Raw genomic sequence first — 56,984 nt, 5'->3', positions numbered from 1 at the left:
GTTACCGACCGGTACAGGCAAGAGCGGGCGAACTCCGAAAAGTTCGCCCGCTCTTCGACTGCTGGACCCGTCCGGTGACCTGCCGGGCGGCGAGTCGGCCGGACCCGTCAGGCCTTGAGCGCCGCGTCGATCGCCGTGGTGAAGTCGGCCACCGTCATCGGCGCGTTCTGGCCGTCGGAGCCGGTGAGCGTCTTGCCGTCCATCTTCAGGGTCGGCGTGCCGGTCACTCCGCTGTCGTCGAACTTGGCGGACATGTCCAGCGCCCACTTGTCGTAGGTGCCGTCCTTGACGGCCGTCTGGAACTTGGTGTTGTCCTTCAGCGCCGGTACGGTGTCCGCCACCTCGATCAGGTACGAGTCGTTCTTGAACTTGTCGTCGGTCTCCTCGGGGTGGTACTTCGTCGAGTACAGCGCGGTCTTGTACGCGAGGAAGGCATCGGGGCTGACGTTCAGCGCGGCGCCCATGGCGCTGAGCGCGTTCTTGGAGCCCTCACCGCCCAGGCTGTTGTCGAGGAACGAGGCGCCGATGTACTGGATCTTGTAGTCGCCGTCCTCGACGCCCTTGTCGACGGTCGCGCCGACGGTCTGCTCGAACTGGGCGCAGATCGGGCAGCGCGGGTCCTCGTACATCTCGAGGGTCTTCTTGGCGGTGCTCTTCCCGATGACGACGGTCGTGCCGTCCGTACCCGTGGTGTTGGCCGGCTTGACGAGCTTGTCGTCCTTCGCGGCCTCCCAGTAGCCGGGCTTGTTGCCCTGTACGACCGCGTAGCTGATGCCGCCGGCTATCGCGAGGACGCCGACGATGGAGAAGGCGACGATGACCTGGCGCTTGACCTTGTCGCGCTTGGCCTGACGCTCGCGCTCGACGCGCAGGCGCTCACGGGCCGCCGTCTTCGCGGCCTTGCTGTTCCGCTGACTCATGTTGGTGATCTCCATGTGGGACGCGCACACGTCGTACGCGGGATACGTATGGGGGACTGCAGGTGCTCGGATGCTGTCGCTCAGGCGGGCTTGGTCACGCGGGAGCGGTTCTCGCACAGGCGGGCTTGCTCAGGCGGGCTTGCTCACGCGAAAGCGACGGAACTCGGCGGTCCGCGCCGTCCCAGGGAGTGCACGAACAGGCGGGTGCGGGCGGTGGCCGTCCGGCGCGTGGGGCGCGGCAGCCGGCGGACCGGTGCGAGCAGCCGTACGGTCACCGCGGCGACCGCGATCAGCAGCGGCCGGAAGGTGGACGCGGCCGCCGCGTGCAGGAGCTGTTCAAGGGCACGCTCGCCGCGGCGCAGCCAGGCGGCCGCGAGGAGTCCGACGCCGATGTGCGCGCCGAGCAGCAGCCACGCGGCGGTCGGGTCGGTGTGGGTGAGCAGGGCGGCGGCGCGGTCGCCGCCGGTGCCGGTCACCCGGGTCAGCGGGGTGCCTACGGTGCCGCCGCCGCACAGCAGGTCGAAGCCGACCGAGCGCAGCGGTCCGGCGACCGGGCCGCCCGCCCTGCCGTAACAGACGTGCTGGCCCGTGGTGAAGACGGTGTCGGCGGCCAGCTCCAGCGGTATCAGCAGAGCGGCGATCCGCCCGAAACCGCGCTCGCGGCCGCCGAGGGCGTAGGCCAGGACGAAGACGGCGGCGGCTATCGCGGCCACCGTCCCCATCGGCAGCGGGACCCGGGAAAGCAGCACGTGCGACGCGGTGCTGAGCGTCACGACCATGGCCGTGAACAGCACCGCGCGAACGGCTCTGAGGTGGGTCCCGGATATGTCCATAGCGGGGAGAGTGTGTCACGTGCTCCTGTAAGGGACCCCTAAAGGGTCCCTGTGAGTTAGGTGCCCGCTACAGACCCGGAATCCGTCCGTTACGGAACAGGTCCACGAAGATCTGGTGGTCGGCGCGGGCGCGGGCGCCGTAGGTGTGGGCGAAGTCGACCAGGAGGCCGGCGAAAGCGTCCTCGTCGGCTGCGATCGCGGCGTCGATGGCTCGCTCCGTGGAGAACGGGACCAGCTCCGAGTGGCCGCTCTCGTCGTCCGCCGCCGCGTGCATCGTGGCCGTGGCGCGGCCGAGGTCGGCGACGACGGAGGCGATCTCCTCGGGGTCGTCGATGTCGCCCCAGTCCAGGTCCACCGCGTACGGCGACACCTCGGCGACCAGCTGGCCGGCGCCGTCCAGCTCGGTCCAGCCGAGCCACGGGTCGGCGTGTGCCTGGAGGGCGCGCTGGGAGATGACCGTGCGGTGGCCCTCGTGCTGGAAGTAGTCGCGGATCGAGGGGTCCGTGATGTGCCGGGAGACGGCGGGGGTCTGGGCCTGCTTGATGTAGATCACCACATCGTTCTCCAAGGCGTCGGTGGCGCCCTCCAGAAGGATGTTGTACGACGGGAGTCCCGCCGAGCCGATACCGATACCGCGGCGGCCGACGACGTCCTTCACGCGGTAGGAGTCGGGGCGGGTGAGCGAGGACTCCGGCAGGGTCTCCAGGTAGCCGTCGAAGGCGGCCAGCACCTTGTAGCGGGTCGCGGCGTCCAGCTCGATGGAGCCCCCGCCGGGTGCGAAGCGGCGCTCGAAGTCACGGATCTCGGTCATCGAGTCGAGCAGCCCGAAGCGGGTCAGTGAGCGGGCGTCGCGCAGCGCGTCCAGGAGCGGGCCGTCGGCGGTGTCCAGCGTGAAGGGCGGCACCTCGTCGCTCTTGGCGCCGGTGGCGAGGGCGTGGATCCGCTCGCGGTAGGCGGCAGCGTAGGTGTGCACCAGCTCGGTGATCTGCCCGTCGCTGAGCGCCTTGGCATAGCCGAGGAGTGCCACGGAGGCGGCGAAGCGCTTGAGGTCCCAGGTGAAGGGGCCGACGTAGGCCTCGTCGAAGTCGTTCACGTTGAAGATCAGGCGGCCCTGGGCGTCCATGTAAGTGCCGAAGTTCTCGGCGTGCAGGTCGCCGTGGATCCACACGCGCGAGGTGCGCTCGTCCAGGTACGGTCCGCCCCGCTTCTCCTGCTCCAGGTCGGAATAGAACAGGCCCGCCGTGCCCCGGTAGAAGGCGAAGGCGGAGGCCGCCATCTTGCGGAACTTCACGCGGAACGCGGCCGGGTCGGCGGCCAGGAGCTCGCCGAAGGCGGTGTCGAATACGGCGAGGATCTGCTCGCCGCGTTGCTCGTCGCTGAGCTGCGGGACCGACATCGCTGGGTGCCTCCTGGTGCAGGTGATGCAAGACGTGTGGGACATGTGTGTCCGTCCACTCATAACGTGTGACGGAACGCCGGAGTGCCCGGATTTCCCGGACGAAGGTACGCCTTCGGTGCCCGAGTACCCGCATGAAGGTACGTGTGATCGGCCCGCCCGTCACCCGGCCACCGCCCCTCATCGTGACGCTTCGCGCCGCGGTACTCGTCTCAAGTGTCAGTGCCCCGGCATAGACTTCGACGCTGTCCCCCCAGACTGTCCGCAGCCTGTCGCCCAGCGTTTCCTCAGGAGGCCGAAGCCGTGTCAAAGCCGCCGTTCACGCACCTGCACGTCCACACCCAGTACTCGCTGCTGGACGGTGCCGCGCGGCTGAAGGACATGTTCAATGTCTGCAATGAGATGGGCATGACGCACATCGCGATGTCGGACCACGGCAACCTGCACGGGGCGTACGACTTCTTCCACACGGCCAAGAAGGCCGGCGTCACGCCGATCATCGGGATCGAGGCGTACGTCGCCCCCGAGTCGCGCCGCAACAAGCGCAAGATCCGGTGGGGCCAGCCGCACCAGAAGCGCGACGACGTGTCCGGTTCGGGTGGTTACACGCACAAGACGATCTGGGCGGCGAACAGCACGGGCCTGCACAACCTCTTCAGGCTGTCCTCGGACGCGTATGCCGAGGGCTGGCTGCAGAAGTGGCCGCGCATGGACAAGGAGACCATCTCCCAGTGGTCGGAGGGCCTCATCGCCTCCACCGGCTGCCCCTCCGGCGAACTCCAGACCCGGCTGCGGCTGGGCCAGCACGACGAGGCGCTGAAGGCGGCCGCCGAGTACCAGGACATCTTCGGCAAGGACCGGTACTTCCTGGAGCTGATGGACCACGGCATCGAGATCGAGCGCCGGGTCCGCGACGGCCTGCTGGAGATCGGCAAGAAGCTCGGCATCCCGCCCCTGGTGACGAACGACTCGCACTACACGTACGCGCACGAGGCCACCGCGCACGACGCGCTGCTGTGCATCCAGACCGGCAAGAACCTCTCGGACCCGGACCGCTTCCGCTTCGACGGCACCGGCTACCACCTGAAGTCCACGGACGAGATGTACGCCATCGACTCCTCGGACGCCTGGCAGGAAGGCTGCGCCAACACGCTTCTGGTGGCCGAACAGATCGACACCAGCGGCATGTTCGAGGCGCGGAACCTGATGCCGAAGTTCGACATCCCCGAGGGCTTCACCGAGGTCACCTGGTTCCAGGAGGAGGTCCGCCTCGGGATGAACCGCCGCTTCCCCGGCGGTGTCCCGGACGACCGGCAGAAGCAGGCCGAGTACGAGATGGACGTCATCATCCAGATGGGGTTCCCGGGGTACTTCCTCGTCGTCGCCGACTTCATCATGTGGGCCAAGAAGCAGGGCATCGCGGTGGGCCCGGGCCGTGGCAGCGCGGCCGGTTCGATCGTCGCCTACGCCATGGGCATCACCGACCTCGACCCGATCCCGCACGGTCTGATCTTCGAGCGGTTCCTCAACCCAGAGCGCGTCTCCATGCCCGATGTCGACATCGACTTCGACGAGCGCAGGCGCGTCGAGGTGATCAGGTACGTGACCGAGAAGTACGGCGCCGACAAGGTCGCCATGATCGGCACCTACGGAAAGATCAAGGCGAAGAACGCCATCAAGGACTCGGCGCGCGTGCTGGGTTACCCGTACGCCATGGGCGACCGGCTCACCAAGGCGATGCCCGCAGACGTCCTCGGCAAGGGCATCGACCTCAGCGGCATCACCGACCCCGCGCACCCGCGCTACGGCGAGGCCGGCGAGATCCGCGCGATGTACGAGAACGAGCCGGACGTGAAGAAGGTCATCGACACCGCCAAGGGCGTCGAGGGCCTGGTCCGGCAGATGGGCGTGCACGCAGCCGGCGTGATCATGTCCAGCGAGCCGATCGTCGACCACGCCCCGGTCTGGGTGCGGCACACCGACGGCGTGACCATCACGCAGTGGGACTACCCCCAGTGCGAGTCGCTCGGCCTGCTGAAGATGGACTTCCTGGGCCTGCGCAACCTCACGATCATGGACGACGCCGTCAAGATGGTGAAGGCCAACAAGGGCATCGACCTCGACCTGCTGGCCCTGCCGCTGGACGACCCGACGACCTTCGAACTGCTCCAGCGCGGCGACACCCTCGGCGTCTTCCAGTTCGACGGCGGCCCCATGCGCTCGCTGCTGCGCCTGATGAAGCCCGACAACTTCGAAGACATCTCCGCCGTCTCGGCGCTCTACCGTCCCGGCCCGATGGGCATGGACTCGCACACGAACTACGCGCTCCGCAAGAACAAGCTGCAGGAGATCACGCCGATCCACAAAGAGCTGGAGGAGCCTCTCGAAGAGGTTCTGGCGGTCACCTACGGCCTGATCGTCTACCAGGAGCAGGTGCAGAAGGCCGCCCAGATCATCGCCGGGTACTCGCTCGGCGAGGCCGACATCCTGCGCCGGGTGATGGGCAAGAAGAAGCCCGACGAGCTGGCGAAGAACTTCACCATCTTCCAGGCCGGCGCCAAGAAGAACGGCTACAGCGACGAGGCCATCCAGGGCCTGTGGGACGTACTGGTCCCGTTCGCCGGATACGCGTTCAACAAGGCGCACTCCGCCGCGTACGGCCTGGTCTCGTACTGGACCGCGTACCTGAAGGCGAACTTCCCCGCCGAGTACATGGCGGGGCTGCTCACCTCGGTCAAGGACGACAAGGACAAGTCCGCGGTCTATCTGAACGAATGCCGGCGCATGGGCATCAAGGTGCTCCCGCCGAACGTCAACGAGTCGGAGCAGAACTTCGCGGCGCAGGGCGACGACGTGATCCTCTTCGGCCTGTCCGCCGTCCGTAACGTCGGTACGAACGTGGTCGAGTCGATCATCAGGAGCCGCAAGGCCAAGGGGAAGTACGCCTCGTTCCCCGACTACCTCGACAAGGTCGAGGCCGTCGCCTGCAACAAGCGCACCACCGAATCGCTGATCAAGGCGGGCGCGTTCGACACGATGGGGCACACCCGCAAGGGCCTCACCGCGCAGTTCGAGCCGATGATCGACAACGTGGTGGCGGTGAAGAGGAAGGAAGCCGAGGGGCAGTTCGACCTCTTCGGGGGCGGCGACGAGGACACGAACGAGCCCGGCTTCGGACTCGACGTCGAGTTCACCACCGAGGAGTGGGACAAGGTCTATCTGCTCGCCCAGGAGCGCGAGATGCTCGGCCTGTACGTCTCCGACCACCCGCTCTTCGGCCTGGAGCACGTGCTGTCCGACAAGGCCGACGCGGGTATCTCCCAGCTCACCGGCGGCGAGCACGCGGACGGCGCGGTCGTGACCATCGGCGGCATCATCTCGGGCCTCCAGCGCAAGATGACCAAGCAGGGCAACGCCTGGGCGATCGCCACCGTCGAGGACCTCGCGGGCTCCATCGAGTGCATGTTCTTCCCGGCCACCTACCAGCTGGTGTCGACCCAACTCGTCGAGGACGCCGTGGTGTTCGTCAAGGGACGCCTCGACAAGCGCGAGGACGTGCCGCGGCTCGTCGCGATGGAGCTCCAGGCCCCTGACCTGTCGAACGCGGGCACCAACGCGCCGGTGATCCTCACCATCCCGTCGGTGAAGGTCACCCCGCCCATGGTGAGCCGGCTCGGTGAGATCCTCAGCCACCACAAGGGCGAGAGTGAGGTCCGCATCAAGCTCCAGGGCCCGCTCAAGACCACGGTGCTGCGGCTCGACCGGCACCGGGTGAAGCCGGATCCGGCGCTCTTCGGTGACCTGAAGGTGCTGCTCGGACCGGCCTGCCTGGCGGGCTGAACCGGCGGCTGACCGACGTACGCGAGGGGCGCATCCGAATGGGGATGCGCCCCTCGCGGTGTGCCTGGGCCTCAACGGCCCTGCCGGGCTTCAACAGCCCTGCACCAGACCTTAGTTGTGGCCGAAACGCTTCTGGTGCTTACGGGCGACATCCGCGGGGCTGCCCTGGGTCTGCGGCATCGGCGACTGCTGCGCCTCCGTCGAGGACCGCTCGGCCTGCTCCTGCGCACGCTCGGCCTGCGAGGAGCGGTCCTGCTGGCCGCCCTGCTTGCGGTTCTTGTTCTTGGCCATGGTGATTGCCTCCTACGGGGGTTCTAGGGGCCAGGGCCGGGACCAGACTCACATAGGCTGAGAAGAGCCGCATTTCGGAGAATTACCGTGCGTAATAAGCCCTGTCGGAGCGTGATATCCCGATACGCCACGCCGAAGATCGAGTTCCGGCCGTTAACCTCCGCGTGGTCGGGCAGACTCGAAGGAAGCCCAAAGCAAACCTCCCGGAAAGAGGGTGGACCGCGTGGACCGCTGCATCGTCCTGGTGGACGCCGGGTATCTGCTCGGGGCTGCTGCCAGCCTCCTCGCCGGGGACTCGTCCCGCTCCCGGATCACCGTCGACCACGCCGCCCTCATCCAGGGCCTGCGTGAGCGCGCCGAGTCCGACACCGAGCGCCCGCTGCTGCGCATCTACTGGTTCGACGGCGCCCCCGACCGTGTACCCCAGCCCGAGCACCGCAGGCTGCGGGTGATGCCGCGGGTCACGGTGCGGCTCGGCGCCCTGACCCGTAGCGACGGGCGGTGGGCCCAGAAGGGCGTCGACGCCGCCATGCACGCCGAGCTGACCGAGCTGGCCCGCAACCGCGCCTGCTCGGACGTGGTTCTGGTGACCGGCGACGGCGATCTGCTGCCGGGCATGATGGCCGCCAAGGAGCACGGGGTCGCCGTACACCTGTGGGCCGTGCAGGCGGCCGACGGGGACTACAACCAGTCCGAGGACCTGGTGGCCGAGGCCGACGAGCGTCGGGTGCTCGACCGGGTCTGGATCACCAAGGCCGTACGCGCCAAGGAGCTCGGCGGGGTCTGCGCGCCGCCGCCCGTGCCGCGCCCCGAGATCGCCGCGATCCTCTCCGCACCCTTGCCCGAGTCGCACGGCTCCGCGGCCGATCGGCCGGCGCCCGAGACGGAGCACGCCTCGGCGGCCGAGTCCGCGAACGGCACCGAGGAGCGGGCGCCCGCGCCCAAGGGCGTCCCCACCCCGAAGGACCTGGCCGCGCTGCGCGGGCCCGGCACACAGCCCGCCCAGCACCCCGCGAGCGCGACCCTGCGCTGGTCCTCCGACAAGGGCTGGGTCGAGCGCCCCGGGGGCACCGCCGAGTCCGCGGAGGCCGCCTCGCTGCCCACCCTCGCCCAGCTCACCTCGGCCGAGCAGCGCTGGGCGGACCGTGAGGAGGACATCACCACGGTCGGCGGCGATCCGTACGAGGTGGGGCAGGTCTTCGCGCGCCGCTGGATGGAGCGGCTCACCGACCAGAGCCATCTGCAGAAGCTGTCCACGATGTACCCCCGTGTTCCGCACCGCGTGGACGGCGAACTGCTGCGCTACGCCGCCCGCTTCGGGCTGCTCACACACAAGGACGACCAGATCGACGAGCACGACCGGTATGCGATCCGGGCCGGATTCTGGCGCGAGATCGACGTACGTACGGCGGCGGAACACGCGCCTGTGGGGGAGTGAGCGGAGGCCCCCTGGCGGCGGCTGGGACGGCCCGATCGGTATGCGGTGCGGGGTGGGGTTCTGGTGCTGGGTCGAGGTGTGTGCGGCGGCCGAGTACGCGCTTGTGGGGGAGTGGGCGGGGGCTGTGGCTCGCTGTTGGTGACGGCTGGGGCGGCCCGATGGGTGTGCGATCCGGGGCGGGGTTCTGGTGCTGGATCGACGTGCGTACGGCGGCGAGCACGCGCCTGTGGGGGAGTGAGCGGAGGGTCGCGGCCCGTTTCTGGCGGCGGCTGAGACTGGCCCCGGCCGTGGTGGGCAGGCCTTTCGAGGGTCGGGCGGGGGCCCGGGGCGGCCCCGCGGCGGGGTGGGCCGCGGCCCCGCGCTCATATCGGGGCATCGGACCCCGTAGTCTCGTCCATCGTGAGTACGCGCACGGCAAGGGCAGTCCGCCACGGGCACAGAGGCGATCTGGTGTGCGCGGTGCGCGGGCTCACCAAGACCTACCCGGCCACGCGCGGACGACGCGGCACCCCTGGTACGCCGGAGGTGCGGGCCACCGACGGGGTACGTCTGGACATCCGGCGCGGTGAGATCTTCGGGCTGCTCGGGCCGAACGGCGCCGGCAAGTCGACCCTCGTACGGCAGCTCACCGGGCTGCTGCGCCCCGACAGCGGCAGCGTGGACATCCTCGGGCACGACATCGTGCGCCACCCCGAGCGGGCGGCGCGGCTCCTCGCCTACCTCGGCCAGGAGTCCACCGCCCTCGACGAGCTGACCGTCTCGCTCGCCGCCGAGACGACCGCGCGACTGCGCGGGCTCGAACTCCGTGCGGCGCGGGCCGAGCGGGACGCCGTACTCGACGAGTTGGGGCTCACCCCGATCGCCTCCCGCCCCCTGAGCAAGCTGTCCGGCGGTCAGCGGCGCCTCGCGTGTGTCGCCGCCGCCCTGGTGGGGGAGCGGTCGCTGCTCGTCCTGGACGAGCCGACCACGGCCATGGACCCCGTCGCCCGCCGGGCCGTCTGGGCGGCCGTCGACCGGCGCCGGGCCGAACGCGACACGACCGTACTGCTGGTCACCCACAACGTCATCGAGGCCGAGACCGTCCTGGACCGGGTCGCCGTCCTGGACCGGGGCCGGGTCATCGCCTGCGACACCCCGGCCGGGCTGAAGGAGAAGGTCGCGGGCGAGGTGCGCGTCGAACTCGTCTGGCGCGAGCGCGCCCCGCTGCACGTCCCCGAGGTCGCCGCGCTGCGCGAGCGCGCCGTCGAGTCCGGCCGGCGCTGGACCCTGCGGCTCGCGCCCGAGGAGGCCCGCGCGGCCGTCGCCACGGTCACCGGTGGCGCGGCCTTCGCCGCCCTGGACGATTTCACGCTGGCCACCCCGAGCCTGGAGGATGTGTATCTTGCGCTGGGCGGGGCCGCCACACAGGGGCTGGTGAAAGCGTGAGGGCGGGTGTCCTGAGTGTGCGGGGCGTGGAATCCGTACGGACTGTCGTGGGTCCCGAGAGCAGGACTGCTGCCGGAGCGAAGAGGAGCAGCTCGACGTGAGTGTCGTACCCGCTGAGGTGCTGCCGGGCAGTGCGCTGTCCGTGGCCGAGGACATCGCCGAGGCCGCGGAACCACTGGGCCCCCGGGCACGGCTGTGGCCGTCCATGGCCGCCGTGTACCGGGCGCAGCTGTCCCGGGCGCGCGTCGCACGGATCCCGCTGCTGTTCGTGGCCACCTTCCAGTCCGTCGGGATCATGGTCCTGATGCGGGGCGTGGTGGACGGCGGCGGCGAGGCGCAGGCCGTGGTGGCCGGGTCGGCGGTGCTCGTGGTGGCCTTCGTCGCGCTCAACCTGCTGGCCCAGTACTTCGGACAGCTCCGTGCCGGCGGCGGGCTCGACCACTACGCGACGCTGCCCGTGCCGCCGACCGCGGTCGTGCTCGGTGCCGCGGGCGCGTATGCCTCCTTCACCGTGCCCGGGACCATCGCCACCGCCGTCTGCGGCTGTCTGCTCTTCGGGCTGCCGATGGCCAACCTGTGGGTGCTCGTCCTGGTGATCCCGCTCGCGGGCGCCGCGCTCGCCGGGCTCGGGGCGGCGTTCGGACTGCTCGCGCCGCGACCCGAACTCGCCACGCTCCTTGGACAGTTGGGGATGTCGGCGGCGCTGCTCCTCGGGGTGCTGCCGGCGGACCGGTTGCCGACGGTCGTGCAGTACGCGCGGGATCTGCTGCCCTCGACATACGGCGTCGACGCTTTCGCGCGGACCTTCGACGCGCATCCCGACTGGGCCGTCGTCCTCGGGGACCTGGCCGTCTGCGCGGGTGTCGGGGTCGCGTCGCTGGCTCTGGCGACCTGGGCGTACCGCCGGGCGGCCGTCCGGTGACGCGGCTGACAGACGGGCCTGGCACGATGTCAGGGTGACCGCTCCGCTGACTCCGCCTCCGCCGCCGAATGACCGGCCCTCGCACGACCCCTGGCAGGTTCCGCCCGCCGATGGTGTGGCGGGGGCCGCCGGCTATGAAGAGGACGGCCCCGGGATGACGACCGAACTGCGAGACGCGGCCGTGATCGCGGTGGCCTTGGCGCTCGGTGGGGTGCTGCTCGGGGTGCTGTGGTGGTGGCTGGCGCCTTCGGTGCCGTTGGTCGCGGACGACAGCGCCGTGTACCTCAAGGACTCCGAGGGGGAGCAGGCCATCGGGGTCGACGGAACGTTCACTCTGCTGGCGCTGGCGTTCGGGGCGGTGAGTGCGCTGGTCGTGTTCCTGTGGCGGCGGCGTGGGGGTGTTCCGCTGGTTGTCGGGCTTGCGGTCGGGGGAGTGCTCGGGTCGTTGCTCGCCTGGCGGATCGGGATCTGGCTGGGGCCGACGCAGGATGTGGTCGCGCATGCCAAGGAAGTGGGCAAGGGGGCTACGTTCTCCGCGCCGTTGAAGTTGGGGGCGCATGGGGCGTTGCTGGCGTGGTCCCTGGCGGGGCTGGTTGTCCACCTCGGGCTGACCGCGCTGTTCGGGCCGCGGGATCCCGATCCGTTCCTGAGCCCGTATGAGGCTGCGCCGCCTTCGCCGCCGGCTGGGTAGTTGCCAGTTGCCCGGGGTGCGGCGGGCGTAAGGGTTTTTCGCCCCCTCCGCCCCTGCCCGTCCCGTTTCTGGGGGCTGCCGCCCCCAGACCCCCGCTGTCGCGCTGAACGCGCTCGTCCTCAAACGCCGGACGGGCTGGGATTGCTCCTGTGGGTGGGTGGGGATTGGGGCGGCATGGTCTCGTCCTCAAATGCCGGACGGGCTGGGATTGCTCCTGTGGGTGGGTGGGGATTGGGGCGGTGTGGTCTCGTCCTTGAGCGTCGGATGGGCTGGAATTGCTCCTGTGGGTGGGTGGGGATTGGGGTGGTGTGGTCTCGTCCTTGAGCGTCGGATGGGCTGGAAGATCTACCCCGGCCCGGCGTTGAGAGATTTCAGCGCCGGGCGGCTTGATCGGGCTATGCCGGGCGCCTGCCGTGGTTGGCCTTTCTGGTGCGCCATTTGCGTTTTCGGGTTTTCTTCGACATGTCTCTCGTGCTTAGCCGAGGACGGGGTGTACGTCGAGGGGTCAGGCGCGGCCGATGGGGGCGGAGACCGCTGCGGTGAGGGTCAGGAGGTCGGCGGGGGCGAGTTCGACCTCCAGGCCGCGGCGGCCGGCCGAGACACAGATCGTGGGGTGGGCGGAGGCGGAGGCGTCCAGGACCGTGGGGAGCTTCTTGCGCTGGCCGAGGGGGGAGATGCCCCCGCGGACGTACCCCGTGGTGCGTTCGGCGGCCGCCGGGTCCGCCATGGTCGCGCGCTTGCCGCCCACCGCCGTGGCGAGGGCCTTGAGGTCCAGGGTGCCCGCGACGGGGACGACCGCGACGGTGAGTGTGCCGTCCACGTCGGCCACCAGCGTCTTGAAGACGCGCTCGGGAGAGACGCCCATCGCCTCCGCGGCCTCCTCGCCGTACGAGGGGTGCGCGGGGTCGTGCTCGTAGGCGTGCACTGTGTACGAGACGCCCGCCGCCGTCAGGGCCACCGTCGCCGGGGTGCCCCCGGCCTGCTGCTGCTTCTTCGACTTCTTCGCCATCGGCCTTCTCGGATGCGTCGGTGGAGACTCGTCAGTTGAGGCTCGTCGGGCCGCGGGTCAGGTCCGCCGCCGGCAACGACGGCAGATGACGGATGATCGCGGTCTCCGTGCGCAGGAGTTTCAGCTCCGCGCGCAGGCGGGCGGCCGTGTCCGTGGCCTGGAGAAGCTGTTGCTTCGCCGGGATGTCGAGCATGACGGCGGCCGCGACGAGGTAGGAGACGACCGCAGGCTCGTCCGGAAGGTCGGCGCCGGTGGACAGCGAGCGCTCCCGGGCGCCCGCCAGCCGCTTCTGGTACTGGCGGAAGGCCCGCAGGACGCCCTCGGCGAGCGCGCCGGCCTCCTCGCCGGGGTCCTCGGGCAGTTCCTCCAGCTCGGCTGTGAGGAACTCGCCGGAGGCGTCGACGGAGAGGAGCCTGACGCGCGTAGTGCCCGTCGCCAGTACCTCGAAGCTGCCGTCGGCGCGCTCCCGGATGGTTGCCGCGTCCGCGACGCAGCCCACCTCGTGGAAGGCCTTGGCCGGATCGTCGCCGAAGCCGGCGGCGGGCCCGCGCCGGGGGACGGTGGTCTGGTCCGGCATGCCGGGTGCGGTGGGCGCGACCTCGTGGCCGTCGCGGATGGCGACGACGGCGAACCGGCGCGGTTCGTCCTCCGGGGTCTTCAGCAGGCTGCGCATCATGGCGCGGTAGCGCTCCTCGAAGATGTTCAGAGGAAGCACGAGCCCCGGGAACAGAACCGAGTTCAGGGGGAAGAGCGGGAGCCGCACGGTGGTCACGACGGGAGAGCCTAATGGTCGCCGGAGTGGGCGGGTCCGAAATGCTCACTCCGTGGATGCAGCGGCATGCCCGCGGCGACTTCCAGACGGACGCCGTCGCGCAGTTCCAGGAACTGGCCCAGGGGGTCGTCCGAGACCCGGTCCCAGGGGAACGAGGTCGCGTACGGGCCGATCGCGCGGAGCTGTTCCAGGGCGTCCTCCCAGCGCTCCAGCCTGACCAGGACGTACGTGAGGAGGTTGCGTACCTCCGCGGGCCAGGCGTAGCCGGCGGCGTACGTCGCCGAGACCGCGATCGCGAGGTCGGCCGCCGCGTCGAGGCGCTCGCGCGGCACCACGGCGCCGCCGCCCTCGGTCAGATAGGCGAAGGCGGCGCGCACCGGCAGCGCCTGCACGAGGGAGCCGGGCAGCGCGTCCTGCGCGGCCCGCTCGGCGAAGTCGAAGCACTCGCGGTGCGAGCCGTACCAGGCGGCCGACAGATACTGCAGGGCGGCCACATGACAGCCGTAGTGGTGCGGGGAACGGCGCACGGCCTCGCCCCACAGCTGCCCGAACTCGGTGTGCCCGGCGTTCGTGCCGCGGGCCTGGTCCAGTGCGATCCGCCAGGGCACCGGATCGCGCGGGTCGCCCTCGGCGGCGGCGGCGATCAGCGGGCCGACCTCACGCAGCAGCTCGACGCGGGCCGGGGACTCCCAGCCCCGGGACACCGCCAGTTCGGCCTTGACCAGCAGGGCGTCCGGGTCGTGCGGGGAGGCGGCCTGCCACTCCTGGAGCCACTCGTCGCGGGAGCGCGCGAAGGTCGCGAGACGCATCGCGTACCGGTCGCGGTTCTCCCACTCGGCGGCCTCCCGCGTGGTCGTGAGCAGTTTGGCCGCGGGGGCGTACTCGCCACGGCCCGCCGCGACGAGGGCGGGGCCGAGCCGCTCGTCCGGGGCGTCGAGCAGTACCTCCTCGTCGGCCGGCAGTCCGGCGGCGAGGCGCGAGGTGTTTTTGGCCATCCGGGCGGTACGGATGAACGCGCGCAGCAATGCCATGGTGGAGACCATTGAAAGCCGCAGGTCGGGGCTGTACCAGGGAGGTGCGGTGAAGCTTTCGTAACCGCTGATTGGTTGTACGGACACGAGTCAAGGGAAGGTAAAAGGTGACTGTTGTTCCACTGTCAGTGAGCTGTCAACGCTGGTGAGCGAACCGCACGAACCTCAGCCGCATCCCACGGCCTCGGTGGCATCCCATGGCCTCAGCCGCACCGCGCGACCTCAGTCACCCCGCCCAGAACATCAGTCACCCCCGGCCCCAACCTCAGCCGCGCCGCAGCAGCCGGGTCGCCCCCGCCGCCACCGTCGTAGCCAGGATCCAGCCAAGGAGGATCACCACGGCGGCAAGCCACTGCCAGCCGCCGCGCAGCTGCCAGAAGCCCACCTGGCCCAGGTCGATCACCGGAAGCAACAGGTCGAGGGCGAACAGCGACGGGTTCCACGGCGGATGTTCGCCGGTCTTGAGAGGCGGGTGGTCGGCATGCCGGAAGGCGATGGACGTCGCCGCCCACAGCACCGCCATCCACAGGGCGGCCCGCCCCGGCCGGTACCCGTAGGCGACCGTCAGGTCCTGCGCGTACCCCCAGAGCTTGGCGGCGAGCGGCAGTGTCTCGCGACGGCGGCGCTGCTTGGCGAGCAGCACCTCGCGGGCGTCCTCGTCCTCGCCGGAGTTGCGCAGCACGGTGGCCAGGCGCTCGTAGGGCTCCGGGTTGTACTCGGCGGTCGCCGCGGCCACCCACTCCAGCCGCCGGGCCAGCGGGAACGCGCCCTGCGGCACCAGGTTCTCGTAGCCGAAGCCGCCCATGTGCAGGCCACCGGGCCCCGGCCAGCTCGCCGCCCTGTCGACCAGGTTGACCACCTTCGCGCCCGACAGCACCACCTTGCCGCGCTCCGGCCTCTCCCCGAGGAAACGCAGCTCGGGCGTCTGGACCCGGCGCAGCGACAGCTCCTGGTCGTCGTCGAAGGTGAAGCGGGCCCGCTCCATGTCGAGCGCGTCCCCGAACCGCCCGTCGTCCAGGCGGATCCCGCCCTGGCACTCGAACCGCTGCACCACCGTGCCGCGCGCCGGGGTGGTCCCGCCGGTCTGGAGGGGATTGCCGACGGCCGCCGGGGTCATGTAGAGGGTGCGGTTGACGGTGAGCTGCGGGGCGTTCAGTGCGAGGCGGGTGTACGGGTTGGTCAGCCTGCTGCCGCGCAGGCTGAGCGAGACACCGACGCTGGCGCCGCGCAGGCTCAGCTCGCCGTGCGACTCCAGCATCTCGGCCTGAAGGTCCTGCCCCACGGTCATGCCGTCGCCGGTGATCGAACGCCCGCGCCGGTCCCGGTAGACCACGGCCTGGTTGAGCAGCAGATCCGTGCCGATGTGCGCGTCGGTGAGGCGTACGCCGTTGTGGAAGCGGCAGCGCGGCAGATGCAGGTCGCCCTCGGTGTGCACGCGGGCCGCCTCCAGGCGCGGCACCGAACAGTTCACCAGCCGCACGGTCTGGAACCGGGCCTCGGGCAGCAGGATCTCCTTCTCGAACCGGCACGACTTCAGCTCGACGTACGGCACCACGGTCCCGCCCGCCAGCTCGAGCACGTCGGTGATCTGCACGCCGGTCAGCTTCAGGGAGGCGACGCGGCCCTGGAGTGCGGGCGGCCCGTCGAGCAGCAGCCACGCCACGATCCGGGCCCGCACACTGCGCTCGGGACCCCAGGGATGGCCGCCGTGCGGATCGTCGGCGAGCGCGTCGCCGCTGCGCAGGTCGTACACGCTGCCGTTGCGGAAGGACTGCCACATTCCGGCCTCTGCGGCGGTCAGCTCGTCCGGCAGGTCCCCATTGCGGATGCCGGCACCCTCGCTCACGGTTTTCTCTTCCTCCCCAGCTCCAGGCGTCCTCCCCAGCTACTCGCGGGTTTCGGACAACCGTTCAATGCCCGCTGGGTGAGGCCTCGAACGCTAATGGTGAAGCTGATCTTCCGGGGCTTGTATCAGCCACCGACATCGGAGGCTTGTATCAGCCATTGATACGCGCGTCCGGCGCCCGATCGCCGTCTGAGAGAATTGGACCCGTGCTGCAACATTTCTCTTTGGCCCGAATCGATCTGCGCGGCGACGCCCTCCCCGAGGGGGCCGCCCTGCGCGACCTGCTGCCCCGAGCCGACTTCGACGTCTCGGCCGCCCTGGAGAAGGTGCGTCCGATCTGCGAGGCCGTGCATCATCGGGGCGACGCGGCGCTGATCGACTTCGCCGAGAAGTTCGACGGCGTACGCCTGGAGTCGGTACGGGTCCCGGCCCAGGCGCTCAGTGACGCGCTGGAGCAGCTCGACCCGGCGGTGCGCGCGGCCCTGGAGGAGTCCATCCTGCGTGCCCGGCTCGTCCACCGCTCGCAGCGACGTACGACGCACACCACACAGGTCGTGCCCGGCGGCTCGGTCACCGAGAAGTGGGTGCCGGTGGACCGCGTCGGGCTGTACGCCCCCGGCGGGCGCTCCGTCTACCCCTCCTCCGTGATCATGAACGTGGTGCCCGCGCAGGAGGCCGGCGTCGAGTCGATCGCCCTGGCTTCGCCCGCCCAGGCGGAGTTCGGCGGACTCCCGCACCCCACGATCCTCGCCGCCTGCGCGCTGCTCGGCATCGACGAGGTGTACGCGGCCGGTGGCGCCACCGCCGTCGCGATGTTCGCGTACGGCACCGAGTCCTGCCCGCCCGCCAACATGGTCACCGGCCCCGGCAACATCTGGGTCGTCGCCGCCAAGCGCTACTTCACCGGAAAGATCGGCATCGACTCCGAGGCCGGACCCACCGAGATCGCGGTCCTCGCGGACGACACCGCCGACCCGGTGCACGTCGCCTCCGACCTGATCAGCCAGGCCGAGCACGACCCGCTGGCCGCCGCCGTCCTCGTCACGGACTCCGTGGCGCTCGCGGACGCGGTCGCGAAGGAGCTGGAACCGCAGGTCGCGGCCACCAAGCACATCGAGGACCGGATCGTGCCGGCCCTGAACGGCAGGCAGTCGGCGATCGTCCTCGTCGACGGCATCGACGAGGGCCTGAGGGTCGTCGACGCGTACGGCGCCGAGCACCTGGAGATCCAGACCGCGGACGCCGCGGCGGTGGCCGACCGGGTGCGCAATGCGGGCGCGATCTTCGTCGGCCCCTGGGCGCCGGTGTCACTGGGCGACTACTGCGCGGGCTCCAACCACGTGCTGCCGACCGGCGGTTGCGCCTGCCACTCCTCGGGGCTGAGCGTCCAGTCCTTCCTGCGCGGGATCCACATCGTGGACTACACGCGCGACGCCCTCGCCGACGTGGCCCGCCACGTGGTGACGCTCGCGGAGGCGGAGGATCTGCCCGCACACGGCGCTGCGATCAAGGCACGCTTCGGATGGAAGGTGCCGGGCCAGTGACCTTCGGAATCGACGACCTCCCGGTCCGCGACGAGCTGCGCGGCAAGACCCCCTACGGCGCGCCCCAGCTCGACGTCCCCGTACGCCTCAACACCAACGAGAACCCGTACCCGCTGCCCGAACCGCTCGTCGAGCGGATCGTCGAGCGGGTCCGCGAGGCCGCCCGCAACCTCAACCGCTACCCCGACCGTGACGCGGTCGAGCTGCGCACCGAGCTGGCCAAGTACCTGACGAAGACCGGCAAGTACCCGGTCGCCACCGAGAACGTCTGGGCGGCGAACGGCTCGAACGAGGTCATCCAGCAACTGCTCCAGACCTTCGGCGGACCCGGCCGGACAGCGATCGGCTTCGAGCCCTCGTACTCGATGCACGCGCTCATCGCGCGCGGCACCGGAACGGGCTGGATCTCCGGCCCGCGCAGCGAGGACTTCACGATCGACCTCGCCGCAGCCGAGCAGGCCATCGCCGAGAACCGGCCGGACGTCGTCTTCATCACCACCCCCAACAACCCCACGGGCAACGCGGTCCCGCCTGAGACGGTCCTCGCGCTGTTCGAGGCCGCGCAGGCGGCGAAGCCCTCGCTGGTGGTGGTCGACGAGGCGTACATCGAGTTCAGCCACGGCGACTCGCTGCTGCCGCTGCTCGAAGGTCGGCCGAATCTCGTCGTCTCACGGACGATGTCGAAGGCGTTCGGCGCGGCCGGACTGCGCCTCGGCTATCTCGCCGCGCACCCGGCGGTCGTCGACGCCGTCCAGCTCGTACGGCTGCCCTACCACCTGTCGGCCGTCACCCAGGCGACCGCCCTGGCCGCCCTGGAGCACACCGGCACCCTGCTGGGATACGTCGAGCAGCTGAAGGCCGAGCGGGACCGGCTGGTCGCCGAACTGCGCGCGATCGGCTACGAAGTGACCGAGTCGGACGCCAACTTCGTGCAGTTCGGGCGGTTCGCCGATGCCCACGAGGTCTGGCAGAAGATCCTCGACCGGGGCGTCCTGGTCCGGGACAACGGCATCCCCGGATGGCTGCGGGTCACCGCCGGAACCCCCGCCGAAAACGACGCGTTCCTGGACGCGGTCCGTGAACTGAAGAAGGAGCAGAGCGCATGAGCCGCGTCGGAAGAGTTGAGCGGGTGACCAAGGAGACCTCGGTCCTCGTCGAGATCGATCTCGACGGAACGGGCAAGGTCGATGTGGCGACAGGTGTCGGCTTCTACGACCACATGCTCGACCAGCTCGGCCGGCACGGTCTGTTCGACCTGACGGTGAAGACCGAGGGCGATCTGCACATCGACTCGCACCACACCATCGAGGACAGCGCCCTCGCGCTCGGCGCCGCCTTCAAGCAGGCGCTCGGCGACAAGGTGGGGATCTACCGCTTCGGCAACTGCACGGTCCCGCTGGACGAGTCGCTCGCCCAGGTGACCGTCGACCTCTCCGGCCGCCCCTACCTCGTGCACACCGAGCCCGAGAAGATGGCGCCGATGATCGGCGAGTACGACACGACGATGACCCGGCACATCTTCGAGTCCTTCGTCGCGCAGGCCCAGATCGCGCTGCACGTGCACGTGCCCTACGGGCGCAACGCGCACCACATCGTGGAGTGCCAGTTCAAGGCGCTGGCCCGCGCGCTGCGGTACGCCTCCGAGCGTGACCCGCGCGCCGCCGGCATCCTCCCGTCCACGAAGGGTGCGCTGTAAAGCCATGACAGGCCTCAACACCATCCTCATCGTCGTCGGGCTCTTCCTCCTCGGCGGCGTCTACTCCTTCGTCAAGCAGAAGATGCCGATGAGCCTCATCGTGCTGCTCTCCATCGGCGCCGCGATGTGCCTCGTGGCGGGGGTTCTCCGGTTGGAGGTGTGGAATTGACCAGCTCCGCAAGGAAGCGGAAGGTCGTCGTCTTCGACTACGGCTTCGGGAACGTACGTTCCGCCGAGCGGGCCCTTGCCCGCACCGGCGCCGAGGTCGAGATAACGCGTGACTACGACAAGGCCATGAACGCCGACGGGCTGCTGGTGCCGGGCGTCGGCGCGTTCGCCGCCTGCATGAAGGGCCTGCGGGAGGCGCGCGGTGACTGGATCGTCGGCCGGCGCCTGGCCGGTGGCCGCCCGGTGATGGGCATCTGCGTCGGCATGCAGATCCTCTTCGCGCGCGGCATCGAGCACGGCGTGGAGACCGAGGGCCTCGACGAGTGGCCCGGCACGGTAGAGCCGCTGCAGGCCGAGATCGTGCCTCACATGGGCTGGAACAACGTCGAAGTCCCGGCGGGCTCGCAGCTCTTCGCGGGGGTGGACGCCGACGCGCGCTTCTACTTCGTGCACTCCTACGCCGTCCACGACTGGGCTCTGGAGGTCGGGAACCCGCTGATACGGGCACCCCTGGTGACCTGGTCCACGCATGGCAAGCCCTTCGTGGCGGCCGTCGAGAACGGCGCCCTGTGGGCCACCCAGTTCCACCCCGAGAAGTCCGGCGACGCCGGAGCCCAGCTGCTCACCAACTGGATCGGAACCCTGTAGACAATGGCCAAGCTCGAACTCCTCCCCGCCGTCGACGTCCGTGACGGACAGGCTGTCCGCCTCGTCCACGGCGAGTCCGGTACGGAGACCTCCTACGGCTCTCCTCTGGAGGCCGCGCTGGCCTGGCAGCGGTCGGGCGCGGAGTGGCTGCACCTCGTCGACCTGGACGCCGCGTTCGGCACCGGCGACAACCGCAAGCTGATCGCCGAGGTCACCGGCGCCATGGACATCAAGGTGGAGCTGTCCGGCGGCATCCGCGACGACGACACCCTCGCCGCCGCGCTCGCCACCGGCTGCACCCGTGTCAACCTCGGCACCGCCGCCCTGGAGACCCCCGAGTGGGTCGCCAAGGTCATCGCCGAGCACGGCGACAAGATCGCGGTCGGTCTCGACGTACGCGGCACGACACTGCGCGGCCGCGGCTGGACCCGTGACGGCGGCGACCTCTACGCGACGCTGGAGCGCCTCAACTCCGAGGGCTGCGCGCGGTATGTGGTGACGGACATCGCCAAGGACGGCACACTCCAGGGCCCGAACCTGGAACTGCTGCGTGATGTGTGCGCGGCGACCGACCGCCCGGTCGTCGCCTCGGGAGGCGTCTCCTCCCTGGACGACCTGCGTGCCATCGCCGAGCTCGTGCCCCTCGGTGTCGAGGGCTCGATCGTCGGAAAGGCCCTGTACGCCAAGGCGTTCACGCTGGAAGAGGCCCTGGAAGCGGTGGCTGCCCTGTGAGCGGCGTACGGCGTATCCAGACCGGCGCGCCCTGGGAGGAGGCCTTCGGGTACTCCCGCGCGGTGGAGCTGCCGAACGGCCTGGTGCTCGTCGCCGGCTGTACCTCCGTGATCAACGGGGAGATCGCCGCCGGCGGCCCGTACGAGCAGACGGTCAACTCCTTCAACGTGGCGTTCGCGGCGCTGGAGGAGCTCGGCCTCGGCCGTGACGACGTCGTCCGCACACGTATGTACATCACCCATGCCCGGGATGTGGAGGACATCGGCCGCGCCCACAAGGAGCTGTTCGACTCCGTGCGCCCCGCCGCATCGATGATCATCGTCTCCGGTTTCGTGGACCCGAGTCTGGTCGTCGAGGTCGAGGTGGAGGCGTACCGGGGAGAGTCGGCGTCATGACCCTCGCCGTACGAGTCATCCCCTGTCTGGACGTCGACAACGGCCGGGTCGTCAAGGGCGTCAACTTCCAGAACCTGCGCGACGCGGGCGACCCCGTCGAGATGGCCAAGGTGTACGACGCCGAGGGCGCCGACGAGCTGACCTTCCTGGACATCACGGCCTCCTCCGGCAACCGCGAGACCACGTACGACGTGGTGCGCCGCACCGCCGAGCAGGTCTTCATCCCGCTGACCGTGGGAGGCGGTGTCCGCACCGCCGAGGACGTGGACAAGCTGCTGCGGGCCGGGGCGGACAAGGTCGGGGTCAACACGGCGGCGATCAACCGGCCCGAGCTCATCCGGGAGATCGCGGAGCGGTTCGGGCGGCAGGTGCTTGTGCTGTCGGTCGACGCGCGCCGTACCCCGGAGGGGTCCTTCGAGGTCACCACCCACGGCGGGCGCCAGGGCACCGGCATCGACGCCGTCGAGTGGGCGCACCGGGCCGCCGAGTTGGGCGCGGGCGAGATCCTGCTCAACTCGATGGACGCGGACGGCACGAAGGACGGCTACGACATCGAGATGATCGAGGCCGTACGCAAGCACGTGACCGTTCCGCTGATCGCCAGCGGCGGCGCGGGGCGGCTCGCCCACTTCCCGCCGGCCATCGCCGCGGGCGCCGACGCGGTGCTCGCGGCGTCCGTCTTCCACTTCGGGGATCTGCGCATCGGCGAGGTGAAGGAGACGTTGCGGGGGGCGGGGTATCCCGTTCGTTAGTTCGGCCCTTCACTCCTGGTAGTGAGCGCGGTAGTGGTCGGGGTTCCGGTGTGCTTACGGAGCTCGAATGCCCGGAATCTACGAGGAGGCGTCCTCGCGGGCGGCGACGTTCCTCCACACCGCCCTGAGACTGAGGCCGTTCACCGACTACAACGCCTCGATCGGTGTGGCGTGCGCCTGGGAGTACTGGAGCAGTCCGGCACTCCCCTCGACCTGCCGAACGGCGAGGCCGCGAAACTCATCGCCGACATCCGCAGCGACGAGGCGGATCTCACGGAAACCGCACGCCTGCTCCGCGGCTGGGCCGCCTGAGAAAGCCAGTCGGGAGCCCCGGTCACTTGGTGGCCGGGGCTCAGTTGCGTGCGGGTGCGGGTGCGGGTGCGGGTGCGGGTGCGGGTGCGGGTGGGTTGCGGGTGGGATGTAAAAGGAAAGTTGCGCAATTTTAGTTGCGCAACTTTCCTTTCGTATCTAGGGTCGAGGCATGGCAAGCAAGGAGGACCGCCGGATCACGGACGTGGGCACGCTCAAGGCCCTGGGGCATCCGCTGCGGATGAAGCTGTACCGGTCGTTGATCGTGACCGGTGCCGCGACCGCGTCCCAGCTGGGCGAGCAGGTCGACGAGGCGCCCTCACTGGTGAGTTACCACCTGCGCAAGCTCGCCGAGCACGGGCTGATCGAGGAAGCCGAGCCGCGCAGCGGGGACGGCCGGGAGCGCTGGTGGGAGCCCGCCTCGGACGGCGTGAGCGTCCGCGGCGGGGACTTCCGGGACGCGCCCGAGAAAGAGGCCGCGCACCTGGCTTTCACCCGGCTCTTCCACGAGCAGCGCACCGATCTCTACCGGCACTACCTGGACGAGCGCGCCACCTGGCCCACCGAGTGGAACGACGCCGCGGCCGACTCGGAGGCCACGCTCCGGCTGACGGCCGCCGAACTCGACGCGCTCAAGGACGAGTTGCTCACGGTCATCAGGAAGTACGACGACCAGGGCCGCGCCGACGAAGCGGCCGGTGCCACCGAAGGGCGCGAGAACGTCGCGCTGCACGTGTACGGCTTCCCGTTCCGCCCCTGAGAGTCCTGTGACTCCTGAGAGGACGCGTTCCGTGACCATGACCGCCGCACCCCAGGCACCGATAGCCACCGACAGGCCCGCCCACCGCGACGGCAACGTGCTGCGCTGGCTCGGTGCCTACGCCTCGTCGATGATCGGCGACAACGTCTACTACATCGCGCTGTCCTGGGCGGCCGTCCAGGCCGGTACGCCCTCGCAGGCCGGGTTGGTGATGGCCGTGAGCGCGGTGCCGCGGGCGCTGCTGATGCTGGGCGGGGGAGTGGTCGCCGACCGCTTCGGGCCGCGGAAGGTCGTCATCGGCAGTGACGCCGTGCGCTGCGTGGCCGTCCTCGCGGTGGCCGCGCTGCTGTTCACGGCGAGCCCCGGGCTGTGGCCGCTGGCACTGCTCGCCGTCGTCTTCGGCGCCGTCGACGCGGTCTTCATGCCCGCGGTGGGCGCCCTCCCCGCCCGCGTCACCAGCCACGGCCAGCTCGCCCGGGTCCAGGGCATGCGGGGCCTCGCGATCCGCCTGGCCAACGTGGTGGGCGCACCGCTCGGCGGCCTCTGCGTGGCCCTCGGGGGCGCGGCGGCGGCCTTCGGCCTGGCGGGAATGCTGATCGCCGTGTCGGTGCCGCTACTGGTCTCCGTACGCATGAAGGACCTGCCCGCCGACGACGAGGTCGCGCGGCGCACGCCGTGGCGCGACCTCCGGGACGGGCTGCGGTACATCCGGCGCCACAGCGTCCTCGCCCCGCTCATCGTCGCCATCGCGCTCGGCGACCTCGGCTTCGTCGGCCCGCTCAATGTGGGCCTGACCTTGCTGGCCGACCAGCGCGGCTGGGGCGCCTCCGGGATGGGCTGGGTACTCGCCGGGTTCGGGACCGGCGCGGGGGCCGCCGGCATGTTGCTGACCGTGCGGGGCCGGCTGCCGCACGCCGGGCGGGTGTCGGGGGTGGCGATCCTGGCGGGGGCGGCCGCGATCGGTTCGCTCGCGTACGTCCCCACGGTCGCCGCCGCCGTCGCAGTCGCCCTCCTCATCGGACTGCTCGCGGGGCTCAGCGGCGCCCTGTGCGGCGCGCTGCTGCAGACCCAGGCGGACCCCGCCTACCTCGGCCGGGTCAGCTCCGTCTCCGGCATCGTCAGCCTCGGCCTCGCCCCGCTCAGCATGCCGCTGACCGCCGCCGCGATCGGCTGGTGGGGCACCGGGCCCGTCTTCGTCACCAGCGCGGTGGTCTGCGGGCTCGGCGGGGTGCTCGCCCTGAGCGTCGCGCCGCTGCGCCGCGCCGAGCTTCCCAAGTAGCCGAGCCGTCGAGACAGCGGTCAGATCCCGAGCTGCTTCGCCTCGTGCAGTTTGGCGATCGCGTCCTTGTCGCCCTCCAGCTCGACATCGGCCACCTGCTGCCGCCCGAACACGAACATCAGCAGCTCCGAGGGCTCGCCGGTCACCGTCACGACCGGCGTGCCCTTGTGTGCGACCGCCGTCTGGCCGTCCGGCCGGCGCAGCACCAGGCCCGTCGGGGCCCCGCGGCCCGTCAGCCGGGCCGTGCGCTCCAGGCGGGACCACAGGGCGTCCTGGAAGACCGAGTCCAGCGCCCGCGGTGTCCAGTCGGGCTGGGCACGGCGTACGTCCTCGGTGTGGACGTAGAACTCGATGGTGTTCGCCGCCTCGTCGATCTGCTTCAGGGAGAACGGGGAGAAGCGCGGCGGACCCGTACGAATCAGCTGGATCAGCTCCTCGTACGGCTTCTCGGCGAACTCCGTCATCACCCGCTCGAGACGGGGCGCGAGAGGTTTGATCCACGTTCCGCCCGCGGCATCCGCGCGGCGCTCGCGTATCACCACGTGGGCGGCGAGATCACGGGTGTTCCAGCCCTCGCACAAGGTGGGGGCGTCCGGGCCCTCGGCCTCCAACAGGTCGGCGAGGAGAAGTCGTTCACGCTTTGCATGGGTCGACATGCCAGCAAGCCTACGACCGCGCCACCGGTCCGCCCAGTGGACGGCGGCCAGTAGAGGCCGCGGGACGGGCGCTGCGGACAAATGTCGAGCCGCGTCTCCGGTCCTGCTCGCGGACGACCGGCGTGCCGCGTCGGGCTGTGCCTGCGGACAAATGAGCCGCGCCCCTGGTCGTGCCCGTGGATGACCGTCGTGCCCTGCCCTGCCCGGTCCGGGCCTGCGGACAAATGTCGAGCCGCGCCCCGGGGCCTGCCCGTGGATGACCGTCGTGCCGCGCCCGGTCCGGCCTGCGGTCAGAGGCCGAGCCGTGCCGCGGTCCCGCCTGTGGACGAACGTCGAGCCAATGCCCCGGCCCCGCCTGTGGACAACCGGTGAGCCCTGCCCCGGTCCGGCCTGTGGACAAACCGCGGGCCGTGTCCGGTCCGGCCTGTGGACAACTGGCGGGCCCGTCCCGGCGGCGCGGCACAATGGTCCCCATGACCAGCACGCCTCCGCCCAGCAGGCCCGACAGGCCCAGCGGCCTGGACCCCGAGATCGCCGCGCGCCTCAAGCGTGGCACCGACGGGCTCGTCCCCGCCATCGCCCAGCAGTACGACACCGGTGAGGTGCTGATGCTCGGCTGGATGGACGACGAAGCGCTGCATCGGACGCTCACCACGGGCCGCTGCACGTACTGGTCGCGCAGCCGCCAGGAGTACTGGGTCAAGGGCGACACGTCCGGCCACTTCCAGCATGTGAAGTCCGTCGCCCTGGACTGCGACGCCGACACGGTTCTCGTGCAGGTCGACCAGGTCGGCGCGGCCTGCCACACGGGCGCCCGCACCTGCTTCGACGCCGACGTGCTGGTCGACGTAGTGCCCAAGGACGCCGATTCCGGCGTACCGGCACGGGATCAGTAAGGTCAGCCGCCATGGACCTCGAGACCTTCCGCAAGCTGGCCACCGACCGCCGTGTGATCCCCGTCAGCCGCAAGCTCCTCGCGGACGGTGACACACCGGTCGCGCTCTACCGCAAGCTGGCCGCCGAGCGCCCCGGCACCTTCCTCCTGGAGTCCGCGGAGAACGGCCGGTCCTGGTCCCGTTACTCCTTCGTGGGCGTCCGCAGCCAAGCCACCCTCACCGCGCGCGACGGGCAGGCCCACTGGCTCGGCACCCCGCCCGTCGGTGTCCCCGTCGACGGCGACCCGCTCGCCGCGCTGCGCGCCACCATCGAGGCCCTGCACACGCCGCATGGCGAGGGCCTGCCCCCGTTCACCGGCGGCATGGTCGGCTATCTGGGGTACGACATCGTGCGCCGCCTGGAGAAGATCGGCCCCGGCGAGCACGACGACCTGAAGCTCCCCGAGCTGACCATGCTGCTCACCAGCGACCTCGCCGTCCTGGACCACTGGGACGGCTCGGTCCAGCTCATCGCCAACGCGATCAACCACAACGACCTCGACACGGGGGTCGACGAGGCGTACGCGGACGCCGTCGCGCGCCTGGACGCCATGGAGGCGGACCTCTCCCGCGCGGTCTCGCAGCCGCCCGCCGCGCTTCCGCCCTCCGAACTTCCCGAGTACACGGCGCTCTGGGGCGGCCCGGACTACCAGGACGCGGTCGAGGACATCAAGGAGCGCATCCGGGCCGGTGAGGCCTTCCAGGTCGTTCCCTCCCAGCGCTTCGAAACGCCGTGCACGGCAAGCGCGTTGAACGTGTACCGAGTCCTGCGGGCGACCAATCCCTCCCCGTACATGTACCTCTTCCGCTTCGACGGGTTCGATGTCGTCGGCTCGTCCCCCGAGGCCCTCGTCAAGGTCGAGGACGGGCACGCGATGGTGCACCCCATCGCCGGTACCCGACCGCGCGGCGCCACTGTCCAGGAGGACCAGGCTCTCGCCGACGAGCTGATCGCCGATCCCAAGGAGCGCGCCGAGCACCTGATGCTCGTCGACCTGGGGCGCAACGACCTCGGGCGGGTCTGCGAACCGGGCTCCGTCGAGGTCGTCGACTTCATGTCCATCGAGCGGTACTCCCACGTGATGCACATCGTCTCGACGGTGACCGGCCGGGTCGCGGCAGGACGCACCGCCTTCGACGTCCTCACCGCCTGCTTCCCCGCCGGCACCCTCTCGGGAGCGCCCAAGCCGCGCGCGATGCAGATCATCGACGAACTGGAGCCCTCCAGAAGGGGGTTGTACGGCGGCTGCGTCGGCTATCTCGACTTCGCGGGCGACTCCGACACCGCCATCGCCATCCGTACGGCACTGCTGCGCGACGGCACCGCGTACGTCCAGGCCGGGGCCGGAGTCGTCGCCGACTCGGACCCCGTGGCGGAGGACAACGAGTGCCGCAACAAGGCCGCGGCGGTGCTCCGCGCGGTGCACACGGCGAACCGGCTGGGGTAAGCAGGACGAACCGGCTGGGGCAATAGGACAAGGCTCACGTGAACCCCGGGTGACCGTTCGGCCGGGGTTCAGGCGATAGTGGAGTACGTGACTGCTGTTCCGCACCCCCGATCCGAAACGCCCGGACCCGCCGGCTCCGGCCGCCGCAGCCTTGCCGTGGCACTGCTCAGCGGCGCCCTCGGCGCGGCCGTGGCACTGCTTTCGACCCGGCAGAACTGGTCGGCGGGCACCGCCTCGGTGGCCGGCGGCGACTTTCCGCTGACCGCATCGGGCAGCGACGTCACGGGCGTGCCCGCGGCGCTCGCCATAGTGGGCCTCGCCGCGCTCGTCGCCGTCTTCGCGGTCCGCCGCTCCGGACGCTTCCTCGTCTCCGCGCTGCTCGCGCTCTCCGGCGCGGGCATCGTTGTCGCGGCCGTGCTCGGCGCCGGCGACAGCTCCGCCCTCGACGAGAAGGCCGCGGCGGCCTCCGGGGACACCGCCGCCACCGCGGACGCGCTCAGCCACACCGCCTGGCCGTACGTCGCCGCCGCGGGTGGCGCCCTCATCCTCCTCGCCGGTCTCCTCGCGCTGCGCTACGGGCGGCTGTGGCCGGCGATGTCGGGCCGCTACGAGCGCGACGGGACACCCCGGCCGCGCAAGGCCAAGCCGGTCGACCCGGACCGCCCCGAGGACATCTGGAAGGCGCTCGACCGCGGTGAGGACCCGACGGGGCCGGACCCGGCAGGAACCTGAGTCCGGTTCTCCAGGTCCTGAGTCCGGGTCTTCGGGGGCCTGAGTCCGGGTTTTCGGGGGCCTGCGTCCCGGTCCTCGGGAGGCTTCGGGAGGCTTCCGCCCCGGGCTTTCGTCCTGACCCGGCGGAACCGACGCGCGCGGAGCGACCCCCCGCTCACGGCATGCCCGCGAGTACGGGACAATGGCCGAGGAGCGTCCGACTCACCACACGTACGCAGCACATACACAGCAACGAGGAGCAAGTCATGGCGGGCAGCAGCCACGGTCACACCCCGGCCGCCTGGACCGGTGTCATCATCGCCTTCATCGGTTTCTGCGTCTCCGGCGCCTTCACGGTGCTGGCCGACCCGCTGGGCTTCTGGGCCGGTCTGGTCATCGTCGCCCTCGGTGGTGTCGTCGGCATGGTGATGCAGGCGGCGGGCCTGGGCAAGGCGAAGACCAAGCCCGCGCAGCCGGCCCGTGAAACCGTGGGCGCCGAGGGCTGAGCGTCCCGTAGACCTGGTGAGAGGCGGTTCCGGCGCGGTTGCCGGGGCCGCCTCTCCCGCGTACGGGCGTTCCGGGCGGGCGAGGGGCACAATGCGTGGGGTGAACGCCGAATCCCAGCGGGTGACACAGAGCGCGGAGCCCGGAGCGGGTGCCGCGCTGCGGCGGCTCGCCGTACCCGGTGGGGTCCTCGCGGCCGTCGTCGGCGCCTTCGCCTACGTCGGGGCCGTCGACCCCAACCAGCCGGGGCACTACCCCGTCTGTCCGCTGCTGCGGCTCACGGGCGTGTACTGCCCCGGCTGCGGCGGTCTGCGCAGCGCGCACGCCTTCGTGCACGGGGACTTCGCGGCGGCGCTCACCGACAACGCGCTCGCCGTCGTGGCGTTTCTGGGCTTCGCTCTGGTGTGGACCGTATGGGTGGTCCGGTCGGTGCGCGGGCGCCCGCCGCGGATCGAACTGGGACGAGTTCACCTGTGGACCATCGGCACATTGGTGCTGGTCTTCACGGTTGTCCGGAACCTGCCCTTCGGTGGCTGGCTGCATCCTTGATCAAATGGCAAAGGTCCAGGTAGTGGGACCGGCGTCAACCGGATGCGAGGTCTACGCCTTCCTCCGGATACCATCGCAGTGAGGCGTCTGACACGTCCGAACCGTCCGAGGCGGTGAACCCGGGTCAGCTCCTCAACCGCTTCAGCTCTTCACCGCAGGGAAGGGGGCCGCTCGCGTGAGTGTGCTCGACGAGATCATCGACGGAGTCCGTGCCGACCTCGCGGAGCGGCAGGCGCGCGTCAGCCTCGACGAGCTCAAGGAGCGCGCGGCGAAGGCTCCGGCGGCCAAGGACGGCGTGGCGGCCCTGCGCGGTGACGGCGTCAAGGTCATCTGCGAGGTCAAGCGCTCCAGCCCCTCCAAGGGCGCGCTCGCCGCGATCGCCGACCCGGCCGGGCTCGCCGCGGACTACGAAGCGGGCGGTGCGGCCGTCATCTCGGTCCTCACCGAGCAGCGCCGCTTCGGAGGTTCGCTGGCCGACCTGGAGGCCGTCCGGGCCCGGGTCGACATCCCCGTACTGCGCAAGGACTTCATCGTCACGTCGTACCAGCTGTGGGAGGCCCGTGCGTACGGCGCCGACCTCGCGCTGCTGATCGTTGCCGCGCTCGACCAGCCCGCCCTGGAGTCCCTCATCGAGCGCGCCGAGTCCATCGGGCTCACGCCGCTCGTCGAGGTGCACGACGAGGACGAGGCCGAGCGGGCCGTGGAGGCCGGCGCGAAGGTCATCGGCGTCAACGCGCGCAATCTCAAGGACCTCAAGGTGGACCGCTCCACCTTCGAGCGCGTCGCTCCCGAGATCCCGGCCGGCATCGTCAAGATCGCCGAGTCCGGTGTCCGCGGGCCGCACGACCTCATCGCGTACGCCAATGCCGGCGCCGACGCGGTCCTGGTGGGCGAGTCGCTCGTCACCGGCCGCGACCCCAAGACGGCCGTCTCCGACCTGGTCGCGGCGGGCGCCCACCCCGCCCTCCGGCACGGACGGAGCTGACACCCCGGTGCCCGCCTCGCCCCACGCCGACGCCACCTCCCGCCCGGGCCTGCGCCCCGGCGGGGGCTTGGGCTGCCTGGGGTCGGCGCGCGTGGGGTCGGTCGAGCCGCGCTTTGTCTCGGCGGCTCAGGACGGCTACGCCCGTCTCGCCCGGGGCTGCCGCCCGCGTGGCTGCCGGGCGCCCGCGCGCCGTATCCACGGACGCCGGGTTCGATATGTGATCGGCGATGAGCCGGGTCAGGTCAACGGCATGCGATGGCGCCTCGCGCACGCACGCTGACGCCGTTCCGGGCGGCTTCCCCCTGCGGGTGAGCTGCCTGGAGGGAACTCCGGCTCCGCCGTCCGGTTCGGGCTTCGCCCGTCACCGATCGTGGCTTCGGCCGGTTCGGCACCGTCGATCACCGTCGATCACCGTCGATCACCGTCGATCACCGTCGATCACCGTCATCGGGCTTCTCGCCGCCTCGGCGGAGGAGACCGCCTTGCGGTGCTTCTGCCATCCGGGCGTCTCCACGTCTCCACGGAGGTGGGGACTTCCGGCGGGGCACGTCCCGGGATCCGTAGCCCCGCTACGGGCTACCGGGGCGAGTCCTGGCTCCCTGCCGTTCGGGCTGGACACCCGTCCCGGGTATGGGCGGGTGGGAAGCAGGCGAGGACACCGGCAGGCCGGGCCAGTCCGGCAAAGGTGGTCCCCGGCGGGGCCCGTTGGCGCGGGCGTGCGTGCATACGCCGATAACGTGAACCCCTGTCCGACCTGTAACCGGGGCCGACGCCCCTGCGAGGTAGCCGCATGCCCAGCGAGTTCTTCATTCCCGACCCCGAGGGTCAAGTTCCCAGCGCCGAGGGGTACTTCGGCGCGTACGGCGGCAAGTTCATCCCGGAGGCGCTGGTCGCCGCCGTGGACGAGGTCGCCGTCGAGTACGACAAGGCGAAGTCGGATCCCGAGTTCGCGCGCGAGCTCGACGATCTGCTCGTCCACTACACCGGCCGGCCCAGCGCGCTGACGGAGGTGCCGCGGTTCGCCGAACACGCCGGTGGCGCACGGGTGTTCCTCAAGCGGGAAGACCTCAACCACACCGGATCCCACAAGATCAACAACGTCCTCGGGCAGGCCCTGCTCACCAGGAGGATGGGCAAGACGCGTGTCATCGCGGAGACCGGGGCGGGCCAGCACGGCGTCGCCACGGCCACCGCCTGCGCCCTCTTCGGCCTCGAATGCACCATCTACATGGGTGAGATCGACACCCAGCGGCAGGCTCTCAACGTCGCGCGCATGCGCATGCTCGGCGCCGAGGTCATCGCTGTGAAGTCCGGCAGCCGCACCCTCAAGGACGCCATCAACGAGGCCTTCCGCGACTGGGTGGCCAACGTCGATCACACCCACTACCTCTTCGGGACCGTGGCCGGTCCGCACCCCTTCCCGGCCATGGTGCGCGACTTCCATCGGGTCATCGGGGTCGAGGCACGGCGGCAGATCCTGGAGCGCGCCGGACGGCTTCCCGACGCGGCCGTCGCCTGCGTCGGCGGTGGCTCCAACGCCATCGGGCTCTTCCACGCCTTCATCCCCGACGCCGGCGTACGCCTCATCGGCTGCGAGCCCGCCGGGCACGGAGTGGAGACCGGGGAGCACGCGGCAACACTGACCGCCGGTGAGCCGGGCATCCTGCACGGCTCACGGTCGTACGTCCTCCAGGACGAGGAAGGTCAGATCACCGAGCCGTACTCGATCTCGGCCGGTCTGGACTACCCGGGCATCGGGCCCGAGCACTCCTACCTCAAGGACAGCGGCCGCGGCGAGTACCGCGCGGTCACCGATGACGCGGCGATGCAGGCCCTGCGCCTGCTCTCCCGCAGCGAGGGCATCATCCCGGCGATCGAGAGCGCACACGCGCTGGCCGGAGCCCTGGAAGTCGGCAAGGAGCTGGGCCCGGACGGCCTGATCCTCATCAACCTGTCCGGCCGCGGCGACAAGGACATGGACACGGCCGCCCGCTACTTCGGCCTGTACGACACCGACGCCGAGGTCGCCGCCAACGCGGCCGACACCGCCGAGATCGAGGGGGACGCCAAGTGAGCGGCAACATCCGGCTGTTGAGCGACACCCTCGCCGGCGCCAAGGCGGAAGGGCGAGCCGCTCTCATCGCGTACCTGCCGGCCGGGTTCCCGACCGTCGACGGCGGGATCGACGCCATCAAGGCCGTCTTCGACGGGGGCGCCGACATCGTCGAGGTCGGTCTGCCGCACAGCGACCCCGTCCTCGACGGCCCCGTCATCCAGACCGCCGACGACATCGCCCTGCGCGGCGGAGTCAAGATCGCCGATGTGATGCGGACGGTCCGGGAGGCGCAGGAGGCCACCGGCAAGCCGGTGCTCGTGATGACGTACTGGAATCCGATCGACCGCTACGGCGTCGAGCGCTTCACCGCCGAACTGGCCGAAGCGGGCGGCGCCGGGTGCATCCTGCCCGACCTGCCCGTGCAGGAGTCGGCGCTGTGGAGGGAGCACGCCGACAAGCACGGGCTCGCGACCGTCTTCGTCGTCGCGCCGAGCAGCAAGGACGCCCGGCTCGCCGAGATCACCGCGGCGGGCTCCGGCTTCGTGTACGCGGCCTCGCTGATGGGCGTCACGGGCACCCGTGCGTCGGTGGGCGCGCAGGCGCAGGACCTGGTGCGGCGCACCAAGGCCACCACCGAACTGCCCGTCTGTGTCGGTCTCGGCGTCTCCAACGCCGAGCAGGCCGCCGAGGTGGCCGGCTTCGCCGACGGGGTGATCGTCGGATCCGCGTTCGTGAAGCGGATGCTGGACGCGCCCGACGAGCGGGCCGGCCTGGAAGCCGTACGCGCGCTCGCCGCCGACCTTGCCAAGGGTGTGCGAGGAGCGTCGTAACAGACGGTGTATATCTGTAGGTAACGGACAATCCGCTCACTCGAACGGGTGGACCTGGGGCCGGGGAGGCGCGCTGCGCCTTCCCGGTTCGTTCTGCCGGATGTGAGCGAGAAGAACCGTGACGGAAAGCGCAATGCCCGCGAGCGGCTGGCGGCCGAGCGAGAGAAGCAGAAGACCACGGAGAAGCGCCGTCGCGCGCTGATCGTGGGGGCCTCGGTGGTCTGTGTCCTTGGCCTGGCCGCGGTGGTGGGCGTGGTCGCCGCCAACTCCGGCAAGGACAAGAAGAGCGACAGCGCCGGCCCGGTCGTGACGCCCTCGGGCGCGACCGGCAAGGACGGCCTCGCGATCCCCGTCGGCAAGGACAGCGCCAAGTCGACCCTCACGGTGTGGGAGGACTTCCGCTGCCCCGCGTGCAAGTCCTTCGAGAGCGCCTACCGCTCGACCATCCACGAACTGGTCGACGCCGGACAGCTGAAGGTCGAGTACCACCTCGTCACGATCATCGACGGGAACATGGGAGGCAGTGGCTCCCGCAAGGCCGCCAACGCCGCGGCCTGCGCCCAGGACGCCGCGAAGTTCACCGCATACCACGACGTGCTCTACGAGAACCAGCCCGAGGAGACCGACGACGCCTTCGCCGACAACAGCAAGCTCATCGAGCTGGCGGGCAAGGTCGACGGCCTGGACACCGCCGCGTTCCAGAAGTGTGTCGACGACGGCACGCACGACAGCTGGGTCGTGAAGTCGAACGAAGCCTTCGGGACCAGCGGTTTCACCGGAACGCCGACGGTGCTGCTCGGCGGCACGAACATCTACGCGGACCAGTCGATGACACCGGCGAAGCTGAAGCAGATGGTCGAGGCGGCGAACAAGGGCTGACGCCCTTCCGGGCGTGGGTGCCCGCGGAGGGGCATCAGCCCTCGTTGGGCGCGGGCGTCCCCGGTTTACCGCAGGCCGGGGGCGCCGCCCGTTATGGAGCCGTTGCCGGGCTGCCTGCCGTGGGCCGCGTCCGGCACGGTAGCGTCGACCCTGCCATGAATCTTGCCTACATTCCCAGTCCGTCGCAGGGTGTGCTGCATCTCGGCCCCATTCCGCTGCGCGGCTACGCGTTCTGCATCATCATCGGCGTCTTCGTGGCCGTCTGGCTCGGCAACAAGCGCTGGATCGCCCGCGGCGGGCGGCCCGGCACGGTGGCCGACATCGCGGTCTGGGCCGTGCCGTTCGGCCTGGTCGGCGGCCGCCTCTACCACGTGATCACGGACTACGAGCTGTACTTCAGCGAGGGCCGCGACTGGGTGGACGCCTTCAAGATCTGGGAGGGCGGGCTCGGCATCTGGGGCGCGATCGCGCTCGGTGCGGTGGGTGCGTGGATCGGCTGTCGCCGGCGCGGTATCCCGCTGCCCGCCTGGGCCGACGCACTCGCTCCCGGCATCGTCTTCGCGCAGGCCATCGGCCGCTGGGGCAACTGGTTCAACCAGGAGCTGTACGGCAAGGAGACGGACCTCCCCTGGGCGCTGAAGATCACGTCCTCGACGGACGGCCGGGTGCCGGGGCTGTACCACCCGACGTTCCTGTACGAGTCCCTGTGGTGCGTCGGCGTCGGCTTCCTCGTCATCTGGGCGGACCGCCGCTTCAAGCTCGGGCACGGGCGGGCGTTCGCGCTGTACGTCGCCGCGTACTGCGTCGGCCGCTTCTGGATCGAGTACCTCCGCGTCGACGAGGCCCACCACTTCCTGGGCATGCGTCTCAACAACTGGACCGCGATCGTGGTGTTCATCCTCGCGGTGGTCTACCTCGTGCTGTCGGCGCGGATGCGACCCGGTCGCGAGGAGGTCGTGGAGCCGCTCGGTCCCGGCGAGGTCGAGGGTGACGGTGACGGTGACGGTGCGGGCGACGGGGATGCCGTCGACCTGGAGAAGGCCGAGCCCGTGGACGGGGATGCGGAGTCGGCTGACGCCGAGGTTGTGGAGCCCGGCGGCTCCCCGGAGTCCGAGGAGTCCCGTGAGTCCTCGGCCGACGAGGCCGAGTCGGCCAAGAAGAGCTGACGGTTTGCAGTACGACGGAGAGGGCGCCGAATCGGATTCGGCGCCCTCTCCATGTGCGGGCGATGGGTTCCGGTGGGCTCGGCACCGCCGGAACACGCCGTGGGGGTGCTCGCCGTCGCGGCGGAGAAGAGGTACCCGCCCCGGACGGCGGTCACCTCTTCTCCTGCGGAGCAGGAATCCGTGCGGAGCAGGAACCGGTGGGGCGGGTACCTGTGGGGCCGGAATCTGCGGAGCCGAACCTGTGGGCCCGGAACCTGTGGGGCCGAACCTGTGCGGCCGATACTTGCGGCGCCGGTACCTGCGGCGCCGACACGGCGTCAGCCCTGGTGACGTGCCGGCGCGAGTGGGCTGAACGCCGTGCCGACGGTGATCAGTGGCCCGGCGTGCCGGCACGGGCCGCTGGTTACTGGACGCATGCCTCAGGCCCTTCTGCGTGCCAGCGCCATTGTGCGGTGGGCTCCTGCCACCACCGCCGCGTCGATGAAGGTGCCGTCGGGGAGGGCTTGGGCGCCGGCGTCGGTGGCGGCTGCTTTGAGGATGGACTCGGCGGCTTCGATTTCCTCCAGGGTTGGGAGGTAGGCCCGCTCGATGACCGGGAGCTGGCGGGGGTGGATGGCCGTGCGGCCGAGGAAGCCGAGGGCGCGGCCGTGGGCGCAGGAGGCGGCGAGGCCTTCGAGGTCGCGGATGTCGGGGTGGATCGACTGGGCGGGCGGGGCCAGTCCGGCGGCGCGGGCGGCCACGACGACGCGGGCGCGGGACCAGTCCAGGCCCGCGTCACCCCGTACGCCCAGGTCCGCCCGTAGGTCGGCCTCGCCGAGCGCGATGCCGCGCAGAGCGGGGTGGGAGGAGGCGATGGCGAAGGCCTGTTCCACGCCGAGGGCGGTTTCCAGGAGGGCGTACAGCGGGAGCGCGCCTCCGCCGGAGGAGGGCGCGTCCTGCGCGACCCTGATGACCTCGGCCGGTGAGGTCACTTTGGGCAGGCGGAGTCCGGACAGGCCGGGCAGCGCGGACAGGGCCTTGAGGTCGGCTTCCGCGTGGGGGCCGTCCAGGGCGTTCACGCGGACGTGGACCGGGACCGGCGGGGCCTCGGAGAGGAGTTCCGTGGTGGCCGCGCGGGCGTACTCCTTGCGGTCCGGGGCGACCGCGTCCTCCAGGTCGACGAGGACGACGTCCGAGCCCGACACCAGCGCCTTGGCGACGACTTCCGGGCGGTCCCCGGGAACGTACAGCCAAGTGAGGGGAAGAGGGTGCACGGTCACAGCGCGCCCTCCGAGCGCAGGGCGTCGATCTCCCCGTCCGTCAGGCCGAGTTCGGTGAGGACCGTGTCCGTGTCCGCGCCGTGCGGGCGGCCCGCCCAGTGGATCGCGCCGGGGGTGGCGGAGAGGCGGAAGAGGACGTTCTGCATCCGGAGGGGGCCCAGTTCGGGGTCGTCGACGGTGGTGATGGTGTCCAGGGCCTGGTACTGGGGGTCCGTCATCACATCCCGTACGTCCTGGATGGGAGCCACCGCCGCCTCCGCCTTCTCGAAGGCCGCGAGGACTTCCGCGCGGGTGCGGCCGGCGATCCAGGTGCCGACCGCCTCGTCCAGGACGTCCGCGTGGCGGGCGCGGTCCGCGCCGGTCGCGAACCACGGCTCGTCGATCAGCTCCGGGCGGCCGACCAGCCGCATCAGGCGTTCCGCGATCGACTGGGCGGAGGTGGAGACCGCGACCCAGGAACCGTCCGCCGTCCGGTAGGTGTTGCGGGGCGCGTTGTTGGCGGAGCGGTTGCCGGTGCGGGGCTGGACGTGGCCCAACTGGTCGTACCAGAGCGGCTGCGGGCCAAGGACGGTCAGGATCGGTTCGATGATCGCCATGTCGATGACCTGGCCCTCGCCGGTCCGCTCGCGGGCGGTCAGCGCGGTCATCACGGCGTACGCCGTCGCAAGGCCCGCGATCGAGTCGGCGAGGCCGAAGGGCGGCAGGGTCGGCGGGGCGTCCGGCTCGCCGGTGATCGCCGCGAAGCCGCTCATCGCCTCCGCGAGGGTGCCGAAACCGGGACGGTGCGCGTAGGGGCCGAACTGGCCGAAGCCGGTGACCCGGGCCAGGACGAGACGGGGGTTCGCCGCCGAGAGTTCCGCCCAGCCGAGGTCCCACTTCTCCAGCGTGCCGGGACGGAAGTTCTCGACGATCACGTCGGCGGTGGCGGCGAGACGGAGAAGGGTCTCGCGGCCACCCGGCTTCGACAGGTTGAGGGTGATGGTGCGTTTGTTGCGGCCGAGGAGCTTCCACCAGAGGCCGACGCCGTCCTTCGACGGGCCGTGGCCCCGCGACGGGTCGGGCTTGGCCGGATGCTCGATCTTGATGACCTCCGCGCCGAAGTCACCGAGCATGGTCGCGGCCAGCGGGCCCGCGAAGAGGGTGGCGAGGTCGAGGACGCGCAGACCGGTGAGGGGTGGCTGCCCCGGGTGCGCGCTCATGAGGTGGACCGCAGGGTGTGCGAGGCCTGGGTGTCGATCTCGGCACGGTAGGGCATCGAGGACGTCGCCCCGATCCGCTGCACCGACAGCGCGGCGGCGGCCGATGCCCAGCGCAGGGCCTCCGGCATGTCCCGGCCCTCGGCGAGTGCGACCGCGAGGGTGCCGACGAAGGTGTCGCCCGCGCCGGTCGTGTCCACGGCGGTCACCCGGGGCGCGTGCACGGTCAGCGGTTCGGCGCCGCGCGCCGCGTACAGGCTGCCCGCCGCACCCAGCGTGATGACCACCTCCGGGACCTGGTCGAGGAGTGCGGCGGCCGCTCTTCGAGGGTCGGTGGCGCCGGTGAGTGCGGCGGCCTCGTGCTCGTTGGGCACCAACAGGTCGATGGTGGCGAGGAGTTCGGGTGGCAGCGGCTGGACCGGGGACGGGGTCAGGATGGTGCGTACGCCGTGGCTGCGCGCGGCCTCGGCGCCCGCGAGTACGGCCGACTGCGGGATTTCGAGCTGGAGCAGGAGCCCGTCGGCGGTGGCGATCAGGCCCTCGTCACCGGGGGCGAGGTCGGTAACGGTCCCGTTCGCGCCGGGGATCACGACGATCGCGTTGCCGCCCTCGTCGTCGACGACGATGTGCGCGGTGCCCGACGGGCCCTCGGTGGTGCGCAGATGATCGGTGTTCACGCCCGAGTGCTCCAGCGTGGAACGGAGTTGGCTGCCGAAGGCGTCCACGCCGACCGCGCCGACCAACGAGACGTCGGCCCCGGCGCGTACGGCTGCGACCGCCTGGTTGGCGCCCTTGCCGCCGGGGATCGTACGGAACTCCCGGCCCGTCACGGTCTCTCCGCGCTGCGGGGCCTTGGCGACGTACGCGACGAGGTCCATGTTCGTGCTGCCGAGTACGGCGATGTGGGTCATGGGCGGGGTGCCTCCGGGCGGGTGAGCTGGTGGGTCAGCTGGGCGAGGGTGTCGAAACCGGTGCCGTCGAAGTCGGCGATCGAGGTGGACAGGCGGTTCTTGAGGGGGCCGGTCCAGCGGTCGGGGAGGGCGGCGGGGTCTCCCGCGAGCAGGCCCGCGATGCTGCCCGCCGTCGCGCCGTTCGAGTCCGTGTCCCAACCGCCCGACACCGCACGGCAGATGGAGCCGGTGAAGTCGCCGTTCGCGTGGGTGAGGGCGGCGGCGATCAGGGCGGTGTTGGGGATGGCGTGGACCCAGTGGTAGGCGCGGTGGGTGGTGTGGAGTTCGTCCACGACGGTGTCGAAGTCCTCGTGTGTTCCGGCGAGTTGGATCCCCTGGCGGATCGCCTTCGCCAGGCGGGAGTCGGGGGGTACGACGGTGAGTCCGGTACGGAGACAGGCGTGGATGTCGCTTCTTCCGGTGGCCGCCTCGGCGATGGTGGCCGCCGTGAACATCGCCGCGTGGACGCCGTTCGCCGTGTGGGTGAGGGTGGCGTCTCGGTGGGCCTGTTCCGCGGCGGCCGCCGGGTCGCCCGGGTTCGTCCAGCCGTGCACGTCCGCGCGGATCAGGGCGCCGATCCATTCGCGGAACGGATTGCGGTGTCGTGCCGTCTGCGGGGGTTCGATGCCGGTGAGGAGGTTGCGGTAGGCGATGCGTTCCGCGGTGAACGTGCGGCCTGCGGGGAGTTCGTCCAGCCAGAACCGGGCGACGTCCGCCGTGGTGAAGTCTCTGCCGTGGCGTTGGATCAACAGGGTGTTCAGGAGGGGGTAGTTGAGGTCGTCGTCCTCTGGCATGCCGTCGATGTTCTCGGCGAGGGAGGTCGGCGCGGAGCGCTTGTTCCACGGGTAGGTGTGGGTGAGTTCCTCGGGGAGGCCCTTTGCCGTGAACCAGGTGTGGAGGGGCCAGTTGCCTGTGGCTCGGGCGAGTTCGCGGATGCCGCGGAGGGGGAGCTTTTCCACCGGTTTGCCCAGGAGGCAGCCGACCGCCCTTCCGAGCCAGGCGGCTTCCAGGCGGGCCTGGGTGGGGGCGGAGGTCGGGGTGGGTGCGCTTGCCGGCGCTTGCAGGGTGCCGCCTGCGCCCACCCGTGCCGCCCCAGCGGCACGATTGCCCGCAGACGGGGAGGGGACGGGCCAGTTTGGGCAGTGGGCCCTGATTTCGGCGAGGTCTGTGGGCTCGCTGGCTGCCGACTTGCTTGGTAGGTCGGCTAGTTCGTCCAGGAGGTCTTCTGCCAGTGTCCGGAGGTGTGGGGGTGCCGGAGTGGGGGAGGAGCCCGCTCGGGACGGGGCCGTCGGGCCGCCCGCCGCTTGCCAGCGGGCCGCGATGGGCGACGGGTCTCGGCCGTCCTGGGTCGCCTGGGTGAGTTCGTGGCCGAGAAGGTCCTCGGGCTGGACCCAGGTCAGGCGGAGGCCGGTCATCGTGGGCCGGCCAGGGCGGCGTACGCCGTCTCGTGTGTGCGTCTGCGCTGTACGTCCCGTTCGAAGATCTCCTGGGTGACCTCAGTGAGCGCCTTCGCGGGCGCGTCGAGGTCGAGGCGGCTCGACTCCGCGACCGTCTTGGCCCAGTCGCGGGGGATCTCCGAGCCGAGGGCGCCGGCGAGGGCGCCGGACATGGTGGCGATGGAGTCGCAGTCGCGGCCGTAGTTCACGGAGCCGAGGACCGCGTGGCTGTAGTCGCCGCCGGAGATCACCAACATGCCCAGGGCGATGGGGAGTTCCTCGATCGCGTGCAGCCGGGAGGGGCGGCGGGCGCCGAGTGAGGGGGAGCGGTAGTCGGGGCCCACCGTGTCGAACGGAGTGACCGCTTCGCGCAGCGGGCCCAGTGCCGACTCGAAGTTCGTGTGACGGGCGGCGACTTCGCAGACCGCCTCGATGGCCGCGCGGGTGCCGTCCTTCGCCAGGGCCACGCAGGTGTCGACCACGGAGGCCGGGGTGGCCCCGGGCACGCAGGCCGCGGCCACCGCCGCCGCGAAGACGCCGGCCGCCTCACGGCCGTACGACGACTGGTGGGCGCCCGCGATGTCGAGCGCCTCGGCGTACGCCGCCGCCGGGTTGGCGGCATTGACCAGGCCGACCGGGGCCATGTACATCGCGGCACCGCAGTTGACGATGTTGCCGGTGCCGGCCTCCCGGGGGTCGATGTGGCCGTAGTGGAGGCGGGCCACCAGCCACTTCTCCGCGAGGAAGATCCGCTGGAGGGGAAGGGCCTCGGCCTCCAGCTCGGGGATCCAGCGCGGGTTGCCCATGAGGTCGGGAACCAGGTGCTCGGCGACGGCGTACGCGTCGAGATGGTCGCGGACCGTGGCGTACACCCGTACCAGCGCGTGGGTCAACAAGGTGTCGTCGGTGACGTGCCCGTCGCCCTTGTGGTACGGGGCGATGGGGCGGGCGGTGCGCCAGGCGTCGCCGTTCCAGGGGCCGACGATGCCGTGCACCCGGCCGCCGTGGCGCTCCACGATCTGTGCGGGGGTGTAGCCCTCGACGGGGCCGCCGAGGGCGTCGCCCACGGCGGCCCCTACGAGGCTTCCGGTGATCCGCTCTTCCAGACTTGCTGCTCCTTTGGGCGTCATGCCCGAATCATCCCTCTGGGGTCGTCAGTTCCATCGCTTCGAGGAGATCGGCGAGTCCGATGAGATCCGTGCCGGTCAGCCGGGGCAGGGCGCAGCCGGAGAGGGTGCGGCAGGCGTCGCGCCAGGTGGCCGGGATGGCGTCGCCGCCGCCGAGTGCGCCGGTGAGGGCGCCCGCGAGGGCGGGGGCCGAGTCGGCGACCCGGGACAGGCATGCGGCGGCCGGCACCGCCTCGGCGATCCGGCCGCGCGCGGCGGTGGCGAGGGCGAGGGCGACGGGGACGGTTTCCGCCGCCGCGATGCCGTAGCTGTACACGTGGTCGACGATCTGGTGTTCCAGGAGGGGGACCAGGGCGAACGTGCCCTCGCTGGCGCGGGCCAGCTTCAGCGCGTGCCGGGCGTTGCGGCCGATCTCCGTCGACTCGGGGAGTTCGGCGAGGGCGGCGTCCGCGCAGGCGTCGACGTCTGCTCCGGCGAGGGCGAGCGAGAGGGCGGCGGCCATCGCGCGGGCGCCGTGCACGCCGTCGCCGTCCTGGGTGTAGCGGGCGTCGAACTCGGCGAGTTCCGCGGCGAGTCGGGGGTCGCCCGGGTGGGCCACGGCGAGCACGCAGGCCCGTACGCAGGCCGCGTCGTCGAAGTAGTGGGGGTTGTCGTGGCCGGTGGCGGGCGGGCGCAGGCCGGTGGCGAGGTTGCCGAGTCCGGCCCGTACGGAGATCCGGGCGCGGAGGGGGAGCAGCGCCGACTCGACCTCGGGGGCGCGGTCGGCCGCCGCGGCGACCTCGCTGGCGATCGCGTTCCACGACAGGTCGATCGACGCCCGCATGCGCCGCTCCCGGCTCAGGTCTCCGAGCGCGATCGCGTCGCCTGCCCGCAGTACGGCCTCCGCCGCGAACGCCGCCCACTCGGCGTCGTCCGACGGGCCGAGCCGCAGGGGCTCCGGCGGCTGGTTCAGCGCGATCGGCACGGGCAGCGTCGTCGTCGCGTTCTGCTCCGCGAACGTGTCCAGCTCACGTGTCAGCCGCCGCGTCCACTCCGGCATCCGCGCGGCACGGTGCCGGGCCGCGGGCCACCCCGCCGCGTCGCCTGCGGCGAGGCCGAGGAGGAGACCCTCGATGCGGCGGGGGTGCCCCGAGGGGGCGGCAACTCTCATGGCGCCGGGGGTGGGAGCTGTGGTGGGGGCGGAGCCCGCTGGGCCGGCGGCGTTCGCCGGACGGGCGGGACTCGAGGCGCGGACGGTGTCTGCCGAGTGGGCGGAGCCGGCCGAACCGGCGGAGCCTGCCAAGAGGGTGGTGGCTGCCGGGCGGTTCGTGCCGACGGAGAGGGATGAATCAGGGGAGTGGAAGGTGCCTTTTGGGCGGGTGGAAACCGCGGCGTGGGCGGGGTCCGCCGCGACGACGGAGAGGGCGGGGTCCGTTGCTGGGGCGGGGTTTGTGGAGGGGGCGGGGTCTGTTGCGGGGAGGGGGTTTGTGGAGGGGGCGGGGTCTGTTGCGGGGAGGGGGTTTGTGGAGAGGGCGGGGTCCGTTGCGGGGAGGGGGTTTGCGGAGACGGCGGGGTCCGTTGCGAGGAGGGGGTTTGTGGAGAGGACGGGATCCGTTGCGGGGAGGGGGTTCGCGGAGACGGCGGGGTCCGTTGCGAGGGCGGGGTTTGCGGAGAGGACGGGGTCCGTTGCGGGGACGGGGTCTGCGGAGACGGCGGGGTCCGCCGCGGGGACGGGGTCCGCCGCGACGGCAGGGTCCGCCGCGAGGGCGGGATCCGTCGCGACGGCAGGGTCCGCCGCGGGGGCGGGATCCGCAGCGATTGCGGTGTCCGTCGTGAGACCGGGATTCGCTGAGGGGGCGGAGTCCGCCGACAGGGCCGGGCCCTCGCCCGGTTCGTCTCCCACCAGGCCGGGGCTCATCGCTGCGCCTCGTTCTCGTCGGCGGCCAGGACGAACACGTCCGGATCGGGGCTCGGCCACGCGCTGTCCGGGCCCGCGCCGGGCACAAGCTCGCGCCGGTCTCGTACCGGCCCAGCCCCTTCTCGTACGGGCTGACCTTCCTCTCGTACGAGCGCAGCCCCTTGCCGCGCGGGCCGTGCAGGCTCGTCCCAGCCCGGTACGAGTCCGTCCTCATCCCGTACGCGTCCCCCCGCCCCCCACTTCCCGTCGTCCCCCGGGGTCAGCAGTTCCGCCACGTCCAGTACGTGGTGGCCCTCCATGGAGGGGAGGCAGCTGCCCAGGGCGGGGCCGATCGCCGCCGCCCAGGCGGCCGGGATCGAGGAGGCGCCGCGGGTCGCCCCGGCCAGTGCGCCTGCGACCGCCGCTGTGGTGTCCGCGTCGCGGCCCATGTTCACGGCGGTGAGGACGGACTCGGTGAAGTCGCCGTCGGCGGCGGCGTAGGCGCCGAAGGCGAGGGCGACGGCCTCGGGGGCGAGGTCGGTCCAGGGGTAGCCGCCGATGACGACCGCTGAGCGGACGGCGCGTTCGCCGCGGTGGGCGACGGCGACCGCGCGGCGCAGGGAGCGGGCGGTCCAGGAGTCGTCCGGGATGACGGCGAGCGCGGAGGCGACGACGGCGATGGTCGGGGCGCCCGCCATGGCCGCCGCGACGCCCGCGGCGACCGCCTGGCCGCCGTAGATGCCCTCGCCCTCGTGGCTCACCGAGCCGTCGATCGCCACCAGGCGGGCCGCCTCGGCGGGGCGGCCCGCGGCGAAGACGCCGAAGGGCGCCGCACGCATCGCGAGCCCGTCGCTCCACGCGTGCCGGTGCTGGGCGGAGATCGGTGCGGCGAGGCCGCGGCGGAGGTTCTCCAGGGTGCCGCGTTCGCTGAAGCCGGCGCCCCGGAACGGGCCCTCGTCGCGGTCCGCGATCCACTGGTGCCAGGCCGCCTCGACGTGGGCGACGGTGAGAGCCGAGCCGTGCCGGGCCAGCAGCAGGCCGGAGAAGATCGCGTACTCGGTGTCGTCGGTCCCGGCCGGGCGCTCGGCGACGTACCCCGTGATCCGCCCCCACTTGGCGCGGATCTCGGACGGTTTCATGTTCTCGGCGGGCGCGCCCAGCGCGTCTCCGACGGCGAGGCCGAGCAGCGCGCCGCGCGCCCGTTCGCGGAGTCCGGCGGCGTCCCCGGAGGCCGGGGCCGAGGGAATGCAGGCGATGGAAGCCATACGGTGCTGCTCCTCTCAGGGCTCCATCGCCGCCGTTCGCGACGAGTCGACGCGCGGAAACCTGGGAAACCCGGAGACCTGCGCGGAACCCTTTGCGGATCTGTCCCACCTCCGCGGTTCCGCAGAGCCTCGCGCACCTCAGCATCACCCGGTCGACATCTGCGCGTTACCTGGCACGGATGAGCGAGAAAGCATAAACGTGCAGGTTAGCCCAGCCTTTCCTTGCTGGCGGGCGCGAAATTATCGGCGTACTTTGGCTGTTGTCGAAGAATAGAATCAGTCCAAGAAGCGCATCCCTGGGGGACCCGCATGGCCATCATCGAGACCGAAGCGACACTGCACGAGGCGCACCGCGACAACCACACTCACCGCGACGTCAACGGTGGCTGGCTGCGCCCCGCGGTGTTCGGCGCGATGGACGGCCTGGTCTCCAACCTGGCGCTCATGACCGGCGTCGCCGGCGGGTCCGTCTCGCATCAGACGATCGTCATCACCGGGCTCGCGGGTCTCGCGGCCGGTGCCTTCTCCATGGCGGCAGGCGAGTACACCTCCGTCGCCTCGCAGCGTGAGCTGGTCGAGGCCGAACTCGCTGTCGAGCGACGGGAGTTGAGGAAGCACCCGATGGACGAGGAGCGGGAGCTCGCCGAGCTGTACGAGAGTCGTGGTGTCGAGGCCGCACTCGCGCGCGAGGTCGCCCGGCAACTGTCCCGCGACCCCGAGCAGGCCCTGGAGATACACGCCCGCGAAGAGCTGGGCATCGACCCGGGTGACCTGCCGTCCCCGGCCGTCGCCGCGGTGTCGAGCTTCGGCTCCTTCGCGCTGGGCGCCCTGCTCCCCGTGCTGCCGTTCCTGCTCGGCGCGACCGCCCTGTGGCCCGCGCTGCTGCTGGCGCTGATCGGGCTCTTCGCCTGCGGCGCGGTCGTGGCCAGGGTGACCGCGCGATCCTGGTGGTACAGCGGGCTGCGGCAGCTCGCTCTCGGCGGTGCCGCGGCGGGTGTGACGTACGCCCTGGGCAGTCTGTTCGGTGCGGCCGTAGGATGACATGTTGGGCGCCTATGCAGCCGACCGCATAAGTAGTCGTTACCCGGCGGTTTCGAACGCTTAACCACTGGGCATGAGCCGTAAGCGCTGTGGGCAATGAAGCCTGCTCTGCACAACCGTGACGGGTGACGTTGCCCGTCACGCCCCGGGCCGACGGGCATCGATCTGTCCGGTTGGCCCCCTTAAACTCCACCGCCGCGTGCGATACCCCCGCCGCGAATCACCGGTGTCCGCATGTTGGAACGCAGTATCCGGTTCCCGAGAACCGCCCCATCATGTAACCTGCACGAAATTTTGCGCACATAAAGCAGAGGGCCAACGTCGTCCCTCGGCACTGCAAATGCCACGACGACGACGGGAGAGCCGATGCGTACGCCGCGCCAGCCGTCCCAGCACTCCACGAATGGCCAGAAGTGGTCCTTCATGGATGCTCGCCCTGCCGCGCAGGGTATGTACGACCCCCGCAACGAGCACGACGCCTGTGGCGTCGGCTTCGTGGCCACCCTCACCGGTGAGGCGAGCCACGCGCTGGTCGAGCAGGCGCTCACGGTGCTGCGCAACCTGGAGCACCGAGGAGCCACCGGCGCCGAACCCGACTCGGGCGACGGCGCGGGCATCCTCTCCCAGGTGCCGGACGCCTTCCTCCGCGAGGTGGCCGGATTCGAGCTGCCCGCGGCCGGCGCGTACGCGGTGGGTATCGCCTTCCTGCCCGAGGACGGCCTCACCGACGCCGTCTCACGGATCGAGACGATCGCCGCCGACGAGGGCCTCACCGTCCTCGGCTGGCGCGAGGTCCCGACCGCCCCCGAACTGCTCGGCGCCACCGCGCGTTCGACCATGCCCGCCTTCCGCCAGGTCTTCGTGACCGACGGCGGCGCCGCTTCTTCGACGGGCATCGACCTGGACCGCAAGGCCTTCGTACTGCGCAAGCGCGCCGAGCGCGAGGCCGACGTGTACTTCCCGTCGCTCTCCGCCCGCACCATCGTCTACAAGGGCATGCTGACCACCGGCCAGCTCGAGCCCTTCTTCCCGGACCTGTCCGACCGCCGCTTCGCCTCCGCGATCGCGCTCGTGCACTCCCGGTTCTCCACGAACACCTTCCCGAGCTGGCCGCTCGCCCACCCGTACCGCTTCGTCGCGCACAACGGCGAGATCAACACGGTCAAGGGCAACCGCAACTGGATGGCGGCCCGCGAGTCCCAGCTCGTCTCCGACCTCTTCGGCGACCAGGACAAGCTGGAGCGGATCTTCCCGATCTGTACGCCCGAGGCGTCCGACTCCGCCTCCTTCGACGAGGTGCTCGAACTCCTGCACCTCGGCGGCAGATCCCTCCCGCACTCCGTGCTGATGATGATCCCGGAGGCCTGGGAGAACCACGCCTCCATGGACCCGGCCCGCCGCGCCTTCTACCAGTTCCACGCCACGATGATGGAGCCCTGGGACGGCCCGGCCTGCGTCACCTTCACCGACGGCACCCAGGTCGGCGCGGTCCTCGACCGCAACGGTCTGCGCCCCGGCCGCTACTGGGTCACCGACGAGGGCCTCGTCGTCCTCGGCTCCGAGGTCGGCGTCCTCGACATCGACCCCGCGAAGGTCGTCCGCAAGGGCCGCCTCCAGCCCGGCAAGATGTTCCTCGTCGACACCGCCGAGCACCGCATCATCGAGGACGAGGAGATCAAGGACGGCCTCATCGCCGAGAAGCCGTACGCGGAGTGGCTGGAAGCCGGCGAGATCGAGCTCTCCGACCTGCCCGAGCGCGAGCACATCGTGCACACCCACGCCTCGGTCACCCGCCGCCAGCAGACCTTCGGCTACACCGAGGAAGAGCTGCGCATCATCCTCGCGCCGATGGCGAACACCGCCGGCGAGCCGCTCGGTTCCATGGGCACGGACTCGCCGATCGCGGCCCTGTCCGAGCGCCCCCGGCTGCTCTTCGACTACTTCACCCAGCTCTTCGCACAGGTCACCAACCCGCCGCTGGACGCGATCCGCGAGGAGCTCGTCACCTCGCTGCGCTCCTCCCTCGGCCCCGCGAGCAACCTCCTCGAGCCGACCGCCGCGTCCTGCCGCAGCGTCACCCTGCCCTTCCCGGTGATCGACAACGACGAGCTGGCCAAGCTCATCCACATCAACGCCGACGGCGACATGCCGGGGATGAAGGCCGCCACCCTGTCCGGCCTGTACAGGGTCTCCGGTGGCGGCGACTCGCTCGCCGCCCGCCTGGACGAGATCTGCGTCGAGGCCGACGCCGCCATCGAGAACGGCGCCCGGCTGATCGTCCTCTCGGACCGGCACTCCGACGCCGAGCACGCGCCGATCCCCTCGCTGCTGCTCACCGCGGCCGTCCACCACCACCTCATCCGCACCAAGCAGCGCACCCAGGTGGGCCTGCTCGTCGAGGCGGGCGACGTCCGCGAGGTCCACCACGTGGCCCTCCTCATCGGCTTCGGCGCCGCGGCCGTCAACCCGTACCTGGCGATGGAGTCCGTCGAGGACCTCGTCCGCGCCGGCACCTTCCTGCGCGGCATCGAGCCCGAGCAGGCCATCCGCAACCTGATCTACGCGCTCGGCAAGGGCGTCCTCAAGGTCATGTCCAAGATGGGCATCTCCACCGTCGCCTCCTACCGCGGCGCCCAGGTCTTCGAGGCCGTCGGCCTCGACCAGGCCTTCGTGCAGAAGTACTTCAGCGGCACCGCGACGAAGATCGGCGGCGCCGGACTCGACGTCATCGCCAAGGAGGTCGCGGCCCGGCACGCGAAGGCGTACCCGGCCTCCGGCATCGCGCCCGCGCACCGCGCCCTCGACATAGGCGGCGAGTACCAGTGGCGCCGCGAGGGCGAGCCGCACCTGTTCGACCCGGAGACGGTCTTCCGCCTCCAGCACTCCACGCGCACCGCCCGCTACGACATCTTCAAGAAGTACACGGACCGCGTGAACGAGCAGTCCGAGCGGCTGATGACGCTCCGCGGACTCTTCGGCTTCAAGTCGGACCGCGAGCCGATCTCCATCGACGAGGTCGAGTCGGTCGAGGAGATCGTCAAGCGCTTCTCCACCGGCGCCATGTCGTACGGCTCCATCTCCAAGGAGGCGCACGAGACCCTCGCCATCGCCATGAACCAGCTGGGCGGCAAGTCCAACACGGGCGAGGGCGGCGAGGACGCGGACCGGCTGTACGACCCCGCGCGCCGTTCGTCGATCAAGCAGGTCGCCTCCGGCCGCTTCGGTGTCACGTCCGAGTACCTCGTCAACGCCGACGACATCCAGATCAAGATGGCGCAGGGTGCCAAGCCCGGCGAGGGCGGCCAGCTGCCCGGCCACAAGGTGTACCCGTGGGTCGCCAAGACCCGGCACAGCACCCCCGGCGTGGGTCTCATCTCCCCGCCGCCGCACCACGACATCTACTCCATCGAGGACCTGGCGCAGCTCATCCACGACCTCAAGAACGCCAACCCGCAGGCCCGCATCCACGTGAAGCTGGTCTCCGAGGTCGGCGTCGGCACGGTCGCCGCGGGCGTCTCCAAGGCGCACGCGGATGTCGTCCTCATCTCCGGCCACGACGGCGGTACGGGTGCCTCGCCGCTGACGTCGCTGAAGCACGCCGGTGGTCCCTGGGAGCTCGGGCTCGCCGAGACCCAGCAGACGCTGCTGCTCAACGGCCTGCGCGACCGGATCGTCGTACAGACCGACGGCCAGCTCAAGACCGGCCGTGACGTCGTCATCGCCGCGCTGCTCGGCGCCGAGGAGTTCGGTTTCGCGACCGCGCCGCTCGTCGTCTCCGGCTGCGTCATGATGCGCGTCTGCCACCTGGACACCTGCCCGGTCGGCATCGCCACCCAGAACCCGGTGCTGCGCGAGCGGTTCGCCGGCAAGGCCGAGTACGTCGTGAACTTCTTCCGGTTCATCGCCGAGGAGGTCCGCGAGATCCTCGCCGAGCTGGGCTTCCGCACCATCGAGGAGGCCGTCGGCCACGCCGAGAACCTCGACGTCGAGCGGGCGATCACCCACTGGAAGGCACAGGGCCTGGACCTCAGCCCCCTCTTCTACGTGCCCGAGCTGCCCGAGGGCACCCCGCTGCACCAGGTCATCCAGCAGGACCACGGCCTGGAGAAGGCGCTCGACAACGAGCTGATCAAGCTCGCCGCCGACGCGCTGGCCGCGTCCAGCGCCACCGACGCCCAGCCGGTCCGCGCCCAGGTCGCCATCCGCAACATCAACCGCACGGTCGGCACCATGCTCGGCCACGAGGTGACGAAGAAGTTCGGCGGCGCGGGCCTGCCCGACGACACCATCGACATCACCTTCACCGGCTCGGCGGGCCAGTCCTTCGGCGCCTTTGTGCCGCGCGGTGTCACCCTGCGCCTGGAGGGCGACGCCAACGACTACGTCGGCAAGGGCCTCTCCGGCGGCCGGCTGATCGTCCGTCCCGACCGCGGCGCCGACCACCTCGCGGAGTACTCCACGATCGCAGGCAACACCATCGCGTACGGCGCGACGGGCGGCGAGATCTTCCTGCGCGGCCGCACCGGCGAGCGCTTCTGCGTCCGCAACTCCGGCGCGACCGTCGTGGCGGAGGGCGTGGGCGACCACGGCTGCGAGTACATGACCGGCGGCCACGCGGTCGTCCTCGGCGAGACGGGACGGAACTTCGCGGCCGGCATGTCCGGCGGTGTCGCCTACGTCCTCGACCTGAACCCCGACAACGTGAACGTCAGCAGCACCGGGGCCGTCGAGGCCCTCGACGAGGCCGACGTGCGATGGCTGCACGACGTGGTGCGCCGGCACGCGGAGGAGACCGCCTCGACGGTCGCCGAGAAGCTCCTCGCCGAGTGGCCCGCGTCGGTGGACCGCTTCAGCAAGATCATCCCCAGTACGTACAAGGCAGTACTCGCCGCCAAGGACGCCGCCGAGCGAGCCGGACTCCCCGAGTCCGAGATCACCGAGAAGATGATGGAGGCGGCGACCAATGGCTGATCCCAAGGGCTTTCTGAACCATGGCCGCGAGGTCGCCAGGACCCGTCCGGTCAGCGAGCGCGTCAAGGACTGGAACGAGGTCTACGTCCCGGGCTCACTGCTCCCGATCATCCCCACGCAGGCCAGCCGCTGCATGGACTGCGGCATCCCGTTCTGCCACAACGGCTGTCCGCTGGGGAACCTGATCCCCGAGTGGAACGACTACGCCTACCGCGAGGACTGGTCCGCCGCCTCCGAGCGCCTGCACGCCACGAACAACTTCCCGGAGTTCACCGGCCGGCTGTGCCCCGCTCCCTGCGAGTCGGCGTGTGTGCTCGGCATCAACCAGCCGGCCGTGACCATCAAGAACGTCGAGGTCTCGATCATCGACAAGGCATGGGACAGCGGCGACGTCGCACCCCAGGCCCCGGAGCGCCTCTCCGGCAAGACGGTCGCGGTCATCGGCTCGGGCCCCGCCGGTCTCGCCGCCGCCCAGCAGCTCACCCGGGCGGGCCACACGGTCGCCGTCTTCGAGCGCGCCGACCGCGTCGGCGGCCTCCTGCGGTACGGCATCCCTGAGTTCAAGATGGAGAAGCGGCACATCAACCGGCGTATCGAGCAGATGCGCGCGGAGGGCACCAAGTTCCGTACGGGTGTGGAGATCGGCCGTGACATCGACGCGGTTCGGCTGCGCAAGCGGTACGACGCCGTGGTCATCGCGGCCGGTGCGACGACCGCCCGTGATCTTCCCGTCCCCGGACGGGAGTTGAAGGGCGTCCACCAGGCGATGGAGTACCTGCCCCTCGCCAACAAGGTCCAGGAGGGCGACTTCGTGGCGCCCCCGATCACGGCCGCGGGCAAGCACGTCGTGGTCATCGGCGGCGGCGACACGGGCGCGGACTGCGTGGGCACCGCCCACCGCCAGGGCGCGGCCTCGGTCACCCAGCTGGAGATCATGCCGCGGCCCGGCGACGAGCGGCACCCCGGTCAGCCCTGGCCGACCTTCCCGATGCTCTACAAGGTCAGCTCCGCGCACGAGGAGGGCGGCGAGCGCGTCTACGCCGTCTCCACCACCCACTTCGAGGGCGATGAGGACGGCAACGTCCAGTGGCTGCACCTCGGTGAGGTCGAGTTCATCGACGGCAAGCTGACCCCGAAGCCGGGCACGGAGCGCAAGATCCCCGCCCAGCTGGTGACGCTCGCGATGGGCTTCACGGGTACGGACGTCGAGAACGGCCTGGTCTCCCAGTTCGGCCTGGAGCTGGACGCGCGCGGCAACATCGCCCGCGACGCCGACTTCGCGACGAACGTCCCCGGCGTGTACGTCGCCGGTGACGCCGGCCGTGGCCAGTCCCTCATCGTCTGGGCGATCGCCGAGGGCCGCTCGGCCGCCCGCGGAGTCGACCGCTTCCTGACCGGGGTCAGCGAACTGCCGGCCCCGATCCGCCCCACGGACCGCTCGCTGATGGTCTGACGCTCCACCCCAACAGACGTCCCGTACAAAGGCGTACGGAACTGAACGCGGCGCCTGCCTTGTCCCCGACCGGACGGTGGTGGGCGCCGTGGTGCGTCCAGGTCACCAGCCGCCGTTCCAGGCGACCTGCAGTGCCTGCGGTCACGTAATCTCGGCCTCTCGCAATCCTTGAGCGATGGGAGCCGCCCGCATGGCCGGAATCAGCCTCACCAAGGTGGAGGAGACCGCGCCCGCGCTGGTCAGTCTGTACAAGAGTGCCGGTGTCTCCCTCACCAAGCACGGGCTGGACGGGCAACGGGCCGCCGTGTACCTGGTCGTGGACTACTCGGGGTCGATGAAGCCGTACTACCAGGACGGCAGTGTGCAGGCGCTCGCCGACCGGGTGCTGGGGCTCTCGGCGCACCTGGACGACGACGGAACGGTCCCCGTCGTCTTCTTCTCCACCGACGTCGACGCGGTCACGGACATCGCACTCGTCAACCACCAGGGGCGCGTCGAGCAGATCGTGTCCGGGCTCGGGCACATGGGTAAGACCAGCTATCACCTGGCCATGGACGCGGTCATCGACCACTACCTCGACAGTGGCTCCAAGGATCCCGCCCTCGTCGTCTTCCAGACCGACGGCGGACCGATCAACAAGCTCGCCGCGGAACGGTACTTGTGCAAGGCGGCGAAGCTTCCGCTGTTCTGGCAGTTCGTAGGGTTCGGGGATCCGGGGAGCAAGCAGTTCGAATTCCTGCGCAAGCTGGACGAGCTGGCGGTGCCGCAGAAGCGGGTGGTGGACAACGCCGGCTTCTTTCACGCCGGTTCGGATCCACGGAAGGTGTCCGACACCGAGCTGTACGACCGGATCGTCGGCGAGTTCCCGCAGTGGCTGGCGGCGGCGCGGGCGCAGGGGATCGTGCAGTGACCGTGCGTCTGCTGCCCGCCGCCGGGCGGGCCGCCGTGCCTTGGAGGAACGGGGGCGGGGTCACCCGCGAGATCCTCGCCTCGCCGGAGGGCGCGGGCATGGGTGACTTCGTCTGGCGGGTGAGCCTGGCCGAAGTCGCCGCGGACGGCCCGTTCTCGGCCTTCCCCGAGGTCGACCGCATCCTGACCGTCGTCGAGGGCGCGGGCATGGACCTGACCGTGGGCGGTGAGCGGCGGCTCGTCAACTCCCGCTATGTACCGCAGGACTTCCGCGGTGACGTCCCCACCGACTGCCGACTGCTCGACGGCCCGGTCGTGAACCTCAACGTGATGTGGCGCAGGGGCGGCGGTCGTACTCCCCCGACGGTCGCCGTCGTACGCGGCCGGCTGGCCCTCCCCGCCGCGCCCGCCACGCTCGCCTTGATCGTCGCCCTCGACGGGCCCGCCGAGCTCGCCGGGCTGACTCTCGGGCGGTACGACGCCGCACTGCTGACCGGCGAAGGAGCGGTGCTGCACGCGCAGGACCCTACCGCCGTGATCGGGTTTACGCCGTAGCGCCGGTCTCCGGCTCGTGACGACCCGTTGGCTTCGGGTGGGCCTCATGCCACTCTGGGGTTGGCCTCAGGGGAGTGGCATATGGCAGTGCACGAGAGCAACTCCGGGCGGAGGGACGCGAATCCGGCCGCCGGCAGGGGAGAGCGGTTCGCGGACTGGGCCGATGGGCGGCTCGGGGTGTACGCGCAGGCCAAGAGCAATCTGCGCAAGGTCTTTCCCGAGCACTGGTCGTTCATGCTGGGCGAGGTCTGCCTCTACAGCTTCCTCATCCTCATCCTCACCGGGGTCTACCTCACGCTGTTCTTCGAGCCGAGCGGCGTCGAGGTCGTCTACAACGGCTCCTACGAACCGCTCAACGGCGTCATCATGACGCGGGCGTACGAGTCCACACTCGACATCAGCTTCGACGTACGCGGCGGACTGCTGATCCGGCAGATCCACCACTGGGCGGCGCTCGTGTTCGTCGCCGGGATGCTCGTGCACATGATGCGGGTGTTCTTCACCGGCGCGTTCCGCAAGCCGCGCGAGGTCAACTGGGTATTCGGCTGGACCCTGTTGATGCTCGGCCTCATCACCGGACTGACCGGCTACTCGCTCCCCGACGACCTGCTCTCCGGCACCGGCGTCCGCTTCGCGCAGGGTGCCATCCTGTCGATCCCGGTGGTGGGGACGTATCTCTCCTTCTTCCTCTTCGGAGGGGAGTTCCCCGGCCACGACATCATCCCGCGGTTCTTCCCGATCCACGTCCTCCTGCTGCCCGGGATCATGCTGGGCCTGGTGGTCGTCCATCTGATCCTGGTCTTCTACCACAAGCACACCCAGTACCCCGGGCCCGGACGGGAGGAGAAGTCCGTCGTCGGTATGCCGTTCATGCCGGTCTATGTCGCCAAGGCGGGCGGCTTCTTCTTCCTCGTCTTCGGCGCGCTGTCGGTGATGGGGGCGATCGCGACGATCAACCCCGTGTGGGCCTTCGGCCCCTACCGTCCGGACCTGGTGACGACCGGCGCGCAGCCCGACTGGTACCTCGGTTTCTCCGAGGGGCTGATCCGGGTGATGCCGGGATGGGAGATCAACGGCTGGGGCCACACACTCCAGTTGGGTGTCTTCATCCCCTTCATGCTCTTCCCGCTGGTCATGATGGCCATCCTCGTCTATCCGTTCATCGAGGCGTGGATCACCGGCGACAAACGCGAGCACCACCTCCTTGACCGGCCGCGCAACGCGCCCACCCGCACGGGACTTGGCGTCGCCTGGCTGAGCCTGTATGGGGTGCTGCTGATCGGCGGCGGCAACGACATCGTGGCCACGCATCTGCATCTGTCGATCAACCTGATCACGTGGTTTGTGCGGATCGCGTTCTTCGCCGTGCCGGTGCTCGCCTTCGTCGTCACCCGGCGGATCTGCCTGGGGTTGCAGCGCCGGGACCGCGACAAGGTGCTGCACGGGCGGGAGTCGGGCATCATCAAGCGGCTTCCGAACGGCGAGTTCGTCGAGGTCCATGAACCGCTCACGCAGGAACAGCTGTTCGCGCTCACCCAGCACGAGCAGGCGCCGCCGTACGACGTCGGTCCGCTCGTCGACGCGAACGGTGTCACCCGCCGCGTCGGTCCCTCCCAACGGCTGCGCGCGCGGCTCGCCCGCGCCATGTACGGGCCGGGCACGCAGATCCCGAAGCCGACGGCGGAGGAGTACCGCGAGCTCACGAGCGGGGACCACCACCACTGAGTCCGTCGAGGACTTCCGCCCTGCACTCGGCCGGACTGCCCCACGCGGTGCGCAGAGCGCGGGCCTTGGTGAGCCAGAGGGACAGGTCGTACTCGGCCGTGTAGCCGATCGCGCCGTGCAGCTGGAGCGCCGTACGGGCGGTGGCGTACGCCGCCTCACCGGCCGTGACCTTGGCCGCGGCGACGTCCGCCGGTGCCATGGACAGCGCCGCCCCGAAGAGCAGGGGCCGCGCGAACTCCAGGGCGATCTTCGCGTCCGCGAGCCGGTGCTTGACGGCCTGGAACGAGCCGACGGGGACGCCGAACTGGGTGCGCTGCTTCACGTACTCCACCGTCCTGTCGAGGAGGGCGAGACCCACACCGAGCGCCTGGGCGGCCGTGGCTAGCCGGGCCCAGGTCAGGGCCTGGGCGGCAGCGCGGGTCAACTGGGGACCGGTGGCGAGTAGTTCGCCGCCGGGGCGGGGGAGGGCGAGGTGGCGGGCGGGGTCCAGGGAGGGACGCGGGGCGGATCGCTCGTGTCCGGGCGCGCCGGTGGCCCCTGTCGTCAGGTGGAGTTCCGGGTGCGTGCCGGTGTCCCGTACCGCCAGGTGCAGTTCCGCCGCTTCGGCGTCCAGTACGAAAGGGCCACCGCCCGGCAGGGCGACCGTCGCCAGCGCCTCGCCCGAGGCGAGTGCCGGCAGGAGGCGCTTGGCGGGGCCCGGCTCGCCGTGCCCTGACTCGCAGCGCCCCGTCTCGTTGCGCCCCGGCTCGTCGAGTTCGGTGAGCAGTGCTGCCGCCGCCACCGTCTCCACCAGCGGGCCCGGCACCCCGTGGCGGCCCAACTCGACGAAGGCGACGGCCAGTTCCACGGGGAGCGGGCCCATGCCCTCGTACGCCTCCGGTATCGCCAGGGCGAACACGCCCGCGTCGGCGAGGCGGGACCACAGGGCGCGGCCGGGGGCGCGGTCGCCCGTGGCCCACGCGCGGATGACCGTCGGTGTGTCCGCCGCCGTCAGCAGGGCGTTCAGGGAGTGGGCGAAGGCGCGCTGCTCGGGGTCGAGGAGGAAGCGCATCAGCGGCGGCCCTTCGGGAGGCCGAGGAGGCGCTCGGCGATGATGTCGCGCTGGATCTCGTTGGTGCCGGCGTAGAGGGGTCCGGCGAGGGCGAAGACATAGCCCTCGGACCAGTCGGTGTCCGCCAACTCGCCCTCCGGGCCCAGCAGATCGAGTGCCGTCTCGTGCAGCGCGATGTCGTACTCGGACCAGAAGACCTTGTTCAGGCTGGACTCCGGCCCGATCGGCTCCCCGGCGGCGAAACGGGAGGCGCCCGCGTAGGTGAAGAGCTGGTACGCACGGGCGCCGATCACCGCGTCGGCCACCCGGTCGCGCAGCGCCGTGTCCGAGGGGTCGGCGTGGGTGCGCCACAGGGCGGCCAGCCGGTCGGCGGCGGCCAGGAACCGGCCCGGTGAACGGAGCGTCAGACCGCGTTCGTTGCCCGCTGTCGACATGGCGACCCGCCAGCCCTGGCCCACCTCGCCGATCACGTCCTCGTCGGGGACGAAGACGGAGTCCAGGAAGAGTTCGGCGAAGGCCGGCTTGCCGTCCAGGCGGCCGATCGGGCGGACCGTCACACCCGGCGCGCGCAGGTCGAACATCAGGTAGGTGAGGCCCTGGTGGGGCTTCGGGGTGTCCGGTTCGCTGCGGAAGAGGCCGAAGGCGCGGTCCGCGAACGCCGCCCGCGACGACCACGTCTTCTGCCCGCTCAGCAGCCAGCCCCTGTCCGTGCGCACCGCGCGCGAGGTGAGCGAGGCCAGGTCGGAACCCGCCT

General features: G+C 70.9%; 51 protein-coding genes (1 of these 51 running past the window's edge). 33 read left to right on the top strand and 18 right to left on the bottom strand.

The window, feature by feature from the left end; all coding sequences use genetic code 11:
* Positions 1–107 precede the first annotated feature (107 nt).
* The 3 genes from ACFVKT_RS33265 to ACFVKT_RS33255 form a co-directional block, all read right to left on the bottom strand.
* The gene (locus tag ACFVKT_RS33265) at positions 108–920 is read right to left on the bottom strand and encodes a thioredoxin domain-containing protein (protein ID WP_385738489.1); all 813 of its coding nucleotides are present in this window, start codon (positions 918–920) and stop codon (positions 108–110) included.
* A 143-nt stretch (positions 921–1,063) separates the two neighbouring features.
* Positions 1,064–1,753 carry a hypothetical protein gene (locus tag ACFVKT_RS33260; RefSeq protein ID WP_385738487.1) on the bottom strand — a complete coding sequence of 230 codons (690 nt, stop codon included), beginning with the start codon at positions 1,751–1,753 and terminating at the stop codon, positions 1,064–1,066.
* Positions 1,754–1,820: 67 nt separating this feature from the next.
* A complete protein-coding gene (locus ACFVKT_RS33255; RefSeq protein ID WP_385738485.1) occupies positions 1,821–3,149 on the bottom strand; it encodes a DUF2252 domain-containing protein in 1,329 nt (442 codons plus the stop codon).
* 303 nt (positions 3,150–3,452) lie between these two features.
* Here ACFVKT_RS33255 and dnaE point away from each other — a divergent pair, with 303 nt between their 5' ends.
* Positions 3,453–6,989, top strand: a complete 3,537-nt coding sequence (gene dnaE, locus ACFVKT_RS33250; RefSeq protein WP_385738483.1) for a DNA polymerase III subunit alpha — start codon at positions 3,453–3,455, stop codon at positions 6,987–6,989.
* 111 nt (positions 6,990–7,100) lie between these two features.
* On the opposite strand, the gene ACFVKT_RS33245 is transcribed toward dnaE, so the two are convergent.
* Entirely contained in the window at positions 7,101–7,280 is a 180-nt protein-coding gene (locus ACFVKT_RS33245) for a hypothetical protein (RefSeq protein WP_385738481.1), read from the bottom strand.
* A gap of 223 nt (positions 7,281–7,503) precedes the next feature.
* Here ACFVKT_RS33245 and ACFVKT_RS33240 point away from each other — a divergent pair, with 223 nt between their 5' ends.
* From ACFVKT_RS33240 to ACFVKT_RS33225, 4 genes are all read left to right on the top strand, one after another.
* A complete protein-coding gene (locus tag ACFVKT_RS33240) occupies positions 7,504–8,718 on the top strand; it encodes an NYN domain-containing protein (protein ID WP_385738479.1) in 1,215 nt (404 codons plus the stop codon).
* Between the two features lie 450 nt (positions 8,719–9,168).
* Positions 9,169–10,143, top strand: a complete 975-nt coding sequence (locus ACFVKT_RS33235; RefSeq protein WP_385738729.1) for an ABC transporter ATP-binding protein — start codon at positions 9,169–9,171, stop codon at positions 10,141–10,143.
* Positions 10,144–10,240: 97 nt separating this feature from the next.
* Positions 10,241–11,065, top strand: coding sequence for an ABC transporter permease (locus tag ACFVKT_RS33230; protein ID WP_385738477.1), 825 nt, complete (start codon positions 10,241–10,243; stop codon positions 11,063–11,065).
* A 34-nt stretch (positions 11,066–11,099) separates the two neighbouring features.
* A complete protein-coding gene (locus tag ACFVKT_RS33225) occupies positions 11,100–11,756 on the top strand; it encodes an AAA family ATPase (protein WP_385738475.1) in 657 nt (218 codons plus the stop codon).
* 505 nt (positions 11,757–12,261) lie between these two features.
* On the opposite strand, the gene ybaK is transcribed toward ACFVKT_RS33225, so the two are convergent.
* The 4 genes from ybaK to ACFVKT_RS33205 all read right to left on the bottom strand — a co-directional run bounded on the left by ybaK (position 12,262) and on the right by ACFVKT_RS33205 (position 16,414).
* On the bottom strand, positions 12,262–12,765 hold the full coding sequence (gene ybaK / locus ACFVKT_RS33220; RefSeq protein ID WP_385738473.1) for a Cys-tRNA(Pro) deacylase: 504 nt from the start codon (positions 12,763–12,765) through the stop codon (positions 12,262–12,264).
* 31 nt (positions 12,766–12,796) lie between these two features.
* Positions 12,797–13,537, bottom strand: a complete 741-nt coding sequence (locus ACFVKT_RS33215) for an LON peptidase substrate-binding domain-containing protein (RefSeq protein ID WP_385738471.1) — start codon at positions 13,535–13,537, stop codon at positions 12,797–12,799.
* A gap of 11 nt (positions 13,538–13,548) precedes the next feature.
* Positions 13,549–14,568, bottom strand: coding sequence for a hypothetical protein (locus ACFVKT_RS33210; protein ID WP_385738469.1), 1,020 nt, complete (start codon positions 14,566–14,568; stop codon positions 13,549–13,551).
* Between the two features lie 265 nt (positions 14,569–14,833).
* Positions 14,834–16,414 (bottom strand): oxidoreductase, encoded by a 1,581-nt coding sequence (locus tag ACFVKT_RS33205; RefSeq protein ID WP_385738467.1) that lies wholly within the window; start codon positions 16,412–16,414, stop codon positions 14,834–14,836.
* A gap of 224 nt (positions 16,415–16,638) precedes the next feature.
* Here ACFVKT_RS33205 and hisD point away from each other — a divergent pair, with 224 nt between their 5' ends.
* The 11 genes from hisD to ACFVKT_RS33150 all read left to right on the top strand — a co-directional run bounded on the left by hisD (position 16,639) and on the right by ACFVKT_RS33150 (position 24,697).
* The gene (hisD, locus tag ACFVKT_RS33200) at positions 16,639–17,958 is read left to right on the top strand and encodes a histidinol dehydrogenase (protein ID WP_385738465.1); all 1,320 of its coding nucleotides are present in this window, start codon (positions 16,639–16,641) and stop codon (positions 17,956–17,958) included.
* Positions 17,955–19,064 carry a histidinol-phosphate transaminase gene (locus ACFVKT_RS33195; protein ID WP_385738463.1) on the top strand — a complete coding sequence of 370 codons (1,110 nt, stop codon included), beginning with the start codon at positions 17,955–17,957 and terminating at the stop codon, positions 19,062–19,064. The genes hisD and ACFVKT_RS33195 overlap by 4 nt, the downstream gene beginning before the upstream one ends.
* Positions 19,061–19,654, top strand: a complete 594-nt coding sequence (hisB, locus tag ACFVKT_RS33190) for an imidazoleglycerol-phosphate dehydratase HisB (protein WP_385738461.1) — start codon at positions 19,061–19,063, stop codon at positions 19,652–19,654. The genes ACFVKT_RS33195 and hisB overlap by 4 nt, the downstream gene beginning before the upstream one ends.
* A 4-nt stretch (positions 19,655–19,658) precedes the next feature.
* Entirely contained in the window at positions 19,659–19,823 is a 165-nt protein-coding gene (locus ACFVKT_RS33185; protein WP_385738459.1) for a hypothetical protein, read from the top strand.
* Complete coding sequence (gene hisH / locus ACFVKT_RS33180) at positions 19,820–20,470, top strand: imidazole glycerol phosphate synthase subunit HisH (RefSeq protein ID WP_385738457.1); 651 nt, start codon at positions 19,820–19,822, stop codon at positions 20,468–20,470. The genes ACFVKT_RS33185 and hisH overlap by 4 nt, the downstream gene beginning before the upstream one ends.
* 3 nt (positions 20,471–20,473) lie before the next feature.
* Entirely contained in the window at positions 20,474–21,202 is a 729-nt protein-coding gene (priA, locus tag ACFVKT_RS33175; RefSeq protein ID WP_385738455.1) for a bifunctional 1-(5-phosphoribosyl)-5-((5-phosphoribosylamino)methylideneamino)imidazole-4-carboxamide isomerase/phosphoribosylanthranilate isomerase PriA, read from the top strand.
* Positions 21,199–21,597 (top strand): RidA family protein, encoded by a 399-nt coding sequence (locus ACFVKT_RS33170; RefSeq protein ID WP_385738453.1) that lies wholly within the window; start codon positions 21,199–21,201, stop codon positions 21,595–21,597. The genes priA and ACFVKT_RS33170 overlap by 4 nt, the downstream gene beginning before the upstream one ends.
* Entirely contained in the window at positions 21,594–22,349 is a 756-nt protein-coding gene (hisF, locus tag ACFVKT_RS33165; RefSeq protein ID WP_385738451.1) for an imidazole glycerol phosphate synthase subunit HisF, read from the top strand. Before ACFVKT_RS33170 ends, hisF begins: the two co-directional genes overlap by 4 nt.
* A gap of 171 nt (positions 22,350–22,520) precedes the next feature.
* Positions 22,521–22,661: a hypothetical protein gene (locus ACFVKT_RS33160; RefSeq protein WP_385738449.1), complete on the top strand. Its 141-nt coding sequence runs from the start codon at positions 22,521–22,523 to the stop codon at positions 22,659–22,661.
* Positions 22,662–22,830: 169 nt separating this feature from the next.
* A complete protein-coding gene (locus ACFVKT_RS33155; protein ID WP_385738447.1) occupies positions 22,831–23,418 on the top strand; it encodes a helix-turn-helix domain-containing protein in 588 nt (195 codons plus the stop codon).
* A 37-nt stretch (positions 23,419–23,455) separates the two neighbouring features.
* Positions 23,456–24,697, top strand: a complete 1,242-nt coding sequence (locus ACFVKT_RS33150; protein ID WP_385738727.1) for an MFS transporter — start codon at positions 23,456–23,458, stop codon at positions 24,695–24,697.
* A 20-nt stretch (positions 24,698–24,717) separates the two neighbouring features.
* On the opposite strand, the gene ACFVKT_RS33145 is transcribed toward ACFVKT_RS33150, so the two are convergent.
* The gene (locus ACFVKT_RS33145) at positions 24,718–25,353 is read right to left on the bottom strand and encodes a TIGR03085 family metal-binding protein (protein ID WP_385738445.1); all 636 of its coding nucleotides are present in this window, start codon (positions 25,351–25,353) and stop codon (positions 24,718–24,720) included.
* 473 nt (positions 25,354–25,826) lie between these two features.
* Between ACFVKT_RS33145 and hisI the strand changes: the two genes are divergently transcribed.
* The 11 genes from hisI to lgt all read left to right on the top strand — a co-directional run bounded on the left by hisI (position 25,827) and on the right by lgt (position 35,416).
* Positions 25,827–26,249 (top strand): phosphoribosyl-AMP cyclohydrolase, encoded by a 423-nt coding sequence (hisI, locus tag ACFVKT_RS33140; protein ID WP_385738443.1) that lies wholly within the window; start codon positions 25,827–25,829, stop codon positions 26,247–26,249.
* Positions 26,250–26,260: 11 nt separating this feature from the next.
* Positions 26,261–27,736 carry an anthranilate synthase component I gene (locus ACFVKT_RS33135; protein WP_385738442.1) on the top strand — a complete coding sequence of 492 codons (1,476 nt, stop codon included), beginning with the start codon at positions 26,261–26,263 and terminating at the stop codon, positions 27,734–27,736.
* A 78-nt stretch (positions 27,737–27,814) separates the two neighbouring features.
* Positions 27,815–28,468 carry a TIGR02234 family membrane protein gene (locus ACFVKT_RS33130; RefSeq protein WP_385738440.1) on the top strand — a complete coding sequence of 218 codons (654 nt, stop codon included), beginning with the start codon at positions 27,815–27,817 and terminating at the stop codon, positions 28,466–28,468.
* A 245-nt stretch (positions 28,469–28,713) separates the two neighbouring features.
* Positions 28,714–28,953, top strand: coding sequence for an HGxxPAAW family protein (locus ACFVKT_RS33125; RefSeq protein WP_385738438.1), 240 nt, complete (start codon positions 28,714–28,716; stop codon positions 28,951–28,953).
* A 91-nt stretch (positions 28,954–29,044) separates the two neighbouring features.
* A complete protein-coding gene (locus tag ACFVKT_RS33120) occupies positions 29,045–29,500 on the top strand; it encodes a DUF2752 domain-containing protein (RefSeq protein ID WP_385738436.1) in 456 nt (151 codons plus the stop codon).
* Between the two features lie 175 nt (positions 29,501–29,675).
* Entirely contained in the window at positions 29,676–30,485 is an 810-nt protein-coding gene (gene trpC, locus ACFVKT_RS33115; protein ID WP_385738434.1) for an indole-3-glycerol phosphate synthase TrpC, read from the top strand.
* Positions 30,486–30,492: 7 nt separating this feature from the next.
* The gene (gene trpM, locus ACFVKT_RS33110; RefSeq protein ID WP_385738432.1) at positions 30,493–30,765 is read left to right on the top strand and encodes a tryptophan biosynthesis modulator TrpM; all 273 of its coding nucleotides are present in this window, start codon (positions 30,493–30,495) and stop codon (positions 30,763–30,765) included.
* Between the two features lie 510 nt (positions 30,766–31,275).
* Positions 31,276–32,559, top strand: coding sequence for a tryptophan synthase subunit beta (gene trpB / locus ACFVKT_RS33105; protein WP_385738431.1), 1,284 nt, complete (start codon positions 31,276–31,278; stop codon positions 32,557–32,559).
* Positions 32,556–33,371 (top strand): tryptophan synthase subunit alpha, encoded by an 816-nt coding sequence (gene trpA, locus ACFVKT_RS33100; RefSeq protein ID WP_385738429.1) that lies wholly within the window; start codon positions 32,556–32,558, stop codon positions 33,369–33,371. The genes trpB and trpA overlap by 4 nt, the downstream gene beginning before the upstream one ends.
* 102 nt (positions 33,372–33,473) lie before the next feature.
* On the top strand, positions 33,474–34,250 hold the full coding sequence (locus ACFVKT_RS33095; protein WP_385738427.1) for a DsbA family protein: 777 nt from the start codon (positions 33,474–33,476) through the stop codon (positions 34,248–34,250).
* Positions 34,251–34,405: 155 nt separating this feature from the next.
* Positions 34,406–35,416: a prolipoprotein diacylglyceryl transferase gene (lgt, locus tag ACFVKT_RS33090; RefSeq protein WP_385738425.1), complete on the top strand. Its 1,011-nt coding sequence runs from the start codon at positions 34,406–34,408 to the stop codon at positions 35,414–35,416.
* A 419-nt stretch (positions 35,417–35,835) separates the two neighbouring features.
* Here the strand turns inward: lgt and ACFVKT_RS33085 are convergent, their stop codons facing one another.
* The 7 genes from ACFVKT_RS33085 to ACFVKT_RS33055 form a co-directional block, all read right to left on the bottom strand.
* Positions 35,836–36,669 (bottom strand): HpcH/HpaI aldolase/citrate lyase family protein, encoded by an 834-nt coding sequence (locus tag ACFVKT_RS33085; RefSeq protein WP_385738725.1) that lies wholly within the window; start codon positions 36,667–36,669, stop codon positions 35,836–35,838.
* A 2-nt stretch (positions 36,670–36,671) separates the two neighbouring features.
* Positions 36,672–37,874 carry a CaiB/BaiF CoA transferase family protein gene (locus ACFVKT_RS33080; RefSeq protein ID WP_385738424.1) on the bottom strand — a complete coding sequence of 401 codons (1,203 nt, stop codon included), beginning with the start codon at positions 37,872–37,874 and terminating at the stop codon, positions 36,672–36,674.
* Positions 37,871–38,782, bottom strand: coding sequence for a ribokinase (rbsK, locus tag ACFVKT_RS33075; RefSeq protein WP_385738423.1), 912 nt, complete (start codon positions 38,780–38,782; stop codon positions 37,871–37,873). The genes ACFVKT_RS33080 and rbsK overlap by 4 nt, the downstream gene beginning before the upstream one ends.
* Positions 38,779–40,236 carry an ADP-ribosylglycohydrolase family protein gene (locus ACFVKT_RS33070; RefSeq protein ID WP_385738421.1) on the bottom strand — a complete coding sequence of 486 codons (1,458 nt, stop codon included), beginning with the start codon at positions 40,234–40,236 and terminating at the stop codon, positions 38,779–38,781. Before ACFVKT_RS33070 ends, rbsK begins: the two co-directional genes overlap by 4 nt.
* A complete protein-coding gene (locus tag ACFVKT_RS33065; protein ID WP_385738419.1) occupies positions 40,233–41,387 on the bottom strand; it encodes an ADP-ribosylglycohydrolase family protein in 1,155 nt (384 codons plus the stop codon). Before ACFVKT_RS33065 ends, ACFVKT_RS33070 begins: the two co-directional genes overlap by 4 nt.
* A 7-nt stretch (positions 41,388–41,394) precedes the next feature.
* Positions 41,395–42,534, bottom strand: a complete 1,140-nt coding sequence (locus ACFVKT_RS33060; RefSeq protein WP_385738417.1) for an ADP-ribosylglycohydrolase family protein — start codon at positions 42,532–42,534, stop codon at positions 41,395–41,397.
* A gap of 743 nt (positions 42,535–43,277) precedes the next feature.
* Positions 43,278–44,525: an ADP-ribosylglycohydrolase family protein gene (locus ACFVKT_RS33055; RefSeq protein ID WP_385738415.1), complete on the bottom strand. Its 1,248-nt coding sequence runs from the start codon at positions 44,523–44,525 to the stop codon at positions 43,278–43,280.
* 309 nt (positions 44,526–44,834) lie between these two features.
* On the opposite strand from ACFVKT_RS33055, the gene ACFVKT_RS33050 reads away from it, so the two are divergent.
* From ACFVKT_RS33050 to ACFVKT_RS33025, 6 genes are all read left to right on the top strand, one after another.
* Positions 44,835–45,566 carry a VIT1/CCC1 transporter family protein gene (locus tag ACFVKT_RS33050; RefSeq protein WP_385738413.1) on the top strand — a complete coding sequence of 244 codons (732 nt, stop codon included), beginning with the start codon at positions 44,835–44,837 and terminating at the stop codon, positions 45,564–45,566.
* Positions 45,567–45,932: 366 nt separating this feature from the next.
* Positions 45,933–50,537 carry a glutamate synthase large subunit gene (gltB, locus tag ACFVKT_RS33045; protein ID WP_385738411.1) on the top strand — a complete coding sequence of 1,535 codons (4,605 nt, stop codon included), beginning with the start codon at positions 45,933–45,935 and terminating at the stop codon, positions 50,535–50,537.
* Positions 50,530–51,990, top strand: a complete 1,461-nt coding sequence (locus ACFVKT_RS33040) for a glutamate synthase subunit beta (protein ID WP_385738409.1) — start codon at positions 50,530–50,532, stop codon at positions 51,988–51,990. The genes gltB and ACFVKT_RS33040 overlap by 8 nt, the downstream gene beginning before the upstream one ends.
* Before the next feature lie 190 nt (positions 51,991–52,180).
* A complete protein-coding gene (locus ACFVKT_RS33035) occupies positions 52,181–52,900 on the top strand; it encodes a vWA domain-containing protein (RefSeq protein ID WP_385738407.1) in 720 nt (239 codons plus the stop codon).
* On the top strand, positions 52,897–53,454 hold the full coding sequence (locus ACFVKT_RS33030) for a HutD family protein (RefSeq protein ID WP_385738405.1): 558 nt from the start codon (positions 52,897–52,899) through the stop codon (positions 53,452–53,454). The genes ACFVKT_RS33035 and ACFVKT_RS33030 overlap by 4 nt, the downstream gene beginning before the upstream one ends.
* 81 nt (positions 53,455–53,535) lie before the next feature.
* Positions 53,536–55,179, top strand: coding sequence for a cytochrome bc complex cytochrome b subunit (locus tag ACFVKT_RS33025; protein WP_385738403.1), 1,644 nt, complete (start codon positions 53,536–53,538; stop codon positions 55,177–55,179).
* Here ACFVKT_RS33025 and ACFVKT_RS33020 read toward each other — a convergent pair.
* Together ACFVKT_RS33020 and ACFVKT_RS33015 are read right to left on the bottom strand one after the other, a co-directional pair.
* Positions 55,154–56,230 (bottom strand): acyl-CoA dehydrogenase family protein, encoded by a 1,077-nt coding sequence (locus ACFVKT_RS33020; protein WP_385738401.1) that lies wholly within the window; start codon positions 56,228–56,230, stop codon positions 55,154–55,156. The genes ACFVKT_RS33025 and ACFVKT_RS33020 overlap by 26 nt on opposite strands.
* On the bottom strand, positions 56,230–56,984 hold the 3' portion of the coding sequence (locus ACFVKT_RS33015) for an acyl-CoA dehydrogenase family protein (protein WP_385738399.1). 391 nt of this gene lie beyond the right edge of the window; only the last 755 of its 1,146 coding nucleotides appear in the window; the start codon falls outside the window, past its right edge; it ends in the stop codon at positions 56,230–56,232. Before ACFVKT_RS33015 ends, ACFVKT_RS33020 begins: the two co-directional genes overlap by 1 nt.

The sequence above is a fragment of the Streptomyces sp. NPDC127595 genome, from assembly GCF_042671685.1.
Lineage (GTDB): Bacteria > Actinomycetota > Actinomycetes > Streptomycetales > Streptomycetaceae > Streptomyces.
Note: the sequence above shows the minus strand (reverse complement) of the source record. Positions and strands in the feature narration are given on the sequence as shown.

Excerpts from the sequence above, each read along its gene's own strand:
- ACFVKT_RS33060 (WP_385738417.1), bottom strand. The coding sequence starts at position 42,534 with ATGAGAGTTGCCGCCCCCTCGGGGCACCCCCGCCGCATCGAGGGTCTC.
- ACFVKT_RS33050 (WP_385738413.1), top strand. The coding sequence starts at position 44,835 with ATGGCCATCATCGAGACCGAAGCGACACTGCACGAGGCGCACCGCGAC.
- ACFVKT_RS33135 (WP_385738442.1), top strand. The coding sequence starts at position 26,261 with ATGGACCTCGAGACCTTCCGCAAGCTGGCCACCGACCGCCGTGTGATC.
- ACFVKT_RS33125 (WP_385738438.1), top strand. The coding sequence starts at position 28,714 with ATGGCGGGCAGCAGCCACGGTCACACCCCGGCCGCCTGGACCGGTGTC.
- ACFVKT_RS33080 (WP_385738424.1), bottom strand. The coding sequence starts at position 37,874 with ATGAGCGCGCACCCGGGGCAGCCACCCCTCACCGGTCTGCGCGTCCTC.
- lgt (WP_385738425.1), top strand. The coding sequence starts at position 34,406 with ATGAATCTTGCCTACATTCCCAGTCCGTCGCAGGGTGTGCTGCATCTC.
- trpB (WP_385738431.1), top strand. The coding sequence starts at position 31,276 with ATGCCCAGCGAGTTCTTCATTCCCGACCCCGAGGGTCAAGTTCCCAGC.
- hisF (WP_385738451.1), top strand. The coding sequence starts at position 21,594 with ATGACCCTCGCCGTACGAGTCATCCCCTGTCTGGACGTCGACAACGGC.
- ACFVKT_RS33210 (WP_385738469.1), bottom strand. The coding sequence starts at position 14,568 with ATGGCATTGCTGCGCGCGTTCATCCGTACCGCCCGGATGGCCAAAAAC.
- ACFVKT_RS33150 (WP_385738727.1), top strand. The coding sequence starts at position 23,456 with ATGACCGCCGCACCCCAGGCACCGATAGCCACCGACAGGCCCGCCCAC.
- ACFVKT_RS33155 (WP_385738447.1), top strand. The coding sequence starts at position 22,831 with ATGGCAAGCAAGGAGGACCGCCGGATCACGGACGTGGGCACGCTCAAG.
- ACFVKT_RS33265 (WP_385738489.1), bottom strand. The coding sequence starts at position 920 with ATGAGTCAGCGGAACAGCAAGGCCGCGAAGACGGCGGCCCGTGAGCGC.
- ACFVKT_RS33035 (WP_385738407.1), top strand. The coding sequence starts at position 52,181 with ATGGCCGGAATCAGCCTCACCAAGGTGGAGGAGACCGCGCCCGCGCTG.
- gltB (WP_385738411.1), top strand. The coding sequence starts at position 45,933 with ATGCGTACGCCGCGCCAGCCGTCCCAGCACTCCACGAATGGCCAGAAG.
- ACFVKT_RS33025 (WP_385738403.1), top strand. The coding sequence starts at position 53,536 with ATGGCAGTGCACGAGAGCAACTCCGGGCGGAGGGACGCGAATCCGGCC.
- hisB (WP_385738461.1), top strand. The coding sequence starts at position 19,061 with ATGAGCCGCGTCGGAAGAGTTGAGCGGGTGACCAAGGAGACCTCGGTC.
- priA (WP_385738455.1), top strand. The coding sequence starts at position 20,474 with ATGGCCAAGCTCGAACTCCTCCCCGCCGTCGACGTCCGTGACGGACAG.
- ACFVKT_RS33185 (WP_385738459.1), top strand. The coding sequence starts at position 19,659 with ATGACAGGCCTCAACACCATCCTCATCGTCGTCGGGCTCTTCCTCCTC.
- ACFVKT_RS33255 (WP_385738485.1), bottom strand. The coding sequence starts at position 3,149 with ATGTCGGTCCCGCAGCTCAGCGACGAGCAACGCGGCGAGCAGATCCTC.
- ACFVKT_RS33245 (WP_385738481.1), bottom strand. The coding sequence starts at position 7,280 with ATGGCCAAGAACAAGAACCGCAAGCAGGGCGGCCAGCAGGACCGCTCC.
- ACFVKT_RS33120 (WP_385738436.1), top strand. The coding sequence starts at position 29,045 with ATGCGTGGGGTGAACGCCGAATCCCAGCGGGTGACACAGAGCGCGGAG.
- ACFVKT_RS33055 (WP_385738415.1), bottom strand. The coding sequence starts at position 44,525 with ATGGCTTCCATCGCCTGCATTCCCTCGGCCCCGGCCTCCGGGGACGCC.
- ACFVKT_RS33145 (WP_385738445.1), bottom strand. The coding sequence starts at position 25,353 with ATGTCGACCCATGCAAAGCGTGAACGACTTCTCCTCGCCGACCTGTTG.
- ACFVKT_RS33260 (WP_385738487.1), bottom strand. The coding sequence starts at position 1,753 with ATGGACATATCCGGGACCCACCTCAGAGCCGTTCGCGCGGTGCTGTTC.
- rbsK (WP_385738423.1), bottom strand. The coding sequence starts at position 38,782 with ATGACCCACATCGCCGTACTCGGCAGCACGAACATGGACCTCGTCGCG.
- ACFVKT_RS33040 (WP_385738409.1), top strand. The coding sequence starts at position 50,530 with ATGGCTGATCCCAAGGGCTTTCTGAACCATGGCCGCGAGGTCGCCAGG.
- ACFVKT_RS33065 (WP_385738419.1), bottom strand. The coding sequence starts at position 41,387 with ATGACGCCCAAAGGAGCAGCAAGTCTGGAAGAGCGGATCACCGGAAGC.
- ybaK (WP_385738473.1), bottom strand. The coding sequence starts at position 12,765 with ATGGCGAAGAAGTCGAAGAAGCAGCAGCAGGCCGGGGGCACCCCGGCG.
- ACFVKT_RS33070 (WP_385738421.1), bottom strand. The coding sequence starts at position 40,236 with ATGACCGGCCTCCGCCTGACCTGGGTCCAGCCCGAGGACCTTCTCGGC.
- hisI (WP_385738443.1), top strand. The coding sequence starts at position 25,827 with ATGACCAGCACGCCTCCGCCCAGCAGGCCCGACAGGCCCAGCGGCCTG.
- ACFVKT_RS33020 (WP_385738401.1), bottom strand. The coding sequence starts at position 56,230 with ATGCGCTTCCTCCTCGACCCCGAGCAGCGCGCCTTCGCCCACTCCCTG.